Genomic DNA, 43,257 nt, shown 5'->3' with positions numbered 1-43,257 from the left:
CAATAACCGCAGGTCAGCGGATTGGGAGTGTTACGAGGAAACACTTTCAGGAAACACCGCTGGTAGAATCGCTATGACCATCTCCCTCAGGAGGTCATGCGATGGCATCCATGCACACGATTCACTACCGCGACGACTCGGTCGGCTACAAGGTGCATTGGCGCCACAGGGGCAAGCAGAAGACGCTCACCTTCACCGCGCCCGAGGCTGCTGAGCGCCACCGGATCAACGTCGAGCGCTTCGGCCACGATGCCGCGATGGAGATCCTCGGCGTCACCGACGCGGGCCGCGACAGCGAATCGCTGTCCGACACCATCACCGCCCACATCGACGCGCTTACCGGCGTCGAGCCGGGCACCATCAAGCGCTATCGCTCCTGGGTTGAGGGCGATGCATTCTCCACGATCGCCGACCTTCCGACCGCCGCCATCACCGAGGTCACCATCTCGACGTGGATCCAGTGGCTCACCTCCCACCAGGTCGAGGTACCCAAGCGCGGCGGCGGCACCATCATCAAGACCGTCACCAATACGGGCAAGACCATCGCCAACAAGCACGGCCTACTGTCGGCCGCCCTCGCCCGCGCGGTCCGTGACGGCAAGATCGACACCAATCCCTGTGACCACACGCGCCTACCCGAGAAGACCCCGGTCGACGACCCCGTCTTCATGTCGCAGGAGATGTACAGCGAGCTCGAAGCCGCGATGCCGGCGCAGTGGCGCCCGCTGACGCGCTGGCTCGTCGCTACCGGCATGAGATTCAGTGAGGCGACCGCGCTCACCGTCGGCGACGTCGACTCCACCGCGGGCGTCGTACGCATCTCGAAGGCATGGAAGTGGACGGGCACCACCGAGGAACGGCTCAGCTACCCGAAGTCGAAGGCCGGCCGCCGAACCATCAACGTGCCGAAGTCGATCCTCGACGAACTCGACCTGTCGCGGCCGAAGAAGTCGCTACTGTTCACCAATCGCGACGGCGCGCGGGTCACCTACTCCCGCTACTACGACGGCGGGTGGAAGCGCGCGATGGGCACGCTCACCTGGCACGCCTCGCCGCACGACCTCCGGCACACCTGCGCGTCGTGGATGATCGCGAAGGGGACGCACATGCTCGTCGTCTCCCGGCACCTCGGCCATGAGTCGATCAAGATCACCGCCGACGTCTACAGCCACCTCGACCGGTCGAGCTTCGCTCAGGCCGCAGCGGCTATCGACGACATGTTCGTCTGAGTCGCCGCAGCCGGTTCACGGTGACGGGGGAGTAGGCCAGCGCGTCCTCGCGGTCGAGGAGCCGGTTCACGAGCTGCCAGTACCGGGTGGTCGAGATCCCGAACTCGTCGCGCACCGCGGCGTCGAGGCTGCCCGCGTAGCGCCAATGCTGGCCCGCAACGTCGATCATGCGCTTCTCGACGTCGGTCACGAGACGCCCCGCTCCTGTAGCTGACGGTCGATCCAGGAGCGCTCGCGGTCGGTGAGCGACTGGACGAGTGTGGTCAGCATGGGCACGTCGACCCACAGCTCCTCGGCGACCTCGTCGGTGCGCCGCGTCCACAGCAGGACGTCGACCAGCCGGTGTAGCTCGATCAGCCGACGCGCGGCGATCCGCTCGACGCGCAGCTCCTCCCGAGCCCGCAGCACGCGGTCGACGGGGAAGATACGGCGCTCGTCGTGGACGAGCTCGTGAGCGATGGTGCAGCGGCGCGATGCCTGCGGATCGTCGGCGCCGACGACGACGTGATTGCCGGTCAGGCACCCGCGGTGATCGTCGGGCAGCTCGGCCAGGGTGATGAGCAGATGGGTCCGCTTCCGCGCTTCGCGCCACGGGTTGTACATGCGCCGCACCGTATGGCACGGCACCGACAGAAAGCGCTCTGACCAGGAATTACGTGGGTGTCATTCAGGCGTGTGACAACTCCACTGCGCGCGCATCCTGAGCCTTTGCGGGGCTGTCGAATGCCGCCGGGATGGCAACCCCTTCGGGATGCATCGCGACGTAGTCGAGGAACATGCCGAAGCATGAGTCAGGCCCGGGTGCCAACACGTCTGGGTCCGCAGACAGGCTGCATGCAGTGTGAATCAGAGATACGGTGCGAACGTTACAGTCGGCACTCCGCGAGAACACAGTGCCGTATCCACCCACGGCTCGGACGCGGCCGAGGATGACCGACAGCGGCTCATCATCGAGGGCTACTACCACCGGGCAGTCGCCCTGGTCGTTGGTGACGAGTTCCATGTCATGTACAGCGCCGAACGCGAGGTTGCAGTTCACTTCGTGGCGAAACTGATCGAGCTCTTCCTGCCGACTGTTCACGAAATCACACTCCCTTTGTCCCGGATGATACGCGCGCGCTCTGTGGCTTCGCTGGAGGCTCGACAGAATGCTTGCTGGACGTCGGCAACGCTGTCCAGTTGATAGATCGACTGGGACGAGTGTCGCCCATCGGCGTGTAGGTGGCAATGCCCGTGGCAACAATCGAACCGCTCGACCTCATCCCATCCCTGCGGCCCAAGTCGCTCGATGATGACGACGAAGTCAACGAGTACATTTCCGTCACGCCATGTGATCACCCGTACGCGGATGGTATTGGCGTCGTCATGTGGTGTCTCCCATTGCCGTTGGCGGCAACCCTCCCGCGCTGGTGGCTGGTACGAGCCCTGCGAGGAGTCGAGTTGAGCCGCCGCCCGTGCTTGGGCGCGCTTCACTGCGCGCTGAGACTGTTGCCTGCGCCGCGTCACACATCACCCCGCTCGGCTGCCTCGTCCTGCTCCCGCCGTCGCCGCCGGGTCTCGGACTCGCCACCACCACGTCGCCAACCACCGGCCGCGAGGTCGACGGCAGACTGCGGGTCGTCGACATCAAGTCCTGAGCCTGGATGCGGCTCGATCAAGTCGTCTGGGTTGACTGCGGCGCCGGTCTTCTCGTCTTCGTCCGCTTCGCTCGATGCATCCTGTTTCGTCGTAGCTTCCACTGCATTGCCCTGCTCCCTCGCATCGAGGAGCGCCCGAACCATTGCTCGGATGACGTCGCGTTCCTTGTCGTTCAGCCGCCCCGCGTCATCAGGGAGGGTGAACGGCTCGATGTCGACCGCCGGCTCGCCACGCAACTCGCGCACCTTCGATGCCCTCACACCCAGAGCGTCGGCCACCTGCTGAATGGCCTCGCTCGTCGTTCCGCCGCCTCGGATGAGCCGATGGACGCGGGTGTGCGTCATGCCTGCGCGTGTCGCGAGCGGCCGATACCCGAACTCGATGCCAGCCTTGTCGAACAAGGGGCGCCACTGCTCAGGCGGCAGATTCGATTCGCTCACGGCTCCCACCATGCCTCTCGCCGATCGTGTTCGAACAACGGCCAACTAGCGCCATCCGCTAGGAACAACATTCATGTAATTCGAGGTCAACCATGTCAGGGGCACATTCTTTCAGATTCGGCCTTGCATTCTCTCGCTAGGCGTGTAACGTGTAACGCGTACCGCGAAACAGAAGGGAGAATGAATGAACGCCACCTCGCGCGACTTCTACGCGGACTGCGATCGCGAGATGCTGTTGCGGGCCCTAGTGCGCACCGGCTTCACGCACGAGGAGCTGGCAGACGAATCGAGCGTGCAGCTCCGAAAGATCGCCCGGTCGGAACGCCGCAAGGGGCGAGGTGCTGTGCCGACCTCTATCTCTCGCCAGCTGGTTGGCCAGCTCTGCAACGGGGCAACGAGATCCACCAACGAACTACGCGCCATCGCGATCGAGAGGGCACTCGGGATGGACGACGGCTCCATTTTCGTGCCCCGGGTGTATCGCGGAACGCGGAACGTAGACCGGCAACCTGCATAACGAAAACGCCCGCCTCGGTGCAGCAACACCGGGCGGGCCAGACAGGAAGGAATCTCAATGTCAGACCTGACCTTACCAGCGGCGAGAAGCGAGCGCGACGAGCTCGCGGGCCGCACCGACGTGCTCGACAAGGTGGGTGTGCTGCGCACGCTGCCCGACGACGTGCTCGCAAATGCCGACATGGTGGCCGAGTTCTACGCGACCACCCGAGAAGTGATTCGGCAGACCGTTCTGCGCAACAAGGACGAGTTCGACGCGGACGGGTACGTCGTCCTGACCCGGGCCGAAGTCAGTGACAGGTTGTCACTGACTCCCGACGAGCTGGGAATGCCGCGGACCGCGCCGTCGATGAGCTTGTTCCCGCGTCGCGCCGTCCTCCGCGTCGGAATGCTGCTGCGTGACTCCGATGTCGCGCGACGGGTCCGGGGCATGCTGCTCGATGTCGAGCAGGATTCGCGCCTGCCCATGTCGGAGGACGAGATCGTTCTGCACGCGCTGCAGATCCAGTGCCGCAAGATCGACGCCCTCAAAGCGAAGATTGCTGGCGACGCGCACAAGGTCGCTGCGTTCGACGAACTGATGGAGTCGGACGGAACCTACACATTCAACGCGGCGGCGAAGGTGCTCGGCTGGGGTCGCAACGTGATGATGCGGGAACTGCGACGCCTCGGGGTGTTACAGGGGAACAACCTGCCGTATCAGCGGTTCGAGCATCACTTCAAGGTGGTGCCGCAGACGTACACCAACCGCAAGACCGGGCAGACGGTTCCGACCGCGACGACGTATGTGCGACCCGCGGGCGTGGAGTTCCTGCGCAAGAAGCTGGCGCAGTCGTCGTTGGCGGATCCGGTGCGCGAGGCGGTCGACGCATGAGCCAACCGATGCCTGTTCTCGATCGACTGATTGCCAAGCGGCACACGATGAGCGCCGACCTTCAGGAGGAGGTCGACACCGCATGGGGTGCCGTGAAGGTACGAGCCGATTCGGCGTCCGACATGTACTGGCAGACACCGAAAGAGGTATGGAATCGGGAATCCGACTTCCCGCCGATTCGACTGCCATTCCCCTCGATCTGGATGGAGTGGAGTCAACCAGACGCCTGGCTTACCGATGGGAACCGTCTCGTTCACCGGCAGGACACCGAGATAGGAGTTCACCGAGCCGTTCTACTCCGCGAAGCTCCTGGGGGCGACAATCAATACTTCAAGATCGGCGACCGGGTTCTCCCTGTTCGGCGACCCAAGGGGACCGCCCATACCTTCACCATTTCCTGCCACATGCTCCGCGAAGGTAAGGCGTGTTTCTTCCCATTCGTTGGGGTAGTTCACGTCGATGAGGCGGGAGTACAACTACAGGAGACCCGATGGGCGGGCCCGAGCGATGACCCGAGGACGAGAGACACCGTTGACCTGCTGCATGTTCAGTTCGGAAAGCCCGCGCTCCTAGCCGTTGGGCTGATGAACTGCAAGAACGTCGAACTCGGTGAGCACGAGTCCTCGGTTCCGATCGGGCGTCGGCAACGCCGACGAAACCGAGGTATCGCGTACAGGACTATCGACATCCCTGGGCACGCCCGAGGAGTGTCGAGTGCGACTGGCGAATCGGGACGGATGTCACTCCATCGGGTGCGCGGTCACTTCAAGACGTTCACCGCCGATGCCCCCCTCTTAGGCCAGCACGTCGGAACCTATTGGTGGGGTTGGCAAGTCAGGGGCAAACAGAAGAACGGCGTCAACGTCACTGACTACAGAATCGGCGGTGTCGCATGAGCGCGAACGGCGACTGGGTCTGTTACCGGGACGAATCGGCCACCTCGGGGAAGTCTCTCCATGTGAAGGCATGGAAACCGGGGGATGGCCTTCGATGCTCTCACGCATCGAAGGGACACCGTCTGGAATGCGGCCCTCCCGTCGCGTCGGTGAAGACGGTCAACCACAAGTCCAACTACATACGTCGTCGCGACACCGGCCAGGTGATCTGGGACGACAAGCAACGCACGTCTGTTGTGTGCGCCGACCATCTCGCAGCCCAGTTCTCCGGATCTTCAGTCGGCGAGCTGAATGCGGAGGCTGAGGAGAGTGCGCGTCAGCAGGTGATTGCCGCGCACTGGGATGAGTACGTTGCGGCACTTGAAGATCGCCGCACCGAACTGCGTGACATCTCTCTTGACGCGCTTCCCGAGAGCATTGCGCAAGCTATCCGATGTTTAGAGCCCGGTGATGCCGCATGACCGCCCGCGCCTACTACCGCGACGAGAACGGCAACCGCTACCCGGTGGCCTCGGTATCTAACTGGCCGATCCCCGGATCCCGCGGCGGATATCACGACGGCCAGGTCGACATCGTCGCCGAGGTCTGGGACCGCGCACCGACGGTCTACCTCGACGTCCCTCTCGATCGAATCGAGGTCATCCCATGACGGCGCTCACGACTGGCCCCGCGACCTACGTCGGCGCGCGCGTCGACCGCCTCGTCCCGGTCACCATCACGAGCCTGCGCGGCTGCCATGCGTGCGGCGACTCGATGGTCCGCATCCGCTGGCCCAATGGAGACACGACCGAGATCCCGCCACACCACCTGAGACAGAAGGCGATCGTATGAGCATCGGACGCAAGCTGACCGAACTCGCCGACGAGCTGCACCCGCTCTCCCTCCCATGGGTGCGTCGTCAACTCCGTGGCGGAAAGCTTGACGGCATAGGCACATTCGTCGGCGGCAACGGGCGCGGCTACTGGGTGCTATCGGATGACGACATCGCCGAGATTGCAGTGCGACTGCATCGGCCGGCACCGGTCGACCTGGACTCGCCGACCGGACTCGGTCCGAGGTCGAAGACCCTGCAGAAGATGCGGCGCGCCTCATGACCCTCTACGACGCCGCTTGGTTCGTTGGCATCTGCGCGCTCGCCACGATTCTCGGTTTCGTCGCCGGTCGTCGTCGCGAGCCCGACGACCCGGATGCCGACGTGATCCTGTCTACCGCGCTCGGTGTGCTCGGCCCGGTCGATGGCCGCGAGCAGTACGAAGACGCCCACTGAATCCTCCTGCGCCGTAAGGGGTTGCGGCGCAGAAACATCACCCGAAAGGCAACACAGATGGACACCATCACCAACTGGTTCGGCGCGATCTGGATGACCGCCACCGGCATTGTCGCAGCGGTCGTCGTGATCGCGGAGATCGTACGGGCCGAGCCGAGATGCACCAGCATCGACTACCTGGCCGTCGACCGTGGCGAGATCGTCGAGGTGACCCGATGACCGCCCGCAAGACGCCGGCCACCCCGGCGAAGAAGGCGCCAGCGAAGCGCGCACCCCGCAAGGCGGTACCGAAGGTCGCGACGTCGATCTTCGTGCCCTCTCGCTACCTCGACCAGGCGATCGCGAAGGTAAAGCCGTTCGCGAGCACCGACACGACCTTCCCGAGGAACAACGGCGTTGTGATCGAGATGCGCGACGGCATCCTGACCGCGTTCGCCACCGACCGATTCACGCTCGGCTGCAACGAGATCGAATACTCGGTCGACGGCGAGGATAAGGCACCGGACTTTGCGACGATCATCCGACTTGCCGATCTGCCGTTGGTCTCGGTGCTGCTCAAGAGGTCGCTCGGAATGCCCATCGAGATCACCCCGGCTGATGGTCGAATCACGCTCGCCGACACGAAAGTCGGCGAGGAAGTCAGTCCAATGGACTGGCGCAGATCCATCGCCAGCGCCGTTGAGAAGACGTCGGCGAATCCCGACGTGAATGCGGCCGTGTCGATGAACCCGGTCTACCTGCGGCGGTTCGCACAACTCAAGCCGCGGCCCGCAATGCGTGTGTCGAGCGCGCTCGCGCCAATCCTCGTCACATCGGGCGATTCGTTCATCGGGCTACTGATGCCGTTGCGCGAGGACGGCATACCCGAGGAGATCGCAAGGCGAATTGGCGCGATCTCGGCCAAGGAGAAGGGCGGCGCGGCATGAGCCACCAACGCCTGTCCGAGGTCCCCATGATCCCGGTCGAGACCCGTCACGGCGACATTCATGTCACCGTCGGTCAGCCGGTCGATGGATTCCCCACGTTTGTAATCGTCACTGCCGGTGACGATTCCACGGACATCCACCTGTCCCGCGCGCAGCTCTACCAGCTGTGTGAGGCGGCGATCGAGGTAGCTGGTCGCACGCCGCTCTACACCGACGAGATGGCAAACGCGATCCGGGAGGTCGGGCGATGACCTACTACAGCAGCGACCAGGCAATCGCCGACGCAACCCTCGACCTCATCGACGAAGTTCACTACGTCGAAGATCCAGCATTCATGCACGCGGCGATCATGCACCGATTCAAGACACAGCCTGAGGCGATGGCACAGGTGCTCATGTGTCTCACATTCTGGGCCGAAACGGGCTGGCGCAACTCAGGTCCGGCCGTCGAGCTACTCGCCATCGCGAGGGTCAAGGCGGTACTCGAGTCGGGCCAGTCCGACGGTGGGAGGGCGGCATGACCGAAACCACACCGGCTCGCGTCCGCGAGCACCGCAACCCGCTCGGAAAGCTCACCCACCTCGATGACATCGAATGCGAGGTCTGCGCGCGCAAGCTGCCAGGCCTACTCGTCCGCATCGCGACCGGCGTCTGCACCCTGTGCGAGCGGGTCACCGGACCGAAGCGGGTGGGCATGTGAGCGCCGCCATCGTCCGCTACGAAGACATCGACGCGAGGGGCCGCGCCTACCCTGCCGCCCTCGGCGGCGAACTACTCGCCGATCCTCCCGACGCCCTACTGCCGCGTCAGTTCGTCCACGTCCTGACCGACGAGGGCCTGACATCCATTCCGATCACCAACGTCATTCGCATTGACCACGTCAACCGAAAGGGCAATCAATGACCACGGCGTTTGACCTGGCCGAGATCGTCGCATCGGTGGCCGCCGAGTTCGGCGACATGAAGGCCAAGCGTGACGACGACGGATTTGCAACGTATTTCGTCGGCGAGATGCCCAACTCGCTCATCGGGCAGGCGCTCGCAAAGTCGGGTGCCGTACGCCCCGGCGGATGGCAGGGCAACACCGCACGGCCGTCTGTCGCGCTGCCCGCCATCGGCATCACGCTCACCGCCGCGTGGGCGGCCTGGTTCGATGCCATCGCCGTGTCCGAGGATGATGGCGGCGCGACGTTCGCCGGCGCTCTCGCCGCCGCAGGTCGGATGCCGGTCGAGGTACCCGAGGCTGATGGGATCTACGCAGGCATCCCCGATGGGATCTACCACGGCGACCCGCACTCTCTGTCATCGTCGGGCGCGCGCACCCTGCTCGAACCCGGCGGCCCGGCCAAGTTCCGTCACGCCCGCCGAGTCGACAAGGCCGAGTACGACTTCGGGCACGTCGCGCACGCGCTGATCCTCGGCGAGGGATCGCAAATCGCGATCATCGACGCGAAGGACTGGCGCACTAAGGCCGCGCAGGTCGAGCGGGATGCGGCGCGGGCGACTGGGCTGGTGCCCGTCCTGCGGTCGACATACCGCGCGGGCGAATCGCTCGCCTTGGCCGCCAAGTCGCACGCCCTCGGCGAGCTGCTGTTCGCCGAGGGTCAGCCCGAACAGTCGGTCTACTGGCACGACGATCAGACCGGCGTGCGCCTGCGGTGTCGCCCCGACTGGATGACGGCTGGTCCGCTGGTCGTCGATGTCAAGACAACCAAGTCGGCCGCGCCGCGTGAGTTCTCGAAGTCGGTCGTCGACTACGGCTATCACTGCCAGGAGGCGTTCTATCGCGACGGCCTCGCCGCGCATGGCATCGACGCGCAATTCCTGTTCTTCGCGATCGAGAAGGGCTACCCGTATCTGTGCTCGGTGATCGAGCTGCCCGCCGAGGCGGTCGCCGCGGGCCGGGCACTCAACCGGGCTGCGATCGACCTCTACGCCCGGTGTCGCGAGACCGACATCTGGCCTGGCTATCCGCCGATCATCCACCGCGCCGACCTGCCCGACTGGGCGTATCGCTCGGCCGAATCCACCGTCACACGAATTGAAAGCGAGCTTGCAGCATGAGCAACACCGAGATCACCCAAGCCGACAATGACAGCCTGTCGATCCTGCCGCCCGCGCAGCCGAGACAGTCGACGTCGGTAGCGCAGCTCATGGAGCACGCACAGGCTATGGGCACCGCGTATGAGCTGGCCGACAAGATGTGCCGAACACAGCTGGTCCCGCAGATCTATCGGCAGAAGCCGGAGGATGGGACCGCCGCGATCCTGTACGGCGCCGAGCTGGGACTCACCCCGATTCAGTCGCTACAGCAGATCTTTGTCGTGCACGGCTCACCGGCCATCTACGCGCGGACGATGGTCGCCCTGCTCAAGCGCCGCGGCTACAAGATCTGGACCGAGTCGTCCACCGACGAGGCTGTCTCGGTCATGGGCAGTGCACCGGACGGGACCGCGGAGATGTCGACCTGGACCATCGAGCGAGCTACGCGGGCTGGGTATGTGCCGACAATCGACGAGCGCACCGGTAAGTACAAGCTCAACGGCAACGGCAAGCTCATCGGGAACGAGAAGTACCTCACCGATCCGCAGGCGATGCTCTACGCCAAGGCCGCCGCCGAGGTGTGCCGGCGCCTCGCGCCCGAAGTCCTGCTCGGCATCGCGATCGACGACGAAATGAATGACGAGGACGCCCCGACGCGGGTCGCCTCGACGTCGGTGCAGCAGCAGGCGCCCGGAGTGGCCGACCTGCGTGAGCGAATGGGACTCGCCGCAGCCAATCCGGCCGTCGCCGAGGCCGAGCCCGTTGTCGAGGCCGAGGTGACCGCCGATCCCGAACCGGCCGCCGAAGCGGAGGAGACCAGCGATGAGCCCGAGACGGTTCCCGACGAGCCGCGCGCAACCGACGCGCAGACACGCAAGCTCGCGATCCTGCTCACCGAGGAAGGACTCACCGAGCGGGCCGCGAAGATCGACTACCTCACCGAGACGTTCGGCCGCGAGTTCAAGAGCTCGAAAGAGCTGACGAAATCCGAGGCATCCGAACTGATCGAGTTTCTGAGCAAGTCGCGCGCCGAAGCCGAGGCCAAGGGCGGCGACCAGTGATCGCCGCAAGCGCCCTCGAATCGTCCTACCGCATCCCTGATGACCACCTCGACCGCGACCAACTGCGGCTGTCGAATCAGGCGAAATCGACGGGCCGCGCGCAGATCCGCACCCTGGCCGGCGTCGTGCATGTCGCGGTGCCGTCGGGTGTGGTGACGCGCATGAATCCCGCTGCCGCCGTGGCGAATCAGTACATCCGTGAGGCGATCGGGTGGCATCGTGGCATGAGTCTGGGGGAGGTGGCTCACCGGATCGCACGGTGGGATGTGGAGCATTGGCGGCGGTCGACGGGGATGCTCGCGGACCCGAACGGTATCGGCGTGTGGGGAGGGCGGTTCGAATGACATCAGTACACCGCACGGACGCCCTGGCGACAGCGCGCGCAATGTTCGACGCCGGACTACTACGCGAAGGTGGGAAGCGATGAGCCGCCACTACAAGCTGACCGACGAGACGCAGGAATTTCGTGGGCGCACCCTGCACAGGATTGAAGCATCCGTAGATTTGCCGCATCACGGTGTGCGCAAGGGTGATCGGGGTGGCTGGGTTGAGTCTGTCGACAATCTTACCGGCAACGGCTGGGTGTCCGGCAACGGCTTGGTGACCGGCAACGGCTGGGTGTCCGGCAACGGCTTGGTGACCGGCAACGGCTGGGTGTCCGGCAACGGCTTGGTGACCGACTACGGCCGAGTGTCCGGCTTCGGCCAGGTGTCCGACCACGGCCAGGTGTTCGGCTTCGGCCAGGTGTCCGACCACGGCCAGGTGTTCGGCTACGGCCAGGTGTCCGGCGACGGTCTGATTGAGGACCCGCAAGACATTCTCACCATCGGGCCTATCGGGTCAGAAAGTGTCACTATCACTTTGCATCGCACCACCACCGGACATGCCCTGCATGTCGGGTGCTGGCATGGCGGGACTATCGACACCCTCATGGCGGAAGTTGATTCACGTGCCGCCGAATGGGTGGGTGACGCTGACGATCTTGTTCGGTGGCGTGCCGAGTATGAGTCGTTGATTCCGCTATTGCGGTTGCGTGCCAACAGCTTCAAGGCGGGAAGTGATGAGTGACCCGGCGCGCGAGGCCGCACGGCGGGCGTGGGCTGTCGGGGGTGCGGACCACGACTTTGAGCACGCCACCGAGGCTGACCTCATGATCGACGCCGCCCGTGAAGCCCTCGCACCGATCCGCGACCTGCACAAGCCGGTCACCGAGGACGGCTGGGCCGATGAGCCGTCCTGTCGGACGTGTGCCCATGAAACTTGGACCAGCCGGGACCTCTCCTACCAACCTTGGCCTTGCGCGACAGCCCGACTCATCTACTCGGCCGAAGAATTGGAGGCGATGTGCCATGAGTGACTTCCGTGCCTACGGGCGAGATTTCACGTTCGACACCGAGACCTGCGGTGTCATCGGCCAGTGCGATGGCGGTGACTGGTGGGTACCCGCGTGGCGCGAACATCTCGCAGTCGGCCAGTTCACTGAGGTGTGGGACCGCCGTCTAAATCCGCGTAATCCGCTGCATTGGCGGTTCCTGGTCAAGTCGTGGATCACGGGCCGGGTCGCGTTTTTGGAGGCTGACCGATGACCAACGAAATCGAGATCATCACCTTGCGGTCCGGCGACCTCTGCGCCCGTGACGCGAAGGGCAACCACATCGCAATCGCCCAGGTCGCCACCCACGCCATCTCGCCCGCATTCACCCCAGAAGCCCTGCGACGGAAGGCCGAAGCGTATCGGCTGCTCGCCGACGCGGTCGAGGCCGGATGGGACATGTGGGAGGGCTACCGCAAGAACGAGCGGGAAGTGCTGGCCGCATTCAGCGCCCGACTACTCAGGAAGGCTGACCGATGACCAACGAGGCCGCAATCGCGGAAACCCATGTGGCGCACGAATGGTACCCCCGGTGCGCCAACTGCCACGCGCAAATCAACGCGTGGGGGCGCATCTGTGCCGACTGCCGATTGGGGCGCGTCAAGGCCGTCAGCGACGACGAGGAGGGGAAAGCGTGACTACGAGAACCTTCGGCCGCGTCGCGGTAACTATTTGGCGCGACAGGGACTTCCGCAAACTGTCCGTGGACGCGCAGCGCTGCTACCTCCTGCTGCTATCTCAACGCGACCTGAACCATGCGGGCATACAACCGCTCATGATCCGCAAGTGGGCACAGGGCGCTGACGCGACGACCGAGGCCGATATTCTCGCCGCGCTCGGAGAACTCCAGGCCGCTCGGTTCGTGTGCTTCGACATTGAGACGCACGAGTTGTTCGTCCGTTCATTCATCCGGAACGACGGCGTGCTGAAGCAGCCGAACGTCCTCAAGAGCGCACTCAAAGCGGCTCAACTCGTCGACTCTGAACGTCTCCGGAGGGCTGTCGCAGACGAGCTTCGGGGACTCCGTAGACGAGATGCCGATGCCGTCGCCGACGAACTTGATCCTGGCGAAATCGGGAACCCCTACGAAACCCTTCCGGAACCCTTCGCGGACCCTTCCGTAACCCTTCACGAAGGGTTGAACCCTTCCGGAACCCTTCGCGAAGGTGGTGGGGAGGGGGAGGGGAAGGGGAAGAACGTAACTGTTAGTTCTTACTCACCTACCGATAGTGCTGCTTGCGTTTCTGAACGCGACGCGGACGCGTGCGCGAAACAGCCGCAGCAGCCGCAGCAGCCGAGCACCGAGTTCGACGACGGAACACCCATCCCGGATCCGCCTGCCGACGACGACCGCCAAGGGCCGTCGCTTGCGCTCGTCCCGGCGCCCACCGCGATCGAGACCGTCGGCCGCAACGCCGACGTCGCCATTGGGTCCGCGGCGGCAACCGCAGTCCGGCTCAACACGCCCGCCGGCATACCGCGCACGGTCCGCGACAGCCTCGCCCGCGAGGTCCAGCGGCTCTCGTCAGACCCACGCATCGACCGGGCCGACATCGAGACCGCCATCCGGGAGTGGTCCGCGCGACCCAATGCCGGACCCAAGCTGCTCCCACATCTCGTGGCCGACGCCCTACGCGCCCGGCTCGCATCCCGACCCGCAGCCGAGACCAAGGCAACCCAGAGAGCGCGCGCCACCCTCGCCGCCGGGGAAGCGCTCATCGAAGAACTCAGATCCCAGGAGGCGCAACCGTGACCATCACCGAGCAAGACATCCATTGCGCCACTGTGGCACTCGGACGCGCCGAGATATTCGACGACCGCATGACGTCCGACAAGGCTCGCATCAAGGCTTGGGCGGAAGCGTTCGCGCCCTTCGGGTTCGAGGTTCCAACGATCCTCGATGCCGTCACTGCGCACTACCAGACCGCCGGGGCCAGCACGCCCAAGCCGGGCGACATCATCGCCCTGGCTCGCAAGGCGCGAGGCGAACGGGCCGAGCGCGAGAAGGGCGCCGACCTCGCCAGCCTGCCCGCACCCGCAGCACCAGACCCGCAGCTCGGCGGACTCCCGATCGCGAACGCCGACGGCGATCCGATCTGGGACGCCTACGAGCAGCACGGAGCAATCACGATCACCTGCCCGACCTGCAAGTCAGCTCCCGAGCACGCGTGCCTGAATCTCGCCACGAACATGATCCGCAAGATCCCGTGCGTCGCTCGCCTCAGGGATGGGAGGCGAGCAGGTGTCGGATAGTGATTCCCGCCCGTTCGTATCGACACAGACGCCCGAAAACCCCTTCGCCCACACCCAGTACCCGAGAGGCACGAAAAATGGCTCACAGGCCGATTATGACCTTCCCGTATCCCAGACCGCCGCTGACCAGCAACCAGCGCCTGCACCACATGACGAAAGCGCGCATCACCAAGCAGGTGCGGCAGCAGGCGTACGCACTGGCAAAAATCGCCAGGATCGCCGACATCGGACCCTGTGTCGTCGTCGGCACATGGGTCGTCAAAGACTGCCGACGTCGGGACGTCGCGAACTGGGACCCGACGATGAAAGCGATCCTCGACGGACTCACCGACGCCGGAGTGTGGGCCGACGACGACAGCTCGACCGTTACCGAAGTGCGCTACCGCATCCGGCATGTGCGCGACGCCACCCCACACATCACCGTCGAGCTGCTACCCGCATACGGCGCCACCTGCTTCGTCTGCGGATCCACCGACGACCGGCCGCACGGATGCGGACCGGACTGCATCGAGGGGGAGTCATGACCAACACGACCGCCCATGACGCGCACGCCACCATCGCCCACACGGCCCAGCGCCGCGCCGAGCTCGCCGGCACCAATCACGCGGGCCAGATCGCTTGGACCTGCCGCCGCTGCCACGCCGAGTACGACGTCGGCCATGAGCGATTCCTGTCACCCGCCTTCGACTCGCTGTGCTGCGAGTGCTTCCGAAGCGGGCACCGATGAGGCGCCCACGAACCTCAGGACTGTCCGGCGTGATCGACGACGCGATCACCGCCTACATGCATGCCGAAACACCCGTCGAGCGAGGCGAATTGGCTGACCACATCGCCGCCTGGATCACCGAAAACTACCGCCTGATTCCCCGACCCGCCACCCGAAAGGCCAGCGCATGAGCGACACGATCCGCACAACCCGCACCACCGAGATGGTCAGCTACGGCGGCCTCACGCTCGATGACCTGTCCCGATTCGTGGTGCAGTGCAAGGAGGCTGGCTGGACCGGCGCCGCACCCGTCACGTTCCACACCGTCAACCCAGACCGCCCGGGCGAGCGCATCGCCAACACGCTGACCGTGCGGGAGACCCGATGAGTGCGCACCGTGACGGCATCCCGGTCGACGTGATCCTCGGACTCGCGATGATGCGCGGCGAGCGGTCGCGCCAGGCGATGGATGCGGCGATACGACAGGTGCTCGTGGGGATCTCCTGTATCCCCGGCTGTGCGTCGATCGCGGATGAGCTGGCGAATGTGGCAGGGTGGGTGGCCGACGCCGTGGCGGCCATCGAGCGGGATGCGTACGCGGGCAACAGCTGGCGCCAGCTCGCGGAGGTGGCTCGCAGTCCCGAGATGCGCGCAGCCCTCGCCCCGGAGGTGGCTGCATGACCGACGGATACCTCACCCGCGCCGAAATCGACCACCTCGCAGACCAGCTCGCCAAGCTACCCGGCCTGGAGACGGAGCTGGCTGTGGCGGTCACCGGCAGCCGGCGCGGTGACAGCGTGCGCCGCAGCGTACCGAAGTCCAGACCGCCGTACTCGATCGAGATGCAGACGCTCATCGACGATCTCGGTGCGACGGTGGTGGCCGTGATCCGTGACCTGTGCGAGCAGCGTGACCTGAGCTACGAGGGCGGCCAGTCGATCACGGCGATGGGTCGCTGGCTGACTGACCATCGGTTCGGCCTGCAGCTCATCGAGTCCGGGGTCGAAAGCTTCCATGATCTGTGCACGATCATCGAGCGGTGTGAGCGTGCGCTGTCGTGGTCACACATGGATGCACCACTCGCTGCCGAGGATCGCGCCAAGGCCGAGGACGCACGGGTATCGCTGGCCACCGTCGAGGTCGTCGCACGCAAGGTCGGGGAGCCGGACCTGACGCGCGGCAGACTGCGACGGCTCATCGCACAGTCTCGCGTGCAGCCACTCGATACGGCCAGGAACGGGGATGTGGAGGTCAAGCTGTACCGATTCGGCGACATCCTCGCCGCACACCGTGACATGCCGAGATCGGACGGCTGACCTGCGGCGGCATACCCTCGTGATAGGCTGCGCCTGCGCGACCATCATCCCCGGACAGCCCATGCGGCACCGGGGATGAGTCGTCTCTGACGTGCTCGGTCGATCGGCGCACCACACCCGCGCGATCCCGGCACCCGCCCCACGACACTCACACAGCCCGCTGCGTCGGGTGGTCGAGCTGTGGTCGTGGGGCACCAACTTCCACGGGAGGTGCAGCATGCTCGGCTGGATCATGTACCTCGTCATCTCGCCCATCACGCTCATCGCGCGCGCCAAGCGGGTCTACGACGAGCGCGTGTTCCGTGCTCGCGCCGCATGGCTGGCCGAGCTCGACGCCTACCGCGAGGCAGGTTGGGAATGGGACGGCGAGGCCGGACCGCACGAGACCGACATCGCCGAGGCCGAGCACCGGTGAGTACCACCAAGTCGGCACATCAACGAGGCCTCGGATACGCACACCGGAAGCAACGCGAGAATCTGCTACGGCAACACCTCGACGGTGCGCCGTGCTGGTGGTGTGGCCAGCCGATGTATCGCCTGTCCGACAGCAACTTCGACCGCGCGGCGCTTGAGGCCGACCACAGCATCAGCCGCAGTCACGGCGGGACCAAAGCAGATCGGCTGCTGCACATGACATGCAACCGTGAGCGCGGCGACGGAACGCGCGACAGCCAACGACCAGCACTCGGCGGCGAACGACCAACTGCGCCAGGAGGCCTCGGAAACCTCACGATGCCCTGGCCGTGACCCCCCGCCGAAAATTCTCGGCAGGGGGGGCCGGGGAGCGAGACTCCCGCGGTAGTCCCTCTTTTATTTTTTGCAGGTCAGGGGGGATTTTGACCAACCTGGGCGAGGCGGGTCAGCGCCTCTTTGACAGCCTGGTTGCCGAGGGTGACCCCGAAGCGGTGCGCCGACTGGCGTTGGAAGCGGCACGGCTCGCCGACCGCGGCGATCAACTGGACCTGCTCGTCCGTGGCGACGTCGATACGTGGGCCGTTCTGGTGCACAAGGTGCAGACCGACTCGTACGAGCTGAAGATCGACTCCGCGCTGTCGGAGGCTCGGCAGAATGCGACGGCGCTGCGCGGGATCGTGGCCGAGGTGCTCAAGCTCAAACCGCCGGCAACGGGCGCTGACGATGACGACGACTGCAACGTCTGAGTTTCCGAAGCTGACGGGCCGGCAGGAGCCTGAGAACCTCTCCGAGTTCGAGGGGGACGACACCGACGGTCTGCGGGCCGTGGAGTTTGCGCGGAAGACGCGCACGGTTCCGTTGCCCTGGCAGGCCGCGTCGCTGATCGGGATCCTGCGGCGCGCTGCAGACGGGATGTGGACCCATCCGGACGTGTTGCTGTTGGTGCCTCGGCAGAACGGCAAGACGCTGATCCTGGTGCTGCGCTGTCTGTTCGGACTGTTCCTGCTGAACGAGAAGATCGTGTTCTCGTCGCAGCGGTGGCAGACGAGCAAGAACACCTACAAACGGCTCTCAGCGATCATCAAGTCGCGGCCATCGCTGAACAAGCGCGTGGTGGCGAACTCGATGGCGCCGGGCAGCGCGTACATCGAGCTCGCATCTGGTGCGCAGATCACGTTCATCACCAGATCGAACGACTCGGGCCGTGGCCTCGACGAGGTCGACCTGGTGATCTACGACGAGGCATACAACCTCACCGAGTCGGAGACCTCGGGGCTGTCCTGGACCCAAATGGCGTCGAAGAATCCGCAGACGATCTACGCCTCGTCGGCTGCGAATGCCGAGCAGCACATCAACTGTGCCGTGCTCGCCGGGCAACGACGCCGCGGACTGGAACATGGCGCGGGCCTGTACTTCGCGGAGTACATGGCGCCTGACGGCGATTGGGACGATCTGGAGACGGCACGCCAGGCGAATCCGTCGTTTGGTGTCATCCAGACCGACGCGAAGATGCTGAAGGAGATCCGCGCCGTCCGGACGGCCGCCGCGCGGCGCTCCTTCGAGGTCGAGGCGCTCGGCCGAGGGATCTGGCCCACGGACGGCGAATCGCACGAGGCGATCATCGACGCGGAGGCGTGGTCGACCATGAAGAATCTGACTCCACGCCTAACTGGTCCGATCGCACTCGGGCTCGACCGATCCGTGGATGGCAAGACCTGGGCGTTGGCTGCGGCGCAGCGTACGGCGGACGGCAGGGTGCATATCGAGATCGGGTTCCACCAGGCCGCGTCACTGCGGGCGGTGGCCGCATACATCCGGGCTGTCGTATCCGCGTGGGATCCGGCGGTTCTGGTGATCGATCGGAAGTCGTCGGCAATGTCAGTGGTTCCCCTCCTCGCCGAGGAAGGAATCGAACCGGAGGTGACCGGCACCCCGCAGATGGCAATGGCCTGCCAGGGGTTCCTCGACGACGCTGCCGATGCCCGGCTGTCGCACGCTGGGCAACAGATCTTCACCGATGCGGTCGCGGCGGCGGCGAAACGCACCATGCCGCAGGGCGACTTCGTCTGGGACCGCACCGAAGGGTCGGTTGCCGCGCTACTCGCCGGAACCATTGCGCGTTGGGCGCTCCTGACGTTTGGCACCGAAACCAGTCGCGGCACAGCAACACCGGAGGTCGTCCGGGAGCGAGGCGGCCGCGCCGCTGAGCTCGATGTCTTGGCCGAAGCATTCTGAGAGGAGGTCACCAGATGGCAGCACTACCGGTGACTGAATCCGGATACGTCAACGGCGATGGCCTGAACTGGTCGCAGTGGAACCGCGACGAGAAGGTTGACGCGCTCCAGTGGCCGGCATCGAACCATGTGTTCTCGCGCATGGCGTCCGAGGACGGACGGGTTGCATCGCTGCTACAGGCGATCGGATTGCCTATCCGTCGTACGGTGTGGCGAATTGACCAGAACGGGGCCTCTGACGAGGTGACCGAATTCTGCGCGCGAGACACCGGTCTGCCGATTCTCGGGGCCGAGACACCGATCCCGACCGGGCGTAGCCGAGACCGGTTCTCGTGGGCGCAGCACCTTCAATGGGCGCTGCTGATGCTCGACTACGGGCACAGCTTCTTCGAGCAGGTCTATCGACTTGGCGATGACGGACGTCTGCACCTTCGGAAGCTGGCGCCGCGCCCGCAGCCGACGATCTCGAAGATCAACGTCGCACTTGACGGCGGCCTGGTGTCCATCGAGCAGGACTCACCGACGCTGACCGGCGAGGTCTACGGCATCAAGCCAGCAGTGATCCCGGTCAACCGTCTCGTCGCGTACGTGCGAGACCCCAAGCCCGGGCAGTGGGTTGGCCGCTCACTGCTTCGTCCGGCGTACAAGCACTGGCTACTCAAGGACGAGCTGATGCGGATCGAAGCCGCGACCGCTCGTCGTAACGGCATGGGCGTCCCGGTGGTCACCACCGCCGACCCCGACGACCAGGCTCAGGTCGACAGCGCCAAGGAGATCGCGTCGGGATTCAAGGGCGGAAACCACTCTGGCGTCGGACTTCCCAACGGCTGGGACATGAAGCTGCTCGGCGTGAGCGGTAACCTCCCAGACCTGCGGCAGGCCATCGAGTACCACGACAAGCAGATCGCGCTCGCGGGCTTGGCTCACTTCCTCAACCTCGATCGCGGCGGCTCGTACGCCCTCGCGTCGGTTCAGGCGGACACGTTCGTCCAATCGGTCCAGACGTTCGCCGAGCACATCGCAGCGACGGCCAGCGCGCATGTGATCGAGGATCTCGTCGATCTGAACTGGGGACCGGACGAACCCGCACCCCGGATCGTGTTCGACGAGATCGGTTCTCGGCAGGATGCAACGGCTGCGGCCCTGGCAATGCTGGTCCAGGCCGGACTCCTCGATCCGGATGACGTAGCCAAGCGCGTCGTCCGACAGCAACTCGGCATTCCCGCAGGCGACTCTGTTGAGACGTCGGACGTCGCATCCGAACCGTCGCCGCCCAAGACCACCAATCGCAAATCCCGCACGGATGGAGAGCCGACACTATGGTGACCCCGAATTCGCTTCGCTGGTACTCGATCACCGCCAAGGCAGACGACCGGTCGGCCGAGGTGCTGATCTACGACGAGATCGACCCGTTCTGGGGCGTCTCGGCCAACGTGTTCGCCCGCGAGATCGCCGCACTCGACGTCGACAATCTGACGGTCCGGATCAACAGTCCGGGCGGAGATGTGTTCGATGGCATCGCGATCCTCAACTCGCTGCGGAACCATCCCGCCAAGGTCACCACCGTGATCGACGGTCTCGCTGCGTCGGCCGCCAGCTTCATCGCGATGGCAGGCGACGAAATCGTCATGTCCCGCAACGCCGAGATGATGATTCACGACGCCGTCGGGATCACTGTCGGTAACGCAGAGAAGATGCAGCGCATGGTCGACATGCTCGAACGCGCGAGCAACAACATCGCGTCGATCTACGCCGAACGCGCCGGTGGAACCGTCGACGAATGGCGCGCGGTGATGCGCAAGGAGACCTGGTACACCGCAGACGGAGCGGTCGAGGCGGGGCTTGCCGATCGGGTCGACACAGCCGCCGAATCGTCCGAGTCTGCCCCGGCGCGCAACCTGTTCGACCGGTCGATCATCAACCGGCGCACACGAACTCCTCTCGCCGCCGTGGCGTCAGAGGTCAACAAGAAGGAGGAGGACCATATGTCCACCTTGAATGAGGGCCTCGTAGAGCGCCTCGGCATCGCCGCCGACGCCAACGACGAGACCATCCTGAAGGCACTCGACGACAAGATCGCCGAGACTACCGCCAATGAGCCGGCGGAACCGACCGTCGACCAGATCACCGCATCTGCCAAGGAACTCGGCCTCACCCTGGTCGACAGCGACCAGTATCAGGCGCTCGCGGCAGCTGCCGAGGATGGCCGACAGGCACGTCTCCAGCAGGTCCGCGACGCAGACGAACGTCTCGTCGTCGCCGCGATGGAGGACGGCCGCATCGCGCCAGCCCGCAAGGCTCACTGGCTGACCCAGCTCGAAGCGGACCGCGAAGGCATCACCGATGTCATCAACAGCCTGCCCAAGGGGACCATCCCTGTCGAGGAGATCGGTCACGGCCAGGACGTCCAGGACGCCGCCGCCGACGACGTCTACAGCAAGCTCTTCCCGGAAAGTGAGGCCTGATCATGGCGCTCTCCAATCGCATCTTCCGTCCCGGCCAGGACGTCACCTACACCACGTCGGCCGGGGTGACCGGCGGTCAGCTCGTCGCCGTCACCGGCGACCGCACCGTGGCCGCAGCTGGCGCGGGGTCGTCCGCGTGGATCGGCGTCGCCGAACACGACGCCGCGAGCGGCGCCAAGGTCAATGTGACCTCCGGCGGTGTGCACGAACTGACCGCCTCTGGCGCAATTGCCGCCGGTGCCAACGTGATCGCCGCAGCGTCGGGCGCTGTGGCGACCATCGGATCGGAAACCGATTACAGCAAGATCGTCGGCGTCGCCCTGTCGGCCGCCGCCAACTCCAAGGTTCTCGTCAAGCTCGCTCGCTGAGCGCGCGCCAACACAGAAAGAGAGGTTGCCATCGTGGCGATCACTTACCCGCCGGCCGCGCCCAGTGTGTCCGGCGACCAGCTCACCATCTCGACGTTCCTGAAGTCTCCGACCCTGGTGGCCCGTCGTCTCCGCACCCTCGCGGAACAGCGGTTCATCGCCGACGTTCTCCTGTCGGCGCGGCTGACGACCGACAGTGGCGCCGTTCTCTATGAGACCGGGGAGTCGATCTACTCCGATCGCGCGCCCGAGTCGGTCGCGGCTGGCGCCGAGTATCCGATCACCACGGTGGGGACCGGCACCCCGCAGCTCGCGAAGACCGAGAAGTGGGGTCAGGATTCGCTCATCACCGATGAGTCGATCTCGCGGCAGAGCATGGATCCGGTCAATCGGGCGCTGACCAAGCAGGTCAACCAGCTCGTGAAGACCATCGACTCGATCGCCCTGTCGGCCATCGCATCCGCGGTGACCCAGAGCACCGGCGCGTCGGCGGTGTGGGACACCGGCACTCCGACGATCCTGCGGGACGTCCTCAAGGCGAAGGCCGCGATCCGCGCGCTGAACGAGGGTTTCGAGCCGGACGTACTCGTGGTCGATGACCTCACCTGGGCGATCATCGCCTCGGATCCGGCCATCGCGGGCCTGCGGGCGCGTGAGGACAAGTCCAACCCGGTCTACTCGGGCGACTTCCTCAACGTCGGTGGCCTGACCGTCCTTCCGACCCCGAACCTGGGGATGTCGAAGACGGCGCTCATCGTCGACACGAAGCAGCTCGGCGGCATGGCCGACGAGAAGCTCGGCGGCCCCGGCTACGTGTCGGCTGGCGGCGTCGGCGTGGAGGCGAAGACCATCCGCGACGATGAGAACGATCAGTGGCGGGTGCGTGCACGTCGCGTCACCGTGCCGATCGTGCTCGAACCGAAGGCCGCCTACAAGATCACCGGTGTGCTCTCGTGACCTGGATCGTCTCCTCGCCGCTTGTCCTGACATGCGGCGACGACGGGGAGGTTCAGTACCACTATCGCGGCGCTGTGATCGACCACCTCACTGACGAGGCAGCATCCCGTCTCGTCAGTGAGGGCTTCATCGAGCCGATGCCGGGCGCCGTCACTCGGGCCGACGAGGCGGGCACCCAGCCGGGGAGGACGGCGAGCGTGAAGGCATGGCGGGACTACGCCCTCGCGCAAGGGTTCGACGCCGCTGAGGTCGAGTCGATGACTCGCCAACAGTTGATCGAAGCGCTCGGATGACTGCCGGAGAGGGGGCGTTTCTCACTTCGGTCGAACTCGCTGACGCGTGGCGCCCTCTCTCCAGCGCCGAGGCCGCGCTCGCAGACACGCTGCTCGCGTCGGTCGGGCAACAGATCCGCGACCGCTACCAGCGGGTGCGCAATACCCCGATTGCTGACGATGACCCCACGGCACGATCGGTATCGATCGACGTCGTGAAGACCGCAATGACAACCGGGGCGTACCCGGGGCACCTGTCCTACCAACGCGTGGAAGGGCCGAGGTCGAAGACGGGGACGCTGGCGAGTCCCGGCGGGTCGGTGGTCATCACCGACTGGCATTGGCGCCAGCTCGGGTTGTTCAGTGCAGCCATGCCCGCCGCATGTTTCGACGGATACGACGATGCTCGGTACTGAAACCGTCACCATCGGAGGAGATTTCACCCGAGATGACGACGGCCGCCTCGTCGCCTCGGTGGGCCTTGGAGCGGTCGACGGGTGCCAGGTGCAGCCCATGTCGGCCGACGAACTCGTCGCTCGCGGCCGCCAGGGGACAGAGGATGCGATCCGCGTGTTCATCCCCGTCACCACGGGCATCGACAACAACTCCACGCTGATCGTGCGAGGAAATCCCTACCGCGTCGACGGCAACCCACAGGCCTACATCGACCCGGACGACCCGGAACTCTCCGGATACGACATCACCGCGACACGGGCGGCGGGCTGATGGCGGGAACCTTCCGCCTCGACCGCAAGGGCGTGTCGTTCATTTTGAAGAACCGGTGCGCCGACGCCATCAACGCGCTCGCCGAGTCGATCGCCGAGCAGGTCCGCGACGCCCATGACGACGTCGAGGTCGAGGTCGATGAGTACACGACCGACCGCGGTGCCGCCGCGGTGACGATCGCCGATCCGCGCGGCCGCCAGTTGCAGGCGAGCGACGGCGCACTGACCCGGGCCGCGGCCAGGTTTGGTCTGGAAGTGACGGAGGTGGCCGAGTGAAGGTCGTCCGTCGGCCGCGCGACGGCGCCGCCCTGGTCAAAGCATGGCTGAAAGAGCGCGCCGCGGTGGATCATCCGGAGCTGCGCGTCGTCCTGGAACTGCCGAGCGACTGGACCCTCGGGTCGGCTCCGGTCCTGCTGGTCGCCGACGACGGCGGTCCGCTCGCGTGGCCTGTCGCCACGCAGTCGACGATCCGAGTCACGTCGTGGACCTCGGGCCGCGACCGCACGTACGTGCATTGGGCGCTGGGCCTGCTGCTCGGCTCTCGCGTGCCCGATGTCGCAGCGATCCTGCCGGGCACTGGCATCCTCGATGCCCGCGACGACAAGACGCGCGGTGATCTCGCGTCGTTCACGGTGCGACTTCGCCTGCGCACCGTCTGATCTCACGCCGCCCTGCCGGGTGGTGTGCTCATGCCCGCGAGGGCACTAATTGCCCTTGAAGGAGGGAAACTCATGGTTGCAACCATCAATCCCGACGCCTCGCACATCTGGGACGAGGCCGAGGTCTGGATCCAGTCGAAGGCGTCGGTCGACGCCGCGGGCGGCATTGCCAACGTCCTGCCGGCGACCGTCGACGACGACTTCGCCGCGAAGGGCTGGGATTACGTCGGCCTGATCGACGCGAAGAAGGGCATCCCGGTCGATCCGTCGGGCGAGCTCAAGGAGTTCGACGGGTTCGGCTACACCTCGTATCGGCAGAAGTTCTCGAAGGGCAAGGTCAAGACCGGCTTCACCGCGCTGGAGGACAACGCGGTCACCGCGGGGATCGTTCTGCCCGGCTCGGCGCCCGACAAGATCGGCGTGCCGAAGGATCTGCAGTTCTACGTGCTGTACCGCACCGTGGATCAGGGCTTCGCCGATCTCGCGCGGGTGACGCTGCGTCCGGCCACCCTCGAACTGAAGTCGCATAGCGGCGCGGTCGAGGGTGAGCAGGAGTCGTACGAGTTCGTGGTCCACCACAGCCCCGACTCGAACAAGGATGTGTTCCAGAAGATCGGCGGCGCCGCAGGCGTCTCGGACTACCTGGTCACCGTCACCGCCGGTTCGGGCACGTTCCCGCTCACCTTCCAGGGCAACACCGCGACGATCGCGTTCGACGCCAACGCCGCCGCGGTCAAGGCGGCGTTGGCCGGACTCGACGACGGGTTCAAGGCGTCGCAGTGGTCGGTCACCGGTACCGGCCCGTTCACCGTCACCCTGCCGGTGCCCGGCGTCCTCGTCGGCGGGGCGGGCGTCACGGTCGCCCCGGCCTGATTCTCTGCGGCGCCGGGTGTCCTCAGCTCCCGCCCGGCGTCGCAGGGTTCACCACCCGGAGCTGTAGGAGCTGAAAAATGGTCCCGTCCGAACAACAGATGCGGGATGCGGGGGAGCGGCTCGGCCTGCTCGCGTCAGGCCAGCCGATCCCTCCCCGACTGCGCGGGAAGCTCGCGAAGGTCGTCGAGGAAGCGCTCGCCGAGGATGCCGCGACCATCGCGGCGGCCGATCGTGCCGCGTCGATCGTCACCCCGCTTGCCGACATCTACCGCGGCCTCACTGCCGCCGATGTCCCCGACGAGCCTGCCGGCCGCATCGTGGCCGCGCTCGCGCCGCACATCTGGCGCACCATCAACCGATAGGAGCTGAGAATGTCTGCACCCGCCCCCCGGAAGCGTCCCGCGAAGAAGGCCGCGCCCGCCGCTGCCCGACGCAACGAGGCGTCCGACAGTGATTACGCCGTCATTGAGCAGTGTGGCGTCGAGCTGAAGATCCCACGCTCGCACGGACGTTGGCCGTTGGCCGCGCTCGACCACTTCTCTGAAGGCAACCATCTACAGGGCATCAAGGCGTTGCTCGGCCATGACCAGTGGCAGGCGCTGATCGCCGCAGGTGCGGTCGCTGACGACCTCAACGACCTCGGTGAGAAGTTCCAGGACGAATTCGGTCTCGACCAGGGAAACTAGGTCGCCTCCTGCGCCTGCTCGATGAGTACGGCGACCAGGTGGAGGCAGACCTATCCGCCATTCACGGCATCGACCTGATCGACTTCTACCGCGGATCCCTGACGGCGCGCCGACTCTGGGCCCTCGTCGAGGATCTGCTGACCTACCGCGCGCACGAGTCATCCCTGGCCCGGCGGGTGAACAACGACCACCACGTCTTCAGCCTGACCGACTATCTGCTCGCGGACCTCTGGGAGCTCAAGGCGAAGTCGATGAGTGAGAACGCACCGGACGCGCATCCGTGGCGCAACCCGGAGGAGGCCGAGGCCGAGGCGGCTCGGCAGCAGGCCCGGGATCAGAAGATGATCGAGCGTCAGCAGCGCTACGCGAAGCCGGTCACGTCGTCACGGGGCGACTAGCGCAGCCTCGACGGCAGCCTTGAGCGCGAGCATTTCGTCCACATGCTTGCGGGTCACGATGACCGCGTTCTCATTCGTGACATTCTTCGACGTACGACCGGCGCCGCCGCTGACCTCGGATCCGCCCGAGATGGTGAACTCGATGAAGCCGTTGGTGAGGAAGCTAGGCGGCTTCCACTGCACTGCATTGATGGAGCGCAGTGGAATCAACTTGGAGCCGCTGCCCACCGTCGCGCGTGCATTGAAACCCTCACGCGTGATGATGACCGCTTGCCCGTTGAACTCGACTGTCCCGTTGTAACCCTTTGCTTTCATGCGGGAAATTCTGACATGACCAGCTCGGATTGTCGGGCTTCGATTCTCAAAATCATCTGATCAAGGGGAGGTTTCCATATGTCCGATACGGCGAACATTGGGTACGCAACCCTCCAGATCATCCCGAGCATGAGGGGTGTCTCCGACGCGGCGGCGCAGAGCCTCGGGGGCCTCGACGTCATCGGCCGACGGGCCGGTGAGGGAATCGGTCGCGGTATCGCCTCAGGGATCGAGGCGTCACAGGCCGCCGTTGACCGGGCCTCGGACGCGCTCACGAAGGCGCGTGACAAGGAGGCTGACGCGACCGGTCGGGCGCGGGTCGCCGAGGCGCAGCTGCAGTCCTTGCGTGACCGCGGCGTCACAGACGCCGGACGACTGGCTGCCGCCGAAGAGAAGCACGAGAAGGCGCTACGTGACCAGGCGGCGGCAAGTCGAGCGGCCGAATCGGCGTCGCAAGGTCTGGCCGACGCGCAGGAGCGAGCGCGCGAGGCCGCAGAAGGCGCGGGCGATGCGATCGAGAACACCGGTCGGCGGTCGATCTTCTCGGCTGAGAACTTCGTCAAGTTCGGAGCGATCGCTGCGTCCGGCATTGGTGCGGCCGGTGCTGCACTCTACAAGGTCGGCTCCACATTCGACGACGTCGCCGATACGATCCGCGCGGGCACCGGTGCAACGGGCGAGCGCCTCGATGGCCTGGTGCAGATCGCGAAGAACGTCGGCACGCAGGTGCCGGGGTCGTTCGCCGACATCGGCACCGCGGTCACCGAACTGGCAACGAAGCTGGACCTGACCGGCAAGCCGCTCGAAGATGTCACCGCGCAGGTGATCGAGCTCAAGAACCTTGGTCAAGAGGTCAGCATGGATGCCCTGGCCGGCACTATGCAGGCGTTCGGTATCAGCTCGGGCGACACGGCCAAGACCCTCGACGAACTGTTCCGGGTGTCGCAGGCGACCGGCGTGCCGATGGCGAAGCTGATGGAGTCCGCGGAGAAGGGCGCCCCAGCCTTGAAGCAGTTCGGGTTCGACGCCGCCGCGTCGGCCGGGCTGATCGGCTCGCTGGAGAAGTCGGGCCTCAACGCCGACAAGATGGTCGCCGCAATGACCAAGGGTCTCAGCGCGTTCGCCAAGGAAGGCAAGAACCCTCAGCAGGCGTTGTACGGCACCGTCCGGGCGATCGAGAACTTCACGAAGGCCGGAAACGATGCCGGTGCGATCAACATGGCGTCGAAGTTGTTCGGCACCAAGGGGGCCGCCCAGTTCGTCGAGGCCGTTAAGTCGGGCAAGTTCTCGGTCGTAGACTTCGTCGCGGCGACCGGCGCCGGTACCGACACGATCCGCGGTGCCGCCGACGACACCAAGGACTTCGCCGAGCAATGGGAGCTTTTCAAGAACCGCACGCTCGTCGCGCTGGAGCCCGTCGCGTCCAAGGTGTTTGGCGTCATCGGCGAGTTCATGGGACGTGTCAACGAAGAAGGCGTCCCGGCGATGAAGTCCTTCGGTGAGTGGGTTCAGCGCAACGGGGACTGGCTGGTGCCACTGGGGGCAGCACTGGGCGGTGCCGCATTGGCGATTGGCGCCATCGTCGGGGTCACGAAGGCGTGGGCGATTGCCCAGGCGGCCCTCAATCTGGTGATGTCCGCGAACCCTGTCGGCATCATCATCACCGCGCTGGCCGCCCTCGCTGCCGGACTCGTGGTCGCCTACCAGCGGTCTGAGACTTTCCGCAACATCGTTCAGGGCGCCTGGTCGGGTATCAAGGGTGTGGTCTCGGCCGTGTGGGGCTGGCTGTCGACGACCGTGTTCCCCGCGTTCAAGGCGGCGTTCCAGGCTGTCGGCGCTGCCGCATCGTGGTTGTGGCGCAACGCAATCAGTCCGGCGTTCAACGGGATCAAGGTCGTTGTCGGTGGAGTGTGGGCGCTGATCCGCGGCTACTTCGCCGCATGGCGCGCGGGATTCTCGGCGATCGGCACGGCTGCCGCATGGCTCTGGAACAACGCGATCGCTCCGGCCTTCAACGGCATCAAGACGGTCATCGACAACTTCTGGGCCGGCGCGAACATCGTCTTCGGGTGGGTGAAGGGCGGGATCTCGGCGATTGCCGGTGTCGCCGTCGAGGTGAAGGACCGCGTCGTCGGTGCGTTCACCAACGTCGTCAACTTCTTCAAGGGGCTGCCCAGCAAGATCAAGGAGTTCGCAGGCGGGATCTTCGCCCCGTTCCGCGAGTCGGCAAAGCTGGTGTTCAAAGGCATTGCGTGGCTGTGGAATAACACGATCGGCAAGCTGTCGTTCAAGGCTCCCGACTGGGTGCCGGGTATTGGCGGCAAGGGCTGGGATGTGCCCGACATCAACGTCGACGGGTTCGCGGGTGGCGGACACACTGGCCCGGGCCCGAAGCACAAGGTGGCCGGCATCGTGCACGCGGACGAGTTCGTGGTGCAGAAAGAATCCCAGCGGGCGATCGAGCGCGATCATCCGGGCGCGCTGGACTACATGAACCGCACTGGCCTCCTGCCGGGGTATGCCGACGGCGGGCTGGTTGGCTCGTACGGTCTTCCGACGGGCACGAACACCGGCGGGTACGGGTCGGGTGGCGCGGTCTTCCCGAAGTGGGTGCACGACCTCGGCGCGAAGTTCGGGGTCAAGCCGAGCACCTACCCGGGGCATCAGGAGTCAGATCGCGGCGAGGCTGGGTACGCGCCGAATCCGCAGCACCTCAACCGCGGTATCGACTGGTCGGGTGCGCTGGATGCGATGCAGAAGTTCGCCGAGCATCTGCTGTCCATCGCGCCGAAGATGCCGACGCTGGAGCAAATCATCTGGCAGAACCCGGAGACCGGGAAGAAGATCGGGTGGCATGGCCGGACCGAGGATGATGGCTCCTACTTCGCCTCCGACTATCCCGGACATCAGGACCACACCCATATCCGGGCGAATGGTCCGATCAGTGATGCCCCGCAGCTCCAGACCCCACAGACGCCGGATACCCCGCAGACGCCGACCCCGAGTGACCCGCAGACGCCGGCGCCGAACGATGGCGACGACGGCGGGGCCGGTGGCGGTGGCCGCAAGGAGTACCCGACGTCGCTGTCGGGGTGGGCCGGACTGTTCGGCAAGGAGTTCTTCGAGGGCCAGGCCAAGAGTCTGTTCGATGTCACCGGGATCAATGACACGCCACCGTGGATGGAGGCGATCAACGAGTACAACAACCAGCGCAACGGTGACGGCTCGGGCGGCCCGAAGGTGTCGAAGGAGGAGCGCGAGCGCGCGAAGTCGCAGTACGACTCGGACAAGAAGCGGCTCAAGGACGAGTACGACCAGGCGAAGTTGCAGCGCGAGCAGGAGTATCAGCGCGCGAAGCAGGCGATCGACGACGACTACACGCAGAAGCGCATCAGCAAGGCCGAGCATGAGCAGAAGCTCAACGACCTCAAGCATCAGCACGAGAACGACGAGCAGGCCAAGAAGCAGGAGTACGACAAGGCGCTCGACGATGCGAAGGCGACGTACAACAAGTCGATTGGCAAGGACTCGTCCGGCGGCGACAAGAGCGGCGGCGGAACCGATCTGGCGCTCAAGCAGCAGTACGAGGACGACAAGCTGCAGCGCAAGCAGGCATACGACCAGTCGGTCACTGCGCGCAAGCAGCAGTACGACGATGCGAAAAAGGCGCTCCAAGACCAGAAGAAGTCGGGATCGTTGTCGGCTGACGAGTACAAGCGGCAGTCGGAGTCGCTGAAACTGCAGTACGACCGCGACATCGCGGACATGAAGGTCAAGCACAACAACGAGGATCTGGCGAAGAAGCAGGAGTTCGATCGGGCCGACCTCGCCGGTCGCGGGAATCCGTCTCCGCAGCCTGCCGTCGGGCTGATCACCGACGTCCCGGGAGGCGGCATCGCCGCGGGCACGCCCGGCGCGAAGGCCGCCGTCTGGGCCGAGTGGCAGAAGCGCGGCTGGACGGGCGACAAGTGGCTCGACACGCTGCGCCTGGGCAACGGCGAATCCGGTTGGCTCGTCGACGCGACGAACAAGGCATCGGGTGCCTACGGACTCGGTCAGCTCCTCGGCGAGGACAAGAAGAAGCGGTGGCCGGCGTACTTCACACCGGACGCCGCCGCGCAGGCCGGGCCCTGGGCCGAGTACATCGGTGAGCGGTACAAGGATCCGTCGAAGGCGTGGGCGTTCTGGCAGGCGCAGAATCCGCACTGGTACGACCAGGGCGGTCTCGCCAACGGTCTCGGCCTGCTCCCGAAGAACGTCATCAAGCCCGAGCGTGTGCTGTCGCCGCGGCACACCGACGCCTTCGAGACGATGGTCGACCGCGATTTCAAGCCGAACCGCGGCGACGCCGACACTGTCGCGAAACTCGATCAGATCCTCGCAGCCATCCGGGCACTCGACGTCACGACGTACCAGATCAAGACCGCGACGGTCGAGGACGCGTTCCTCCGTGCGCAGAAGGACCAACAGCGCCGCGCGGCGGCACGACTGGCAGGAGTCGGATAGATGCCCATCGCAGAGATCGCGCTGATCGGCGAGAGCGATTCGATCGTCGTCCAGAGCCCGACCGACGACGCGGTGCTCGACAACGGCATCGTGCTCGACAAGTCGCCACAGGGGATCTTCGGCACCGGCTTCAAGTCACGGACGATCTCGCCGGCCGGACAGATCGGTGGTCGAGACGGCGGTACCGACGTACCGGTGGGCCAGTTGGTGATCGCGCTCAACATCCACGACATCGGCGCCGGGGTCGCCGTGCAGGTGTCGCGGGTCCGCAAGCTCTGGGGCTCGATGCACCGCCGCAAGAAGGTGCGGTTCCGCTACACCTCCAGCCTCTCAGGGGCGCGGTGGCTGCGTCCGAGCCTGCAGCGCGAGATCGAGTTCTCGCCCGAGCAGGACTGGGAGGCCGAGGGTCACGCGCGGGCGCTGATCACCGCGGACCTGTTCGAGCCGCGGTACGAGTCGGCCGCTCACGAGGTGACGACTCCAGCACATGCGGGCGGAGAGGCCACGTACTGGTTGCCGGTGTGGAATCCGACCGACCAGGACGCGTGGCCGATCTGGGCGTTCGATCCGGGTGTCGCGACCGGCGGTGAGGCGTCGTTCAGCTTCGCCGACTTCGGGTTCGGCAACGAGCAGGAGCATGACGTCGAGTGGACACCGGGGATGCACGACGCCCGGATGATCGCGGTCAACAACGGCGAGCCGATCGACCAGTTCTGGTCGGTGATGGCCCATCCGCTGATGGATCCCTACATTGCGGCCGATCTGTCGAACGCTGACGGCGTGATGGGCGGGGTCGAGCCGCTGTACTGGATCCCGCCCTACACCGGCACCGCGGAAGATCCGATCCTGCTGCCGGTCACGATCAACGGTCCGGCCGGGGCGAAGGCGAAGCTACGTCTGCGCCGGTTCTGGTCGGCCGAGAGCGGCCTGGAATGAGCGTCGTCGTCGCGTTCACCGGTACCGACCTCGACGACTTCGCGCAGTGGGCCGAGGAGATCCGCGAGACCCGCATCGAGCGGACGTCGCGGCCCGCACGAATCCGTCTGTACACCGGCAACTGGTACTACCGCGGCACGGTGTCGCGGGCGCGCTGGTCGGCGGTACTCGACGGCTCGATGAACCTCAAGGAAAATGAGACCGGGTCGATCCACTACGAGCTGCCGATCGAGACCGTGCCGGTGCGGCCGTACGCCGGAACCGACCTCGCCGCGTTCATGGACTGGGCCGAGTCGGAGGCGATGGACGCCCACCGCTCGACCTACCTCGCCCGATGGGCGGTCGAGCAGGCGGCCCTCGGCGCGAACATCCACACGATCGTGGAGAAGGACGGCGCGCGGATCGGCGGCCAGACTGACCCGAAGACCGGTGTCACGCTGAAGGAATCGTCGGACGGTGACCGGGTGATCCTGGAGTTCCAGGACGACATGCAGCGGCTCAAGCATGTACAGATGGCGGCGTCGCCGTTCCTGCCGCCGCCGCTGATCCAGCAGCCCAAGGTGCAGTTTGCCTACGCGCCCGCGGACTGGGGCGGGCTGATGACGCTGGGCGCGAACGTCCTTCGCAACCAGGGCACCAACTTCAACATGAACTTCGACCTGCTCGATCTGTCGACCTGGACCGAGGGTCTGTGGGCTGAGGCGCAGATCGTGCCGATCCCACGGAAGCTGACCGACAGTGTGGCGCCGCCGACGATCATCACCGGCACGATCAAGCAGAGCTGGCTCGACGTCATGGCGCCGATCCTCGAAGACGCTGAGCTGATGGTCGTTCCGCGCCGCTACCTCGACGGCGATCCCGAGCCATTCCCGGGCGCGGGCACGAACTGGCGTCAGGGCACCTTGTTCGTCGACATCGTCGACAAGTCCGGTTGGCGCTCGGGTACGTCGATCGCTGGCAACCTCGCCACCGGCATGACTCGGGCGATTGCCAATGTCACCAGCAACTACGTCGAGGACAGCTACGACCTGCTCACCGGTGAGCCCGTCGACGTCCAGGGGTACCGGCTGCCGGGCGTCCTGTCCTCGCAGCCGCCGCGACCGTACGCGACTTACCGCGCCGGGAAGATCACCGGTCGCGAAGGATTCGAGCTGGCGCGCGGCGCCGGCGGGCCGTGCACGATCCATGCGGGCGGGGCGTCGATGCCCGGTGTGAATGAGCTACTTGAGGCAGTGGTCGGCTATGCCGGTGACGTTCTCGGCGACAACATTTCGTTCCAGGGCTACGGCGTCGGCAGCCTCGGCAACATCTTGAACGCCTTCCTCATGCCGATCTTGAAGGACTCGGTCCTCGCCTACATGACGGTGCCGCTGCTCGACCGGGTGGCTAAGCAGGGCTGGGGCCATGACCTGGAGACTGCCGCCGAAGGCGTCACCCAGGCATACACCCCGGCGGCGATCATGGATCTTCGTCGCCGTCGCCGCGAGACCGACCCGTCCACGGCATACACCTTCGAGGCCGCCGGCGCCGCGCCGTGGCAGATCGGTGACCGCGGCCAGGGCCACTGGTGGCTCGGCGACCGGGTGCCCGCGACGTCGAAGCACCTCGGCGCGCGTGTGTTCGTGATGCGGTGTCGCGAACTGTCGCTGCCGCTCGGCGGGTCCGAGCCGCAGGTCTGGAAGGCCAAGTTCGGCGACCGTCGCGCCCAGCAGGACGCCATCGAGAAGGCTATCGGCCTCGTCGGAACGCTCATGTCAACTGTGCAGGAGATCGGAATCGGATGACGGACAACAAGAACGAGCGCATCGAGAAGCTGACCGGCGCACTCATCACCGCGCTGCTCACGGCCAACCAACAGCCGTACCCGATGCCGGTTGAGGTGGTCCGCAACATCGCGGCCAAACTCGACGACTTCGGGGTGCGCCAGACCGGCGAGATCGCGGCCGACGTCGAGATCCTGCCAGGCTGGGTCGCCGAGAAGGTGCGCGAGCAGACCGCGGCCGCCGAGGTGGCCGACCGCGCGCCGGTCGATCACTTCGCACCGCAGGAGACCCCAGCAGTCCGCACGGCGCCGAAGCGGCCCGCGCGGATCCCGAAGAAGCTGCTCGGCGTCGTCCGGGCCGACTGACCACCCACCACACCACCCTGCGACCGCCCGGCCGTGGGGATCTCGTCATGCCCGAGGAGGCAATCATGGCTGCGAAACCGACATTCAGAGACGTCAACCTGCTCGGTCCGAATCAGTCCAACCGGTGGGGCGCACGAGTTATCAACTTCTTCCTGCATACCGAGGAAGGCTCGGCCACCGCCGAGAACCTCGCGCGATCGGGCAACAACTCCGGCGCGTTCTCCTACCACTACATCGTCGACGACAGCACCCGCGCCGCAATGGTCAACACCGACTACGGCTCCTGGTCGGTCCTCGACGCCAACCCGCAGTCGATCAACCTGTGCTTCGCGGGCTCGCGTGCGGCACAGTCTCGGTCGGTCTGGCTCTCGAAGTTCCGCAACGCCATTCGCATCGCCGCGTGGACCGCGGTCGAGGACGCCAAGAAGTACCCCTACATACGGCTGGTCGTCAACGGCCGCCCGTACAAACTCGGTCGCACCGCGTGTATCTCCGATCACAACTACGTGACCGTGGTGCTCGGTATCGGCACGCACACCGACGTCGGCCCGAGCTTCCCCTGGGACGTGTTCGAGGCCGACCTCAAGGCGCTGGTCACCGGGGCCGAGAATCAGGTCGTTCCGCCGGTGAACAAGATCAACGAGATCGCCGCGAAATCGCCCTGGCTCGGCAAACGCATCACCACCGGCGAGGCCGCGTGCAAGGACGGCGTCGGACGATTCGCGCACTTTGAGAACGGCTCGGTGTACTGGCATCCCACCACCGGCGCGCGACCGATCCCGAAGCTCCTCATGGAGGCCTACGAGGCACTCGACTGGGAACGCGGCCCGCTGGGGTACCCGACCGCATTTCACTCGATCCTGCCGATCGCCACCGCCCCGAAAGTTGGCGACGTGCAGGCGTTCCAGGGTGGCGTCCTCTACCGCCGCTACGGACAACCCGGTTTCTACGTGCACGGAGTCATTGGTGCGCGGTGGGCGCGCGAGGGGTATGAGGCCGGCCCACTGGGCTGGCCGATCTCTGACGAGTACGTCGATGGCACGGGGCGGCGGCAGGACTTCGAGAACGGCACGCTCGTCTGGGATCCGAGCGGCGCAGTGAAGATCGAACAGAAGGGCTGACCCGTCATGACACTGACCCCTGAGCGCCGCCTGCGCATCTATCAGGTACTCGCCACGGTCGTGCCGCTTCTGGCCGCGTATGGCGTGATCTCCGATCAGGAGGTGGCACTGTGGATCTCGCTCGCGGGCGTACTCCTCGGTGCTGGTGGTAACGCACTGGCGGCCCGCCACACACCGACGGGCGGGCACGAGTGAGCACGCCCGGCCTACTGCCCGATGACATCTGGGGCCTACTTGGACTGCTACTGGCGGTGGCGATTCCGGCGGCGACGACGGTAGTGGTGACGCGCATCCAGTCGTCGCGGGCCACCGCCAAGCACGAGAAGCTGGCGGCGGGCGTCGAGGTCATCAAAGAACAGGTCGCCAACGACCACACCTCGAATTTGCGCCATGACCTGGACCGCAACGAACGCAAGGTCGATCAGGTGGACACGAAGGTCGACAGGCTCTCGGGCGAACTACGGTCGCTCGCTCGTGTCGTCGAGTCGTCGATGGTCGAGCTACGCGCGTCGGCGGCCAGGCAGGATCGGATCGCAGCCAAGCATCACCCGGAGGATATGCAGTGACGATGCTGCTCTGGTGCGACGGCACGTGGTCGCGGCCGGGTGCGCGCTCGGCGGTGTCGGAGTCGCTGCGCCGCACACTTGGCGATCGACTGTCGTGGCGCTACGTCGACTATCCGGCGAGCTTCGGCCCGGCTACTGCGACAGGCGATCTGGCCTACGCCGAGTCGGTCGCGGTCGGTGTGCATGAGCTGGCCGACGCGGCGCGTGACGTCGACGGCCCGGTCATCGTCGGAGGCTACAGTCAGGGCGCGGCCGTCGCGGTGGCCTACGCGCGTCTGGTCGGGTCTGATGATCGCCCGCTCGCGGTGGCCACCCTCGGTGACCCGCACCATCCGGTGCACCTCGGCCGCTCGGGAATCGCCGGGGCGCTGTCGGTCCCATGCCGACGCATGTCGGTGTACGCGCCCGGTGATCCGATCGCTGACCTGCCGCTGGGGTCGCCGCTGCGGTCACTCGCCGATCTCGGCGCATGGATGAGCGTCCGTGATCTCGCCGCCGCCAGACAGTGGGGTGAGGACGTGCTGCGTGACGTGCTCGATGCGCGCCGGATGCAGCAGTGGTGGCGCAACCCTGCTGCGTTCGCTGGCCTGCTGTCGGCGGCCGGGTACGCACGCGGGTACCTCGGCACCGCACACACCACCGACTACATCACCGGCGGCCACGTCGGCCGCCTGGCCTGCATGATCGAGGAGGCCGCCGCGTGACCACTCCGAATCTCCCCTGGGGGACAACTGGTCCCGAGGATCTGCCGCAGGGCGTCGTGCATCCGAGCCAGCTCGGCACATCACTGCAGGGGCACTCGGCCGGGCAACTGCGGGCGCTGATGGCTGCCCGGTTCCCGGCGTTCCTGGGCGGCGAGATGACGGGCGCCGCGGGCGACACGAGCGGACCGCTCGGCCTGCTTGTCGACGTCGTCTCGAAGTTTCAGGCCGCGGTGGCGGCCGCCGATCCGGCGACCATCACGAAGCCCGCCGACCTGCTCGACCTCGCGCACGATGTGATCTCCGATCTGCCACTCGTCGGAAGGTTTGTCGACCTGTGGGACGCGATGCTGGGCGAGTACACAGGTGACGATCCGATCCTGGAGTTCATCCAGAACCTGTTCGCCCCGCTGCGCAAGGTGCTCGAACTCGCGTCGGGCGTGACCGTCGGGTTGCCCACAGTCGATGATGTCGTCGACGGCTGGGCCCAGATCGCGGCTAACTTCGAGGAGCTGCAGCACGCGGTGGCCGGAACCTACACCGGCACCGACGCGTTCCTCCTGGCCATCCAGAACACGATCGGCATACTGCGCACCTTCGCCACCGGGATCATCAACCCGGCCCGCCTTCCGCAACTCGCCCTCGGCGCGCTGAGCAATCAGGCGTCGTCGAATCTCCTGTCCGAGGGCGCATTCCGCGAGGGCATCACGCTCGACGAGGGTGACGGCTGGTCGTGGGATAACTCCGACGGCGTGACGGTGGCTGGCTGTGCGTTGTGCGTGGCGTCGGGGGTGACGTCGGTGCGTACGTCGGAGGCTGTGCCGGTGTCGGAGGGCCAGACGCTCAACATCACCGCGCAGGTCCGCAAGACCGGACTGACGGGCTCGGGCACGCTCGCTGAGCTGCAGGTGTGGGCGCTGAATGGTGCGACCACGGTGGCGACGGTGGCGGTGGGCACGGTCACCTCGGGCACGGCGGGGTGGGCGCAGATCGGCGGCGACTACACGGTGCCCGCGGGTGTCGACACGGTGCGGGTGCGGCTGCGGGTCTATGCCGCGGCCACCGGCGGCGAGATCCGTTGGGATGACGTCTCCCTGCGCAAGACCGCGACGTCGCTGCCACAGGCGTGGATCGCGAACCTCGTCGGCGATCTCGGGGGCCTCGGCGATGACATCGCGGATGCGCTGGCGTGGATCAAGGATCTGATCGAGAAGCTGACCGGTCAGGCGCGCTCGACCATCGAGGACGCGATCGAGGACATGCTCGATTTCGGCGACCAGCTCAAGACGCTGCTGTCCGGCGGCACGGTGTCGTCGCCACTCCCAAATCTGCTTGGCGCGATATCCATTGGTCAGGGTCAGGTCTCGGGGCTGGCGGGCAAACTGGCTGATCTCGATGACAACGACACCGGTCTCGACGATGCAATCGCGAGCGTGGTAACGAACATCAACTCGGCGATCACCTCCGACATCTCGGCGGTGACGGCGGCGGGTACGGGTGCGATCTCGGATCTGCTGGGCACGATCTTCGGTGTCTACTCGCTGGCGAATCAGGCTGCGCAGGCGGCGATTAACGCAAACGCGGTGATCTCGGCGAATCAGCCGACTGACGGCAACAGCTTGACGGGCATGTCCTGGCAGACGACGTTCGCGGGGGCCGACGGAGCCACGCTGTCATCGGGCGACTGGCAGTCGTCGTCGCTGCGCATTCGAGGATCGAACGGGTATGTGGGCATCGTGTCCGGTGCGGGCGATGGTGTCTACATCACGCCGACGCATTCGTCGCACCAGTTCAACACCGACGTACAGTCGGCCTATGTTGTATTCGGTTCTGCCGACGCGTCTTTCGGCAAGAGTTGGGCATCGGGCTGTCAGGTGCATTGCAACTCGGCGGGCACGTCGGGCGTATACGTGCTGGTCACCGCAACGACGGTATCGCTCGGCAAGTACGGGTCTACAGCCTGGACCACACTCAGCCGCACCAACGCGCCGGGCGACATCGTGCGCCTGAAATCGGATGGCGCGGAAAACTATTCGGTGTCGGTGAACGGCAAGGTGGTCATCTCCTACACCAACACCGGCACCGCGATCAGCAAGGGAGCGAGCTACCGATATGCAGCACTCGTCGAGCAGCGGGGCACCGCGAACTTCGGATTCTGGTACGGCAATAAGCAGGCCGATTCCTTCACGATCGCCGCGTTCGGCATGGCTGACTGGACCTCGGCGGCGTCCGGCGTGAGCACCCCATCGTGGCGACTACGCAAGGGCACCAGTGGATATTCGACACTGGCCGTATCCGCCGGTGCATCAGCGGCGTTGCCGTCGTCGTTCCTCACGTCCCAGGATCTCGCGGTCGGTTGCACCGTCACCACCCTCGGCACCGGCACCATCACCATCACGAACGCCGGCTGGTATGAGGTGCAGTTGACATGCTCTTCGATTATCGGATCAGCTGAGGCATACCGCTACACCGGCACCGTGTCGACAGGATGGGTCGTCCCCGGCGCGGGTAGCGTCGTGAGTAGCGGTACAGAATCCACATCTGACAAGCATGCGACATCACAGTGGGGGCTCTCCGTCAATTCGACCGCCGCCGTTGGGCCTCTACAGTCTGGTGCGACAACCACAATCTATCTCGCCAGCGGGGACGTGATTCAACCCCTCATCTTCGCGACTCAGACCAACCTCAGTGCCGTCAGCGTCGGCGGCGGTGACGGCGCCTACCCGTCTGCCACGTACGGGCAGGCCGATGTCGGATCAATCGGCGGGCCGTCAGCGGCATTCACCGGCCGCATGGTCGCCGCAGCATAGGAGAGCAGCACATGGCAGACGAAACACTCGCCGAGGCAACGAATGTCGGCGCGCTCACGATCCCCGACGTGCCCGGCTACACGTACACCATCACACGCGGCACACCGCCCGGCGAGACCGGCTACCCGTCGAACTGGCACACCCTCATAGTCACCGATGAGGGTGGCATCGAGGTCGCGCGGCTCGGATTCCCCGGACCGTAATGCCCTGGACCCCTGACGGTCCCGACGTCACCATCCCCGCCCGACTCGGATGGAGTGCCGACGGACCGGCCACACCGACACCGGCGGCGCGGCGCGGGTGGTTTGCCGTGCCGCAAGCCACCGCCACCGACAGTGCGGTTGGCTCAGACGTCGCCATCATCGTCCCGCACCTCACCGGACGCGACGGCGGTGCGGTCGGTGACAGCCTCTACATGGGCCTCGACCCGACGCAGGACTTCGAGGTCCGCATTCCGGTACGCCACAACATGGCCGGTGACGACCTCGCCAGCATCGTCCCGCACCTCACCGGACGTGATGCAGCGGTAGCCTCCGACCTCGCGCACCTGGGCCTGATCGGGCGTGATGGCGCGGTCGGCTCCGATCTGGCCACCGCGAAGCCCACCACCCCCGGCCGTGATGGCGGCGTGCTGGGTGACCTCACACAGCTCGGACGGCTCGCGACTCCGGGGCGTGACGGCGCCTGCGCTGGCGACGCCGCGACCGGGTGGTTCTCTGCGGTCGCCGCCGCGCTCACCACCTACTCGACGGTCGGCACCTACACCTACACGATCCCCGTCTGGTGCCGCTACATCGACCTCGTCGCCCTGGGCGGTGGCGGTGGCGGTGGCGGTGCGGGAACAGTACTCGGCGGTTCGGGTGGCGGCGCGGGTGGCTACGCCTGGACCACCCTGGAGCGCGGCGTGCACATCCCCTGGACCGCAACCGCTCTCACGATCGTCGTCGGAGACGGAGGTGCGGGCGGTGCCGGGTCCGTCCTCATCTCTAGCGCGGGAACGAATGGAACGGCCACCACTATCAGCTACTCCGGCACCACGCTGGTGACCGGCGCAGCAGGGCAAGCGGTCTCCGGTGGCGGCGGCAATGGCGGCACCCGGACCGGCGCCGCACCCTCGACCGGCAACGCCAACTCCGGCAAGGACCTCACGCTCAACGGGCAGACCTATACCGGCGGCGCTGCCAACACCTCCAACGCCGCGTCCAACCCGCCAGGCTCGGGCGGCTACGGCGGAAGCCCTGCTGCAGGCAATGGACAGAAAGGTGCGCGCGGCCAGGCATGGTGCTGCGCACGCCAATAGTGAAGGGAATCAACAACAATGACCGCGACCTACCAGGACGCACACCTACTCGCCTGCGTCGACGCCATCAAGGCACTCGGCAACCGGATCGGCCTCTACGTCGGGGCAACCCGCGTCGGCACCGTCTACGCTGACACCACCTGGGGCAGCTCCGCGAAAGTCACCGAGGACGGCTTCACGTGGGGAAAGGTCACCGGCTCGGCCGCGACCATCACCGTGCCCGCGAGCACTGTCGCGAATGGCACCGTGATTGACCGCTATGGCATCCTCAGCGGCTCGACGCTGCTACGCACCGAGCTACTGCCTGTCTCCCTCACCATCAACGACGGATCACAGGCATTCAGCGTGGACGTCACGCCGATCCTGCGATACCGGGGCCTGTGACCTCGGCGTCGTGAGCCTCAGTCGTCGTCGAGCCCGAGTTCGGCGACGACCTTGTCGAGAGACATAGTCAGGTGCTCGCGCTCATATACCGAGAGTCGATCTTCAAGATCCTCGATGTGCTCGATGAGGTCTCCGTAGCGGCGGGCCGAGACGAGGATTGCGGCGGGCCGCCCATAGGTCATGATGATCACGTTCTCGTCATCGGCTGCCCGGACGAGCTCGGAGAGCTTGCCCTTGGCCTCACTGACGGGGACCAGATGGGGGGTGGGATCATTCATCGGTCGTAGACCTCCCTGCGGTGTCCGATGCGGGTGACGGTGACGATGCGGACCGCGTCCTCGACAACGTAGATCACGCGGTAGTTGCCGATGCGGATGCGGTAGGCATCCTGGGCAGTGAGCTTCTTGCAGCCGTCCGGTCGGGGGTTGATCGAGAGAGCTTGCGCGGCCGACACGATTCGACGCTGGTCGGCCCGAGCGATCTTCTGCAGGGCCTTGACGGCCTTTGCCTCGATCTCGACGTGGTAACCGCTCTCGCTCATACCAATATGGTGCCACATATTGGACCAACATTCAAGACCAATCCGCCCCATCTCGGCATTCGAGGTGGGGCGGATTTCTGCGTCTCAGCGGCGGGGTGTGTCCCATCCGGGTAGCAGCTCGTCCAGGCGCGGGAAGAATAGCGGAAGAAATAGCGCCCCACCATTTGTGCAGGTGGGGCGCTATTTTTCGTCTGCGACTACTCGGTGTCGCCGTCACCCGGCGCGGGATCCGACGGCTCGGCGGGCTCCTCGGGATCGGTCGGCTCCTCGGTCGGCTCCTCCTCCTCGGCCTCGGGAGCAGACGGTGCCGGCGGCACGTACGTCGACAGCGGGTGCTCACGCTCGGGCTGGCCGATCGCGTCGGTGTTCGCGCCACCACCGATGTCGTGCGACTCGCCCGGCGCGATCGACGGCGGGCACGGCGCGCTACTGCCGGGGATCGCCATCGAGCACGGCGACACGGCGGACGCGGGGGCGGTGTCGAGGGCCAGGGCGGCGACGAGCAGGCCGAGGGATGCGGCGGCGGCCAGGATGAGGTGCTTCATGGGGTGTTCCTTTCAATCGTCAGACGTACTTGTCAATAGCTCAGTGAGCATTACAATAGCCCACATGAACCAAACGTCAACCCAAACGGCTAAATTGGTGCCCGTGGTAGCGAAGGCGAATGACAACGAGGCGGCGAAGCAGTCGGTCGCCGAGGAGCTGCGGTCCCTCATGGCCCGCAAGCAGGTCACTGGCCGCGAACTCGCCCGACGCCTCGGGCAGTCCGACCACCGATGGGTGACCAACCGGATGAACGGCAAGACGTCGGTCGCCGCCGAGGACATCCCTCTACTCGCCGCCGGGCTCGGAATGACGCCACAGGAGCTTGGCCGCGCGCTCGTGGATCAGCTCCCCGAGGTGGAGCTCGACGACTGACGGAACCGCCGGCGTCCCCGCTGCGTCATCTCTGCATGTGGCTGGACATCATCGCGCTCGTGGCCGTCGTGCATGGCGGGTGGTGGATGGGGCGCGGTCAGCCCTCGCGCCAGCGGATCTCCTCGACCCACCAGCGTCCGTCGCAGCCCTCGGTCTGGCAGTGGTAGACGCGGCACGGCGGGTCATGCTTGTTGTCCCAGCCGATGAGGAACGTGTGGCCGTCGAGTCGCCACGGATGACCATGTGGGCAGCGGGTCGGGGTCACCTCGGTCGTGGGCATGGACTGAGGGTAGCGAGGCTGCGGCGACAGATGTTTCCTAGGAAACGCCAAGCTCGATCATGCCTGGTCAGGGCGTGTCGCCAAAAGCACATGCGCGACCGACGAAAATGCTCTGACCTGCACGAATGGCCTATTTTGAAGGGGTTCGAGTCCCCTTAGCTCCAC

At 65.8% G+C, this 43,257-nt stretch carries 70 protein-coding genes; 60 read left to right on the top strand and 10 right to left on the bottom strand.

All coding sequences use genetic code 11. From position 1 onward, the window contains the following. Nucleotides 1–101 precede the first annotated feature (101 nt). A complete protein-coding gene (locus QSJ18_RS18440) occupies nucleotides 102–1,229 on the top strand; it encodes a tyrosine-type recombinase/integrase (RefSeq protein WP_286328100.1) in 1,128 nt (375 codons plus the stop codon). On the opposite strand, the gene QSJ18_RS18435 is transcribed toward QSJ18_RS18440, so the two are convergent. The 5 genes from QSJ18_RS18435 to QSJ18_RS18420 all read right to left on the bottom strand — a co-directional run bounded on the left by QSJ18_RS18435 (nucleotide 1,207) and on the right by QSJ18_RS18420 (nucleotide 3,307). Beyond that, nucleotides 1,207–1,419: a DUF3263 domain-containing protein gene (locus QSJ18_RS18435; protein ID WP_286328099.1), complete on the bottom strand. Its 213-nt coding sequence runs from the start codon at nucleotides 1,417–1,419 to the stop codon at nucleotides 1,207–1,209. The two genes, QSJ18_RS18440 and QSJ18_RS18435, sit on opposite strands and share 23 nt — an antisense overlap. Further along, nucleotides 1,416–1,832, bottom strand: a complete 417-nt coding sequence (locus tag QSJ18_RS18430) for a hypothetical protein (protein ID WP_286328098.1) — start codon at nucleotides 1,830–1,832, stop codon at nucleotides 1,416–1,418. Before QSJ18_RS18430 ends, QSJ18_RS18435 begins: the two co-directional genes overlap by 4 nt. A 64-nt stretch (nucleotides 1,833–1,896) precedes the next feature. Then, nucleotides 1,897–2,310 carry a hypothetical protein gene (locus tag QSJ18_RS18425; protein ID WP_286328097.1) on the bottom strand — a complete coding sequence of 138 codons (414 nt, stop codon included), beginning with the start codon at nucleotides 2,308–2,310 and terminating at the stop codon, nucleotides 1,897–1,899. Next, nucleotides 2,307–2,702, bottom strand: coding sequence for a DUF7718 family protein (locus QSJ18_RS20255; protein WP_462476117.1), 396 nt, complete (start codon nucleotides 2,700–2,702; stop codon nucleotides 2,307–2,309). Before QSJ18_RS20255 ends, QSJ18_RS18425 begins: the two co-directional genes overlap by 4 nt. A 29-nt stretch (nucleotides 2,703–2,731) precedes the next feature. Then, complete coding sequence (locus QSJ18_RS18420; protein WP_286328096.1) at nucleotides 2,732–3,307, bottom strand: hypothetical protein; 576 nt, start codon at nucleotides 3,305–3,307, stop codon at nucleotides 2,732–2,734. 184 nt (nucleotides 3,308–3,491) lie between these two features. On the opposite strand from QSJ18_RS18420, the gene QSJ18_RS18415 reads away from it, so the two are divergent. The 46 genes from QSJ18_RS18415 (at nucleotide 3,492) to QSJ18_RS18190 (ending at nucleotide 26,586) form a co-directional block, all read left to right on the top strand. Beyond that, nucleotides 3,492–3,824, top strand: a complete 333-nt coding sequence (locus tag QSJ18_RS18415) for a hypothetical protein (RefSeq protein WP_286328095.1) — start codon at nucleotides 3,492–3,494, stop codon at nucleotides 3,822–3,824. Nucleotides 3,825–3,881: 57 nt separating this feature from the next. Then, on the top strand, nucleotides 3,882–4,697 hold the full coding sequence (locus tag QSJ18_RS18410) for a phage antirepressor KilAC domain-containing protein (protein ID WP_286328094.1): 816 nt from the start codon (nucleotides 3,882–3,884) through the stop codon (nucleotides 4,695–4,697). An 8-nt stretch (nucleotides 4,698–4,705) separates the two neighbouring features. After that, entirely contained in the window at nucleotides 4,706–5,593 is an 888-nt protein-coding gene (locus tag QSJ18_RS18405) for a hypothetical protein (protein WP_286328093.1), read from the top strand. A 149-nt stretch (nucleotides 5,594–5,742) separates the two neighbouring features. Next, the gene (locus QSJ18_RS18400; RefSeq protein WP_286328092.1) at nucleotides 5,743–6,054 is read left to right on the top strand and encodes a hypothetical protein; all 312 of its coding nucleotides are present in this window, start codon (nucleotides 5,743–5,745) and stop codon (nucleotides 6,052–6,054) included. Continuing rightward, a complete protein-coding gene (locus QSJ18_RS18395; RefSeq protein WP_286328091.1) occupies nucleotides 6,051–6,242 on the top strand; it encodes a hypothetical protein in 192 nt (63 codons plus the stop codon). The genes QSJ18_RS18400 and QSJ18_RS18395 overlap by 4 nt, the downstream gene beginning before the upstream one ends. Then, nucleotides 6,239–6,424, top strand: coding sequence for a hypothetical protein (locus tag QSJ18_RS18390; protein WP_286328090.1), 186 nt, complete (start codon nucleotides 6,239–6,241; stop codon nucleotides 6,422–6,424). Before QSJ18_RS18395 ends, QSJ18_RS18390 begins: the two co-directional genes overlap by 4 nt. After that, a complete protein-coding gene (locus QSJ18_RS18385; RefSeq protein WP_286328089.1) occupies nucleotides 6,421–6,687 on the top strand; it encodes a hypothetical protein in 267 nt (88 codons plus the stop codon). The genes QSJ18_RS18390 and QSJ18_RS18385 overlap by 4 nt, the downstream gene beginning before the upstream one ends. Next, a complete protein-coding gene (locus QSJ18_RS18380) occupies nucleotides 6,684–6,860 on the top strand; it encodes a hypothetical protein (protein WP_286328088.1) in 177 nt (58 codons plus the stop codon). Before QSJ18_RS18385 ends, QSJ18_RS18380 begins: the two co-directional genes overlap by 4 nt. A gap of 57 nt (nucleotides 6,861–6,917) precedes the next feature. Next, nucleotides 6,918–7,079, top strand: a complete 162-nt coding sequence (locus QSJ18_RS18375) for a hypothetical protein (RefSeq protein ID WP_286328087.1) — start codon at nucleotides 6,918–6,920, stop codon at nucleotides 7,077–7,079. Then, complete coding sequence (locus tag QSJ18_RS18370) at nucleotides 7,076–7,786, top strand: hypothetical protein (RefSeq protein WP_286328086.1); 711 nt, start codon at nucleotides 7,076–7,078, stop codon at nucleotides 7,784–7,786. Before QSJ18_RS18375 ends, QSJ18_RS18370 begins: the two co-directional genes overlap by 4 nt. Then, on the top strand, nucleotides 7,783–8,037 hold the full coding sequence (locus tag QSJ18_RS18365) for a hypothetical protein (RefSeq protein ID WP_286328085.1): 255 nt from the start codon (nucleotides 7,783–7,785) through the stop codon (nucleotides 8,035–8,037). The genes QSJ18_RS18370 and QSJ18_RS18365 overlap by 4 nt, the downstream gene beginning before the upstream one ends. Further along, a complete protein-coding gene (locus tag QSJ18_RS18360) occupies nucleotides 8,034–8,306 on the top strand; it encodes a hypothetical protein (RefSeq protein WP_286328084.1) in 273 nt (90 codons plus the stop codon). Before QSJ18_RS18365 ends, QSJ18_RS18360 begins: the two co-directional genes overlap by 4 nt. Beyond that, nucleotides 8,303–8,485 carry a hypothetical protein gene (locus tag QSJ18_RS18355; protein ID WP_286328083.1) on the top strand — a complete coding sequence of 61 codons (183 nt, stop codon included), beginning with the start codon at nucleotides 8,303–8,305 and terminating at the stop codon, nucleotides 8,483–8,485. The genes QSJ18_RS18360 and QSJ18_RS18355 overlap by 4 nt, the downstream gene beginning before the upstream one ends. Continuing rightward, complete coding sequence (locus QSJ18_RS18350; RefSeq protein ID WP_286328082.1) at nucleotides 8,482–8,688, top strand: hypothetical protein; 207 nt, start codon at nucleotides 8,482–8,484, stop codon at nucleotides 8,686–8,688. Before QSJ18_RS18355 ends, QSJ18_RS18350 begins: the two co-directional genes overlap by 4 nt. Further along, entirely contained in the window at nucleotides 8,685–9,848 is a 1,164-nt protein-coding gene (locus tag QSJ18_RS18345) for a PD-(D/E)XK nuclease-like domain-containing protein (protein WP_286328081.1), read from the top strand. Before QSJ18_RS18350 ends, QSJ18_RS18345 begins: the two co-directional genes overlap by 4 nt. Beyond that, nucleotides 9,845–10,888 (top strand): hypothetical protein, encoded by a 1,044-nt coding sequence (locus QSJ18_RS18340; protein ID WP_286328080.1) that lies wholly within the window; start codon nucleotides 9,845–9,847, stop codon nucleotides 10,886–10,888. The genes QSJ18_RS18345 and QSJ18_RS18340 overlap by 4 nt, the downstream gene beginning before the upstream one ends. After that, nucleotides 10,885–11,232 (top strand): hypothetical protein, encoded by a 348-nt coding sequence (locus QSJ18_RS18335; RefSeq protein ID WP_286328079.1) that lies wholly within the window; start codon nucleotides 10,885–10,887, stop codon nucleotides 11,230–11,232. Before QSJ18_RS18340 ends, QSJ18_RS18335 begins: the two co-directional genes overlap by 4 nt. 79 nt (nucleotides 11,233–11,311) lie before the next feature. After that, nucleotides 11,312–11,956 carry a hypothetical protein gene (locus QSJ18_RS18330; protein ID WP_286328078.1) on the top strand — a complete coding sequence of 215 codons (645 nt, stop codon included), beginning with the start codon at nucleotides 11,312–11,314 and terminating at the stop codon, nucleotides 11,954–11,956. After that, entirely contained in the window at nucleotides 11,949–12,245 is a 297-nt protein-coding gene (locus QSJ18_RS18325; protein ID WP_286328077.1) for a hypothetical protein, read from the top strand. The genes QSJ18_RS18330 and QSJ18_RS18325 overlap by 8 nt, the downstream gene beginning before the upstream one ends. Next, a complete protein-coding gene (locus QSJ18_RS18320) occupies nucleotides 12,238–12,474 on the top strand; it encodes a hypothetical protein (RefSeq protein WP_286328076.1) in 237 nt (78 codons plus the stop codon). The genes QSJ18_RS18325 and QSJ18_RS18320 overlap by 8 nt, the downstream gene beginning before the upstream one ends. Then, nucleotides 12,471–12,740 carry a hypothetical protein gene (locus QSJ18_RS18315; protein ID WP_286328075.1) on the top strand — a complete coding sequence of 90 codons (270 nt, stop codon included), beginning with the start codon at nucleotides 12,471–12,473 and terminating at the stop codon, nucleotides 12,738–12,740. The genes QSJ18_RS18320 and QSJ18_RS18315 overlap by 4 nt, the downstream gene beginning before the upstream one ends. Then, nucleotides 12,737–12,898 carry a hypothetical protein gene (locus QSJ18_RS18310; RefSeq protein ID WP_286328074.1) on the top strand — a complete coding sequence of 54 codons (162 nt, stop codon included), beginning with the start codon at nucleotides 12,737–12,739 and terminating at the stop codon, nucleotides 12,896–12,898. The genes QSJ18_RS18315 and QSJ18_RS18310 overlap by 4 nt, the downstream gene beginning before the upstream one ends. After that, nucleotides 12,895–14,013, top strand: a complete 1,119-nt coding sequence (locus QSJ18_RS18305) for a hypothetical protein (RefSeq protein ID WP_286328073.1) — start codon at nucleotides 12,895–12,897, stop codon at nucleotides 14,011–14,013. Before QSJ18_RS18310 ends, QSJ18_RS18305 begins: the two co-directional genes overlap by 4 nt. Then, the gene (locus QSJ18_RS18300) at nucleotides 14,010–14,513 is read left to right on the top strand and encodes a hypothetical protein (protein ID WP_286328072.1); all 504 of its coding nucleotides are present in this window, start codon (nucleotides 14,010–14,012) and stop codon (nucleotides 14,511–14,513) included. Before QSJ18_RS18305 ends, QSJ18_RS18300 begins: the two co-directional genes overlap by 4 nt. Nucleotides 14,514–14,608: 95 nt before the next feature. Further along, complete coding sequence (locus QSJ18_RS18295) at nucleotides 14,609–15,037, top strand: RusA family crossover junction endodeoxyribonuclease (protein WP_286328071.1); 429 nt, start codon at nucleotides 14,609–14,611, stop codon at nucleotides 15,035–15,037. Further along, entirely contained in the window at nucleotides 15,034–15,240 is a 207-nt protein-coding gene (locus tag QSJ18_RS18290) for a hypothetical protein (protein ID WP_286328070.1), read from the top strand. The genes QSJ18_RS18295 and QSJ18_RS18290 overlap by 4 nt, the downstream gene beginning before the upstream one ends. A gap of 29 nt (nucleotides 15,241–15,269) precedes the next feature. Beyond that, the gene (locus QSJ18_RS18285) at nucleotides 15,270–15,410 is read left to right on the top strand and encodes a hypothetical protein (protein ID WP_286328069.1); all 141 of its coding nucleotides are present in this window, start codon (nucleotides 15,270–15,272) and stop codon (nucleotides 15,408–15,410) included. Then, nucleotides 15,407–15,607: a hypothetical protein gene (locus tag QSJ18_RS18280; RefSeq protein WP_286328068.1), complete on the top strand. Its 201-nt coding sequence runs from the start codon at nucleotides 15,407–15,409 to the stop codon at nucleotides 15,605–15,607. Before QSJ18_RS18285 ends, QSJ18_RS18280 begins: the two co-directional genes overlap by 4 nt. Beyond that, nucleotides 15,604–15,900, top strand: coding sequence for a hypothetical protein (locus tag QSJ18_RS18275; protein ID WP_286328066.1), 297 nt, complete (start codon nucleotides 15,604–15,606; stop codon nucleotides 15,898–15,900). The genes QSJ18_RS18280 and QSJ18_RS18275 overlap by 4 nt, the downstream gene beginning before the upstream one ends. Next, on the top strand, nucleotides 15,897–16,535 hold the full coding sequence (locus QSJ18_RS18270; protein ID WP_286328065.1) for a hypothetical protein: 639 nt from the start codon (nucleotides 15,897–15,899) through the stop codon (nucleotides 16,533–16,535). Before QSJ18_RS18275 ends, QSJ18_RS18270 begins: the two co-directional genes overlap by 4 nt. Nucleotides 16,536–16,626: 91 nt before the next feature. Further along, nucleotides 16,627–16,950: a hypothetical protein gene (locus tag QSJ18_RS18265; RefSeq protein WP_286328064.1), complete on the top strand. Its 324-nt coding sequence runs from the start codon at nucleotides 16,627–16,629 to the stop codon at nucleotides 16,948–16,950. Between the two features lie 421 nt (nucleotides 16,951–17,371). Then, nucleotides 17,372–17,695: a hypothetical protein gene (locus QSJ18_RS18260; RefSeq protein ID WP_286328063.1), complete on the top strand. Its 324-nt coding sequence runs from the start codon at nucleotides 17,372–17,374 to the stop codon at nucleotides 17,693–17,695. Next, nucleotides 17,673–19,184, top strand: coding sequence for a terminase large subunit domain-containing protein (locus QSJ18_RS18255; protein ID WP_286328062.1), 1,512 nt, complete (start codon nucleotides 17,673–17,675; stop codon nucleotides 19,182–19,184). Before QSJ18_RS18260 ends, QSJ18_RS18255 begins: the two co-directional genes overlap by 23 nt. Nucleotides 19,185–19,198: 14 nt before the next feature. Then, nucleotides 19,199–20,509: a phage portal protein family protein gene (locus QSJ18_RS18250; RefSeq protein WP_286328061.1), complete on the top strand. Its 1,311-nt coding sequence runs from the start codon at nucleotides 19,199–19,201 to the stop codon at nucleotides 20,507–20,509. Continuing rightward, nucleotides 20,503–21,648 carry a head maturation protease, ClpP-related gene (locus QSJ18_RS18245; protein ID WP_286328060.1) on the top strand — a complete coding sequence of 382 codons (1,146 nt, stop codon included), beginning with the start codon at nucleotides 20,503–20,505 and terminating at the stop codon, nucleotides 21,646–21,648. Before QSJ18_RS18250 ends, QSJ18_RS18245 begins: the two co-directional genes overlap by 7 nt. Before the next feature lie 2 nt (nucleotides 21,649–21,650). After that, on the top strand, nucleotides 21,651–22,016 hold the full coding sequence (locus tag QSJ18_RS18240) for a capsid cement protein (RefSeq protein ID WP_286328059.1): 366 nt from the start codon (nucleotides 21,651–21,653) through the stop codon (nucleotides 22,014–22,016). Between the two features lie 33 nt (nucleotides 22,017–22,049). Continuing rightward, on the top strand, nucleotides 22,050–22,973 hold the full coding sequence (locus QSJ18_RS18235; RefSeq protein ID WP_286328058.1) for a phage major capsid protein: 924 nt from the start codon (nucleotides 22,050–22,052) through the stop codon (nucleotides 22,971–22,973). Continuing rightward, nucleotides 22,970–23,266 (top strand): hypothetical protein, encoded by a 297-nt coding sequence (locus QSJ18_RS18230; protein WP_286328057.1) that lies wholly within the window; start codon nucleotides 22,970–22,972, stop codon nucleotides 23,264–23,266. The genes QSJ18_RS18235 and QSJ18_RS18230 overlap by 4 nt, the downstream gene beginning before the upstream one ends. Next, nucleotides 23,263–23,661, top strand: a complete 399-nt coding sequence (locus tag QSJ18_RS18225; RefSeq protein WP_286328056.1) for a Gp19/Gp15/Gp42 family protein — start codon at nucleotides 23,263–23,265, stop codon at nucleotides 23,659–23,661. Before QSJ18_RS18230 ends, QSJ18_RS18225 begins: the two co-directional genes overlap by 4 nt. Next, nucleotides 23,648–23,971 (top strand): head-tail adaptor protein, encoded by a 324-nt coding sequence (locus QSJ18_RS18220; protein ID WP_286328055.1) that lies wholly within the window; start codon nucleotides 23,648–23,650, stop codon nucleotides 23,969–23,971. The genes QSJ18_RS18225 and QSJ18_RS18220 overlap by 14 nt, the downstream gene beginning before the upstream one ends. After that, nucleotides 23,971–24,246 (top strand): hypothetical protein, encoded by a 276-nt coding sequence (locus tag QSJ18_RS18215; protein WP_286328054.1) that lies wholly within the window; start codon nucleotides 23,971–23,973, stop codon nucleotides 24,244–24,246. Before QSJ18_RS18220 ends, QSJ18_RS18215 begins: the two co-directional genes overlap by 1 nt. Beyond that, on the top strand, nucleotides 24,243–24,629 hold the full coding sequence (locus QSJ18_RS18210; protein ID WP_286328053.1) for a hypothetical protein: 387 nt from the start codon (nucleotides 24,243–24,245) through the stop codon (nucleotides 24,627–24,629). Before QSJ18_RS18215 ends, QSJ18_RS18210 begins: the two co-directional genes overlap by 4 nt. 72 nt (nucleotides 24,630–24,701) lie before the next feature. Continuing rightward, nucleotides 24,702–25,502: a hypothetical protein gene (locus QSJ18_RS18205; protein ID WP_286328052.1), complete on the top strand. Its 801-nt coding sequence runs from the start codon at nucleotides 24,702–24,704 to the stop codon at nucleotides 25,500–25,502. A gap of 77 nt (nucleotides 25,503–25,579) precedes the next feature. Next, nucleotides 25,580–25,864, top strand: a complete 285-nt coding sequence (locus tag QSJ18_RS18200; RefSeq protein WP_286328051.1) for a hypothetical protein — start codon at nucleotides 25,580–25,582, stop codon at nucleotides 25,862–25,864. A 9-nt stretch (nucleotides 25,865–25,873) separates the two neighbouring features. Next, nucleotides 25,874–26,188 carry a hypothetical protein gene (locus QSJ18_RS18195; protein ID WP_286328050.1) on the top strand — a complete coding sequence of 105 codons (315 nt, stop codon included), beginning with the start codon at nucleotides 25,874–25,876 and terminating at the stop codon, nucleotides 26,186–26,188. A 38-nt stretch (nucleotides 26,189–26,226) separates the two neighbouring features. Then, nucleotides 26,227–26,586 (top strand): hypothetical protein, encoded by a 360-nt coding sequence (locus QSJ18_RS18190; protein ID WP_286328049.1) that lies wholly within the window; start codon nucleotides 26,227–26,229, stop codon nucleotides 26,584–26,586. On the opposite strand, the gene QSJ18_RS18185 is transcribed toward QSJ18_RS18190, so the two are convergent. Further along, nucleotides 26,572–26,901, bottom strand: a complete 330-nt coding sequence (locus QSJ18_RS18185; RefSeq protein ID WP_286328048.1) for a DUF4429 domain-containing protein — start codon at nucleotides 26,899–26,901, stop codon at nucleotides 26,572–26,574. The genes QSJ18_RS18190 and QSJ18_RS18185 overlap by 15 nt on opposite strands. A 129-nt stretch (nucleotides 26,902–27,030) precedes the next feature. On the opposite strand from QSJ18_RS18185, the gene QSJ18_RS18180 reads away from it, so the two are divergent. From QSJ18_RS18180 to QSJ18_RS18125, 12 genes are all read left to right on the top strand, one after another. Continuing rightward, entirely contained in the window at nucleotides 27,031–31,407 is a 4,377-nt protein-coding gene (locus tag QSJ18_RS18180) for a phage tail tape measure protein (RefSeq protein ID WP_286328047.1), read from the top strand. Continuing rightward, entirely contained in the window at nucleotides 31,408–32,343 is a 936-nt protein-coding gene (locus QSJ18_RS18175; RefSeq protein WP_286328046.1) for a hypothetical protein, read from the top strand. After that, nucleotides 32,340–34,127, top strand: a complete 1,788-nt coding sequence (locus QSJ18_RS18170) for a Gp37-like protein (protein WP_286328045.1) — start codon at nucleotides 32,340–32,342, stop codon at nucleotides 34,125–34,127. The genes QSJ18_RS18175 and QSJ18_RS18170 overlap by 4 nt, the downstream gene beginning before the upstream one ends. After that, on the top strand, nucleotides 34,124–34,471 hold the full coding sequence (locus tag QSJ18_RS18165; RefSeq protein ID WP_286328044.1) for a hypothetical protein: 348 nt from the start codon (nucleotides 34,124–34,126) through the stop codon (nucleotides 34,469–34,471). Before QSJ18_RS18170 ends, QSJ18_RS18165 begins: the two co-directional genes overlap by 4 nt. A 65-nt stretch (nucleotides 34,472–34,536) precedes the next feature. Beyond that, entirely contained in the window at nucleotides 34,537–35,592 is a 1,056-nt protein-coding gene (locus QSJ18_RS18160) for an N-acetylmuramoyl-L-alanine amidase (protein ID WP_286328043.1), read from the top strand. A 6-nt stretch (nucleotides 35,593–35,598) separates the two neighbouring features. Continuing rightward, nucleotides 35,599–35,787, top strand: coding sequence for a phage holin (locus QSJ18_RS18155; protein ID WP_286328042.1), 189 nt, complete (start codon nucleotides 35,599–35,601; stop codon nucleotides 35,785–35,787). After that, entirely contained in the window at nucleotides 35,784–36,158 is a 375-nt protein-coding gene (locus QSJ18_RS18150) for a DUF2746 domain-containing protein (protein ID WP_286328041.1), read from the top strand. The genes QSJ18_RS18155 and QSJ18_RS18150 overlap by 4 nt, the downstream gene beginning before the upstream one ends. 2 nt (nucleotides 36,159–36,160) lie before the next feature. Further along, on the top strand, nucleotides 36,161–36,862 hold the full coding sequence (locus QSJ18_RS18145) for a PE-PPE domain-containing protein (protein ID WP_286328101.1): 702 nt from the start codon (nucleotides 36,161–36,163) through the stop codon (nucleotides 36,860–36,862). Beyond that, nucleotides 36,859–39,669: a hypothetical protein gene (locus QSJ18_RS18140; RefSeq protein ID WP_286328040.1), complete on the top strand. Its 2,811-nt coding sequence runs from the start codon at nucleotides 36,859–36,861 to the stop codon at nucleotides 39,667–39,669. The genes QSJ18_RS18145 and QSJ18_RS18140 overlap by 4 nt, the downstream gene beginning before the upstream one ends. A gap of 11 nt (nucleotides 39,670–39,680) precedes the next feature. Further along, nucleotides 39,681–39,872, top strand: coding sequence for a hypothetical protein (locus QSJ18_RS18135; protein WP_286328039.1), 192 nt, complete (start codon nucleotides 39,681–39,683; stop codon nucleotides 39,870–39,872). Further along, nucleotides 39,872–40,969 carry a glycine-rich domain-containing protein gene (locus tag QSJ18_RS18130; protein ID WP_286328038.1) on the top strand — a complete coding sequence of 366 codons (1,098 nt, stop codon included), beginning with the start codon at nucleotides 39,872–39,874 and terminating at the stop codon, nucleotides 40,967–40,969. The genes QSJ18_RS18135 and QSJ18_RS18130 overlap by 1 nt, the downstream gene beginning before the upstream one ends. An 18-nt stretch (nucleotides 40,970–40,987) precedes the next feature. Further along, on the top strand, nucleotides 40,988–41,353 hold the full coding sequence (locus QSJ18_RS18125) for a hypothetical protein (protein ID WP_286328037.1): 366 nt from the start codon (nucleotides 40,988–40,990) through the stop codon (nucleotides 41,351–41,353). 17 nt (nucleotides 41,354–41,370) lie between these two features. Here the strand turns inward: QSJ18_RS18125 and QSJ18_RS18120 are convergent, their stop codons facing one another. The 3 genes from QSJ18_RS18120 to QSJ18_RS18110 form a co-directional block, all read right to left on the bottom strand. Further along, the gene (locus tag QSJ18_RS18120) at nucleotides 41,371–41,631 is read right to left on the bottom strand and encodes a type II toxin-antitoxin system prevent-host-death family antitoxin (protein WP_286328036.1); all 261 of its coding nucleotides are present in this window, start codon (nucleotides 41,629–41,631) and stop codon (nucleotides 41,371–41,373) included. Further along, nucleotides 41,628–41,894 carry a type II toxin-antitoxin system RelE family toxin gene (locus QSJ18_RS18115; RefSeq protein WP_286328035.1) on the bottom strand — a complete coding sequence of 89 codons (267 nt, stop codon included), beginning with the start codon at nucleotides 41,892–41,894 and terminating at the stop codon, nucleotides 41,628–41,630. Before QSJ18_RS18115 ends, QSJ18_RS18120 begins: the two co-directional genes overlap by 4 nt. Nucleotides 41,895–42,091: 197 nt before the next feature. Next, entirely contained in the window at nucleotides 42,092–42,439 is a 348-nt protein-coding gene (locus tag QSJ18_RS18110; RefSeq protein ID WP_286328034.1) for a hypothetical protein, read from the bottom strand. Between the two features lie 103 nt (nucleotides 42,440–42,542). Between QSJ18_RS18110 and QSJ18_RS18105 the strand changes: the two genes are divergently transcribed. Further along, entirely contained in the window at nucleotides 42,543–42,812 is a 270-nt protein-coding gene (locus QSJ18_RS18105) for a helix-turn-helix domain-containing protein (protein WP_286328033.1), read from the top strand. A gap of 97 nt (nucleotides 42,813–42,909) precedes the next feature. On the opposite strand, the gene QSJ18_RS18100 is transcribed toward QSJ18_RS18105, so the two are convergent. Then, a complete protein-coding gene (locus QSJ18_RS18100) occupies nucleotides 42,910–43,092 on the bottom strand; it encodes a hypothetical protein (protein ID WP_286328031.1) in 183 nt (60 codons plus the stop codon). Nucleotides 43,093–43,257: the final 165 nt, after the last annotated feature.

The sequence above is a fragment of the Gordonia heveisoli genome (assembly GCF_030315745.1).
Lineage (GTDB): Bacteria > Actinomycetota > Actinomycetes > Mycobacteriales > Mycobacteriaceae > Gordonia.
Note: the sequence above shows the minus strand (reverse complement) of the source record. Positions and strands in the feature narration are given on the sequence as shown.

Excerpts from the sequence above, each read along its gene's own strand:
- QSJ18_RS18440 (WP_286328100.1), top strand. The coding sequence starts at position 102 with ATGGCATCCATGCACACGATTCACTACCGCGACGACTCGGTCGGCTAC.
- QSJ18_RS18430 (WP_286328098.1), bottom strand. The coding sequence starts at position 1,832 with ATGTACAACCCGTGGCGCGAAGCGCGGAAGCGGACCCATCTGCTCATC.
- QSJ18_RS18415 (WP_286328095.1), top strand. The coding sequence starts at position 3,492 with ATGAACGCCACCTCGCGCGACTTCTACGCGGACTGCGATCGCGAGATG.
- QSJ18_RS18410 (WP_286328094.1), top strand. The coding sequence starts at position 3,882 with ATGTCAGACCTGACCTTACCAGCGGCGAGAAGCGAGCGCGACGAGCTC.
- QSJ18_RS18405 (WP_286328093.1), top strand. The coding sequence starts at position 4,706 with ATGCCTGTTCTCGATCGACTGATTGCCAAGCGGCACACGATGAGCGCC.
- QSJ18_RS18395 (WP_286328091.1), top strand. The coding sequence starts at position 6,051 with ATGACCGCCCGCGCCTACTACCGCGACGAGAACGGCAACCGCTACCCG.
- QSJ18_RS18390 (WP_286328090.1), top strand. The coding sequence starts at position 6,239 with ATGACGGCGCTCACGACTGGCCCCGCGACCTACGTCGGCGCGCGCGTC.
- QSJ18_RS18385 (WP_286328089.1), top strand. The coding sequence starts at position 6,421 with ATGAGCATCGGACGCAAGCTGACCGAACTCGCCGACGAGCTGCACCCG.
- QSJ18_RS18380 (WP_286328088.1), top strand. The coding sequence starts at position 6,684 with ATGACCCTCTACGACGCCGCTTGGTTCGTTGGCATCTGCGCGCTCGCC.
- QSJ18_RS18375 (WP_286328087.1), top strand. The coding sequence starts at position 6,918 with ATGGACACCATCACCAACTGGTTCGGCGCGATCTGGATGACCGCCACC.
- QSJ18_RS18370 (WP_286328086.1), top strand. The coding sequence starts at position 7,076 with ATGACCGCCCGCAAGACGCCGGCCACCCCGGCGAAGAAGGCGCCAGCG.
- QSJ18_RS18365 (WP_286328085.1), top strand. The coding sequence starts at position 7,783 with ATGAGCCACCAACGCCTGTCCGAGGTCCCCATGATCCCGGTCGAGACC.
- QSJ18_RS18360 (WP_286328084.1), top strand. The coding sequence starts at position 8,034 with ATGACCTACTACAGCAGCGACCAGGCAATCGCCGACGCAACCCTCGAC.
- QSJ18_RS18355 (WP_286328083.1), top strand. The coding sequence starts at position 8,303 with ATGACCGAAACCACACCGGCTCGCGTCCGCGAGCACCGCAACCCGCTC.
- QSJ18_RS18345 (WP_286328081.1), top strand. The coding sequence starts at position 8,685 with ATGACCACGGCGTTTGACCTGGCCGAGATCGTCGCATCGGTGGCCGCC.
- QSJ18_RS18340 (WP_286328080.1), top strand. The coding sequence starts at position 9,845 with ATGAGCAACACCGAGATCACCCAAGCCGACAATGACAGCCTGTCGATC.
- QSJ18_RS18330 (WP_286328078.1), top strand. The coding sequence starts at position 11,312 with ATGAGCCGCCACTACAAGCTGACCGACGAGACGCAGGAATTTCGTGGG.
- QSJ18_RS18325 (WP_286328077.1), top strand. The coding sequence starts at position 11,949 with ATGAGTGACCCGGCGCGCGAGGCCGCACGGCGGGCGTGGGCTGTCGGG.
- QSJ18_RS18320 (WP_286328076.1), top strand. The coding sequence starts at position 12,238 with ATGAGTGACTTCCGTGCCTACGGGCGAGATTTCACGTTCGACACCGAG.
- QSJ18_RS18315 (WP_286328075.1), top strand. The coding sequence starts at position 12,471 with ATGACCAACGAAATCGAGATCATCACCTTGCGGTCCGGCGACCTCTGC.
- QSJ18_RS18310 (WP_286328074.1), top strand. The coding sequence starts at position 12,737 with ATGACCAACGAGGCCGCAATCGCGGAAACCCATGTGGCGCACGAATGG.
- QSJ18_RS18295 (WP_286328071.1), top strand. The coding sequence starts at position 14,609 with ATGACCTTCCCGTATCCCAGACCGCCGCTGACCAGCAACCAGCGCCTG.
- QSJ18_RS18290 (WP_286328070.1), top strand. The coding sequence starts at position 15,034 with ATGACCAACACGACCGCCCATGACGCGCACGCCACCATCGCCCACACG.
- QSJ18_RS18280 (WP_286328068.1), top strand. The coding sequence starts at position 15,407 with ATGAGCGACACGATCCGCACAACCCGCACCACCGAGATGGTCAGCTAC.
- QSJ18_RS18275 (WP_286328066.1), top strand. The coding sequence starts at position 15,604 with ATGAGTGCGCACCGTGACGGCATCCCGGTCGACGTGATCCTCGGACTC.
- QSJ18_RS18270 (WP_286328065.1), top strand. The coding sequence starts at position 15,897 with ATGACCGACGGATACCTCACCCGCGCCGAAATCGACCACCTCGCAGAC.
- QSJ18_RS18255 (WP_286328062.1), top strand. The coding sequence starts at position 17,673 with ATGACGACGACTGCAACGTCTGAGTTTCCGAAGCTGACGGGCCGGCAG.
- QSJ18_RS18250 (WP_286328061.1), top strand. The coding sequence starts at position 19,199 with ATGGCAGCACTACCGGTGACTGAATCCGGATACGTCAACGGCGATGGC.
- QSJ18_RS18245 (WP_286328060.1), top strand. The coding sequence starts at position 20,503 with ATGGTGACCCCGAATTCGCTTCGCTGGTACTCGATCACCGCCAAGGCA.
- QSJ18_RS18240 (WP_286328059.1), top strand. The coding sequence starts at position 21,651 with ATGGCGCTCTCCAATCGCATCTTCCGTCCCGGCCAGGACGTCACCTAC.
- QSJ18_RS18225 (WP_286328056.1), top strand. The coding sequence starts at position 23,263 with ATGACTGCCGGAGAGGGGGCGTTTCTCACTTCGGTCGAACTCGCTGAC.
- QSJ18_RS18220 (WP_286328055.1), top strand. The coding sequence starts at position 23,648 with ATGCTCGGTACTGAAACCGTCACCATCGGAGGAGATTTCACCCGAGAT.
- QSJ18_RS18215 (WP_286328054.1), top strand. The coding sequence starts at position 23,971 with ATGGCGGGAACCTTCCGCCTCGACCGCAAGGGCGTGTCGTTCATTTTG.
- QSJ18_RS18205 (WP_286328052.1), top strand. The coding sequence starts at position 24,702 with ATGGTTGCAACCATCAATCCCGACGCCTCGCACATCTGGGACGAGGCC.
- QSJ18_RS18200 (WP_286328051.1), top strand. The coding sequence starts at position 25,580 with ATGGTCCCGTCCGAACAACAGATGCGGGATGCGGGGGAGCGGCTCGGC.
- QSJ18_RS18195 (WP_286328050.1), top strand. The coding sequence starts at position 25,874 with ATGTCTGCACCCGCCCCCCGGAAGCGTCCCGCGAAGAAGGCCGCGCCC.
- QSJ18_RS18185 (WP_286328048.1), bottom strand. The coding sequence starts at position 26,901 with ATGAAAGCAAAGGGTTACAACGGGACAGTCGAGTTCAACGGGCAAGCG.
- QSJ18_RS18180 (WP_286328047.1), top strand. The coding sequence starts at position 27,031 with ATGAGGGGTGTCTCCGACGCGGCGGCGCAGAGCCTCGGGGGCCTCGAC.
- QSJ18_RS18175 (WP_286328046.1), top strand. The coding sequence starts at position 31,408 with ATGCCCATCGCAGAGATCGCGCTGATCGGCGAGAGCGATTCGATCGTC.
- QSJ18_RS18170 (WP_286328045.1), top strand. The coding sequence starts at position 32,340 with ATGAGCGTCGTCGTCGCGTTCACCGGTACCGACCTCGACGACTTCGCG.
- QSJ18_RS18165 (WP_286328044.1), top strand. The coding sequence starts at position 34,124 with ATGACGGACAACAAGAACGAGCGCATCGAGAAGCTGACCGGCGCACTC.
- QSJ18_RS18160 (WP_286328043.1), top strand. The coding sequence starts at position 34,537 with ATGGCTGCGAAACCGACATTCAGAGACGTCAACCTGCTCGGTCCGAAT.
- QSJ18_RS18155 (WP_286328042.1), top strand. The coding sequence starts at position 35,599 with ATGACACTGACCCCTGAGCGCCGCCTGCGCATCTATCAGGTACTCGCC.
- QSJ18_RS18145 (WP_286328101.1), top strand. The coding sequence starts at position 36,161 with ATGCTGCTCTGGTGCGACGGCACGTGGTCGCGGCCGGGTGCGCGCTCG.
- QSJ18_RS18135 (WP_286328039.1), top strand. The coding sequence starts at position 39,681 with ATGGCAGACGAAACACTCGCCGAGGCAACGAATGTCGGCGCGCTCACG.
- QSJ18_RS18130 (WP_286328038.1), top strand. The coding sequence starts at position 39,872 with ATGCCCTGGACCCCTGACGGTCCCGACGTCACCATCCCCGCCCGACTC.
- QSJ18_RS18125 (WP_286328037.1), top strand. The coding sequence starts at position 40,988 with ATGACCGCGACCTACCAGGACGCACACCTACTCGCCTGCGTCGACGCC.
- QSJ18_RS18120 (WP_286328036.1), bottom strand. The coding sequence starts at position 41,631 with ATGAATGATCCCACCCCCCATCTGGTCCCCGTCAGTGAGGCCAAGGGC.
- QSJ18_RS18115 (WP_286328035.1), bottom strand. The coding sequence starts at position 41,894 with ATGAGCGAGAGCGGTTACCACGTCGAGATCGAGGCAAAGGCCGTCAAG.
- QSJ18_RS18110 (WP_286328034.1), bottom strand. The coding sequence starts at position 42,439 with ATGAAGCACCTCATCCTGGCCGCCGCCGCATCCCTCGGCCTGCTCGTC.
- QSJ18_RS18100 (WP_286328031.1), bottom strand. The coding sequence starts at position 43,092 with ATGCCCACGACCGAGGTGACCCCGACCCGCTGCCCACATGGTCATCCG.